This is a genomic window from Paraburkholderia sp. CNPSo 3272, assembly GCF_024206495.1.
In the GTDB taxonomy this organism is placed as follows: domain Bacteria; phylum Pseudomonadota; class Gammaproteobacteria; order Burkholderiales; family Burkholderiaceae; genus Paraburkholderia.
This window is the reverse complement of sequence record NZ_JAMBPQ010000016.1, coordinates 1-57671: the sequence shown is the minus strand read 5'-3', so window position 1 is coordinate 57671 and position 57671 is coordinate 1. Positions and strand designations below refer to the sequence as shown.

Genomic DNA, 57671 nt, shown 5'->3' with positions numbered 1-57671 from the left:
TGCCGCTCGTGCTGCTCCTGTTGCCCGAGCGGCCCGCGAGCGTGAATCTGCGCCCGTTCGGCGAGGACGAGAGCACGCCCGTCGCGCCGCCCGCGCCGCATCAGAATCCGCTGAAGATCGCGTTCGACGCGCTCTTCATGGCGAGCCGCACGCGCGACTTCTGGCTGCTCTTCTTCAGCTTCTTCATTTGCGGCGCGAGCACCAACGGTTATGTGGGCACGCACCTCATCGCCATGTGCGGCGACTACGGCATGACCGAAGTGCAGGGCGCCTCGCTGCTCGCGACGATGGGCATTTTCGACCTGTTCGGCACGACGCTCTCCGGCTGGCTCTCGGACCGTTTCAATAGCCGCTTGCTGCTCTTCTGGTACTACGGGCTGCGCGGACTTTCGCTGATCTATTTGCCGCACGCGTTCGGCATCGACTTCTTCGGGCTGCCGATTTTCGCGGTGTTCTACGGCCTCGACTGGATCGCCACGGTGCCGCCGACCGTGCGGCTCGCCACCGATGTCTTCGGCAAGGAGCGCGCGCCGATCGTGTTCGGCTGGGTGGTGGCGGGCCATCAGCTCGGCGCGGCATTCGCGGCGTTCGGCGCGGGCCTGCTGCGCTCGAGCCTCGGCACCTATACTGTGGCGTCGATGATCTCGGGCGGCCTGTGCCTCGTGGCGTCGTTCCTCGTGCTGCGCATCAACCGCGGGCCGCGCGCCTTGGGCGTGCAAACGGCCTGAGGAGGCCCCCGCGACTTCCACAGCGCCGCTTTCGGCGCACTGCGACGGGCGATGCGTGAGCGTCGCCCGTCGCGTTTGAGCGCAATTCACACGCTGCGGTTATTCTAGTGACCCCGGGCAAGCCGCCCGCCACCCCAAGGACACACAAGGCATGACGAAGCACAAACCCGCACCGACAGCCGTGCCCATTCACGAACTCATCGCCGGCCGCTGGAGCCCGCGCGCCTATTCGAGCGAGCCGGTGTGCCGCGAGGCGCTGCACGCGGTGATCGAGGCGGCGCGCTGGGCACCGTCGGGATACAACCTGCAGCCGTGGCGCTTTATCGTGTTTGACCGCAGCGCCGACGAAATCGCCTTCAAGCGCGCATTCGCGACGCTCGTGCCGTTCAACCAGCAGTGGAACGCGCCGGCGTCGGTGCTGATCGCGGTGACGGCACACACGCTCAACGCAAAGGGCGAAGTGAATCGCACGGCACAATACGATGCGGGCGCCGCAGCCATGTCGCTCGTGCTCCAGGCGCATGCGCTGGGTCTCGCGGCGCACCAGATGAGCGGCTTCGACGTGCAGGCGTTCCGCAAGGAATTCGCGCTGCCGAACGACGTGGAACCTCTCTCGATCATCTCCATCGGCCACTATGGCGAAGCGGAGAAGCTGGAGCCCGTGTTGCGCGACCGTGAAAAGGCGGAACGTACGCGCTCGGCGATGGGCGAGATCGCCTACGCGAACGCCTGGAAGCAGCCGTTCAAGGGCTGAGGCGGGCGAAGTCCCGCGCCCATGAGGGGTAGCGAGATTTAGCGAAAACGCGCGGCATGGCCCGCGCGTTTTTTGCTTGCGGGGCCGCATCGTGGGCCCGCGGTTGCCCCGCGCGGCGCTTTCGTGCTACAAAGCCGATCCCCCCGACCTTTCCTCTCTTGCGCGCGCATTCGCTGCGGCGCGCTCTTGCCATGACCAGCTTCTGCGCGATTGACTTCGGAACCTCCAATTCGGCGGTGGCGCTCCCGGCAGCGGCCGACGGCGCGATGCGCCTCGCGCCCGTGGAAGGCGCACACACCACGCTGCCCACGGCGGTGTTCTTCAACGTCGACGAACACACGCGCGAATTCGGCCGTGCGGCGCTCGCGTCCTATATCGACGGCTTCGACGGCCGGCTGATGCGCTCGATGAAGAGCATCCTCGGCTCACCGCTCGCCGAGAGCACGACCGACCTCGGCGACGGCAGCGCGATGCCCTATACCGAGATCATCACGATCTTTCTGGAGCACCTGAAGCGCAGCGCCGAGCGTTGCTCGGGTACGCCGATCACGCGGGCGGTGCTGGGCCGTCCGGTGTTCTTCGTCGATGAAGACCCCCGCGCCGATCGGCTCGCCCAGGACCAGCTCGAAGCCGCGGCGCGCCGGGTGGGGTTTGGCGAGATCGAGCTCCAGTACGAGCCGATCGCGGCGGCTTTCGACTACGAGTCGCGCCTCTCGGAAGAAGGGCTCGTGCTCGTCGCCGACATTGGCGGCGGTACCTCGGACTTCTCGCTCGTGCGCGTGGGGCCCGATCGCATGACGCGGCTCGAACGCAAGGACGACGTGCTCGCGCACCACGGCGTGCACGTCGCGGGGACCGACTTCGACCGGCGCGTCGAACTCGCGACCATCCTGCGCGAACTGGGCTACCAGTCGCTCGACCCTGAAGGCCGCGAGGTGCCGAACCGCATCTATTTCGATCTGGCGACGTGGCACCTCATCAACACGATCTACACGCCCAGGCGCGCGACCGAGCTGAAGCTCATGCGCCATCTCTACACCGATACGCGCCATCACGACCGGCTGATGCGGGTGGTCGACGAGCGTCTGGGGCACGCGCTCACGGCGCGCGCGGAGGAGGCGAAGATCGGCGTTTCGGCGGGCGGGGAGACGATGATCGATCTCGAGGCCGTCGAGGCGGACTTGCGTCTGGCATTCGGGGACACGCAACTCGTCGAGGCGGGGCGCGAGGAGACGCGGCGCATCGTGCAGGCGGCGCGAGAAACGGTGCAGGCGGCCGGTGTCGCGCCGGCTCGGGTGAGCGCGCTTTACTTCACGGGCGGCTCGACCGGCCTCCTGTTCCTGACGCAGGCGCTGGCGGAGGCGTTTCCGCAGTCGCAGGCCGTGTTCGGCGACCGTCTCGCCAGCGTGGCGACGGGTCTCGGCATTCACGCACAGCGCCTTTTCGGCTAAACGCGCGGGGCGCCAAAACCCCTCTAAAGCGCCAGGCAACAAAAAACCCCACCTTCCGAAAGAAGCGTGGGGTTTTTCGGTAAGCTTGCTAGTCAGGGCCGCGCAGATGTCGCGTCCAGGTCCTGAAAGCCGTAGCAGACCAATGAGCGCAGTACTTAGACCGGCTTGATGTTGGCAGCTTGCTTGCCCTTCGGGCCCGTGCGGACTTCGAATTGAACCTTTTGGTTCTCTTGCAGCGTCTTGAAGCCGTCAACCTTGATTTCCGAGAAGTGCGCGAACAGGTCTTCGCCGCCGCCGTCCGGAGTGATAAAGCCAAAGCCCTTAGCGTCATTGAACCACTTGACGGTACCGGTTTCCATATTACTTTCCTAAAAATGAATGAAGGCCGAAGCCCGAGAGGTGCACGAAAATCAAGGAAGGGGTATGGGACCAGCCGGAGTACCGTTGATGGGCGAACTACGAAAGACCAATTCACACTCGCCGCTTGAAATCCTGCCCGAACTTTATACGGCTAAACGGCAGGAAGGTCAACTGGGTCCCCGGGAAAGTTCGTATTTTTTTGCTACAGGGGGCGAAACGAACCCTTACAAAGCTTGATAAGCAAATGACTTTTTTGTATTAGGCGGTCGTTTTCAACGCCCTTCCCTGGTGCAACCGGTTAAACTACGCGCCGCGCAGGAGTTGCGCCTACCGGCGCAATCTTCTGTGTGGAGGTACGACAACCGCAGCAAACCCGCCCGCACAACAGACGGGATAAACGCGGTGTCGATCTGCTCTTGAAACAGGAGAAGACGTGAAAAGTTCTATTCAACGGAACATCGGCCCATTCGCGCTGATGTTCACCGGCCTCGGGTCGATCATCGGTTCGGGCTGGCTGTTCGGCGCGTGGAAGGCGGCGAAAATTGCAGGTCCGGCGGCGGTTTGCGCCTGGATCATCGGCGCCGTGGTCATTCTGGCCATCGCGCTCACCTACGCCGAACTCGGTGCGATGTTCCCGGAGTCGGGCGGCATGGTTCGTTATGCCCGCTACTCGCACGGCGCCCTGGTGGGCTTCATCAGCGCGTGGGCAAACTGGATCGCCATTGTCTCGGTGATCCCGATCGAAGCCGAAGCCTCGATCCAGTACATGAGCACCTGGCCCTATGCGTGGGCGCACGCGCTCTTCGTCGACGGGTCGTTGACGCATTCAGGGCTCGGGCTCTCCGCGATTCTCGTGCTCATCTACTTCATGCTCAACTACTGGGGCGTGAAGCTGTTCGCGCGTGCCAACAGCGCGATCACGATCTTCAAGTTCATCATCCCGGGTCTGACGATCATCGGCCTGATGGCGGGAAGCTTCCACCATGAGAATTTCGGCCAAACGACCACGTTTGCGCCATATGGCTGGTCTGCGGTGTTCACGGCAGTCGCCACGAGCGGCATCGTGTTCGCGTTCAACGGCTTCCAGAGCCCGATCAACCTCGCGGGTGAAGCGCGCAATCCGGCGAAGAGCGTGCCGTTCGCAGTGATCGGCTCGATTCTCTGCGCACTCGTGATCTACGTGCTGCTGCAGATCGCCTATATCGGCGCGGTCAATCCGGCCGACGTCGCGAAGGGCTGGAACACCTTCAACTTCAAGTCGCCGTTCGCGGAACTCGCGATCGCGCTGAACCTGAACTGGCTCGCGATCCTGCTCTACGTCGATGCCTTCGTGAGCCCGAGCGGCACCGGCACGACCTACATGGCGACGACCTCGCGCATGATCTACGCGATGGAGCGCAACAACACGATGCCGAAGATGTTCGGCAACGTGCACCCGTTCTACGGCGTGCCGCGCAACGCGATGTGGTTCAACCTGCTCGTCTCGTTCATCTTCATGTTCTTCTTCCGCGGCTGGAGTTCGCTCGCGGCGGTGATCTCGGTGGCGACGGTGATTTCGTACCTCACGGGTCCGATCAGCCTGATGGCGCTCAAGCGCGCTGCCACGGACATCGAGCGCCCGCTCTCCGTGCCGTTCATGAAAGTGATCGCGCCGTTCGCATTCGTCTGCGCATCGATGATCCTGTACTGGGCGAAGTGGCCGCTGACCGGCGAAATCATTCTGCTGATGGTCGTCGCGCTGCCGGTGTACTTCTACTTCCAGAGCAAGCAGGGTTTTGACGGCTGGGGCCAGGATCTGAAGGCCGCATGGTGGCTGTGCGCGTACCTGCCGATCATGGCGCTTCTCTCGCTCGTCGGCAGCAAGCAGTTCGGCGGCGCCGGTCTGCTCCCGTACGGCTGGGACATGCTGGTCGTCGCGCTGGTCTCGCTCGTGTTCTATTACTGGGGCGTGAATTCGGGCTACCGCTCGCCGTACCTCGCGGAACGCCAGGAGCACGACGAAGTCCTCGAAGGCATCGGCGCGCACTAAGTGCCGGAGCAGGCGCTGAACTAAACGTCGCGCGATACAAAAAGCCCGCCTGAAGCGATTCAGGCGGGCTTTTGCTTTTGGAGCGGAAGCGCAGACGGCGCGGCGCCTTACCGGCGGCCCTATTGCACGGCGCTGCCGAATACGTAGTTCGTCATCGCGAGCGCGCGCTGGTAGGTGCCAAGCGACTGCACGCCGAGCGTGTAGTCGTCGTCGGCTGCGCCGAGCGCTGCGAAGACGGGCAGCAGATGCTCGTCGGTCGGGTGCATGAGCACCGCGTGCGGGGCGCGCTGGCGGTAGTCGAGCAACGCGTCGATGTCGCGCGCGGCGAGGTGGTTCTCGAACCATTGCGTGAACTCGGCCACGCGCGGATCGGCGTCTTCCGGCCGCGCCGAGAAGTCCGCCTCGCGCAGGTTGTGGGTGATCTGGCCCGAGCCGATCACCATCACGCCTTCGTCGCGCAGCGAGCGCAGCGCACGGCCAAGCGCGAAGTGATGCGCGGCGTCGGCGCGCGGCTGGATCGAAAGCTGGGCGACGGGCACGTTCGCGTCGGGGAACATCAGCAGCATGGGTACCCACGCGCCATGGTCGAGGCCGTGCGCTTCCTCATCGACAGGCACGCCTTGCTCGCGCAGCAGCGCCGCTGCGCGCTGCGCCATCTCGGGCGCGCCCGGCGCCGGATACTGGATCTCGTAGAGCGCGCGCGGAAAGCCGTAGAAGTCGTGGATAGTCTCAGGCTGCGTGGCGGTGCTGACCACGGGGCGCATCGTGCCCCAATGTGCCGAGAGCATGAGCACCGACCGCGGACGCGGCAAATGCTCCGAAAGCACGGCGAAGCCGCCGGAAGGCAGCGACGGGTCGATCGGCAGCGTAGGAGCGCCGTGCGACAGGAAAAGGCTAGGTGTGCGGGTGGTCATGATCGTTGGCTGACCGCGCCGGGGCGGTCCGAAAGTATCGTATTGCGATCAATATAAGACTGTCCCGTCGCGAATTAAACGGCGCGAAAGGGAATTGATTGTGTCGCCGATATTGATAATCGCGCGGTGCGCGAAAGTACGCCCGGCGCTTATTCGTCGGCGCCGCGCAACCCCGGCCAGGCGGGCGAGAGGGCGGGCCCGAGCGCGAACAGATCAAGCACGCGGGCGACCGTGTGATCGACCATCTCGTCGATCGAAGCCGGCTGGTTGTAGAAGGCCGGCAACGGCGGGAAGATCACGCCGCCCATTTCGGTCACGGCCGTCATGTTGCGCAGATGGGCGAGGTTGAACGGCGTTTCGCGCACGAGCAGCACGAGACGGCGGCGTTCCTTGAGCGTGACGTCTGCGGCGCGTGCGATCAGGTTGTCGGAGAGACCGTGGGCGACACTCGCGAGCGTCTTCATCGAGCAGGGCGCGACGATCATGCCGTCGGTCGCGAACGAGCCCGAAGCGATGGTTGCGCCGACGTCGCGCACGGAATGCACGACATCGGCGCGTGCGTGCAGCTCGTCCTTGCTGAGCTGCAGCTCGTGCTGGATGTTGAGCCAGCCCGCCGCCGAAACGAGCAGATGCGTTTCGACGCCGCCGAGCCGCCGCAGCATGTCGAGCGTGCGCACGCCGTAGATCGAGCCCGTGGCCCCCGTGATCGCGACGATCAGCCGGCGTTGCGGCAGTTGTGCGATAGCGGACGAGGCAGGAAAGGCGGTATTCACGTCAGGCGGGAGTCGGAGCGAAGGCGAGGCGGGGTCGAGGCGAAGGCGCCTCATGGAAGAGCGCCGGTATTGCGTACCGAGCGCTCGGTACGCAACAGGCGCAACGTCGTGCGCCCGATGCCGTCCCGTGGCTGGCGACTACGCCGCGGCGAAAAGCTGCTGCAGCTCGCCGTTCTGGTACATCTCCATCATGATGTCCGAGCCGCCGATGAACTCGCCCTTCACATAGAGCTGCGGGATGGTCGGCCAGTTGGAGAATTCCTTGATGCCCTGGCGGACTTCGTCGTCCTCCAGCACGTTGACGGTCTTGAACTGATCGACGCCGCAGGCTTTCAGGATCTGCACCGCGCGACCGGAGAAGCCGCACATCGGGAACTGCGCGTTGCCCTTCATGAAGAGGACGACGGCGTTTTCGTCGACGATCTGCTTGATGCGTTGTTGGGTGTCCATGACTGACCTTGCGATTGAATTGATGCTGAATACGTTGGAATGCAGGATGAAATGATAGCGGATTTCGCCCGTGCAAGCCCGGCGTTACCGGGAGCGTGCCCGGCCGGCCGGCTGCGCTAGACGGCCCCCGCTGATGCGCTCGATGCCGGCCAGATCGCGCTCGGAGCGTACGTCCCTGAAACCGGCGTCGTTCAGCAACGCCCGGACGGCGGCCGCCTGGTCGTAGCCGTGCTCCATCCAGAGCACGCCGCCCGGTGCGAGGCGGGCAGGTGCGCCCGCGACGATCGCGCGCAGGGCGGTGAGACCGTCGGCTTCGTCGGTGAGCGCGCCGCGCGGCTCGAAGCGCAGGTCGCCTTGTTCCAGATGCGGATCGCCGCTCGCGATATACGGTGGATTGCTCACGATCGCCTCGAATCGCAGCGCCGCATCGAGCGTGTCGTACCAGCTGCCTGCCACGAACGCGAGCGGGCCGCCGGGACGCTGGGCGTCGAGCAGCTTCGCGGCGTTGCGCGCAGCCACCTCGAGCGCGGCCGCCGAGCGATCGACGGCCCAGACGCGCGCATCGGGGCGCGCCGCGGCGAGCGCAACGGCAATCGCGCCGCTGCCGGTGCCGAGGTCGAGTACGCGCGGCTGCGCGATGCCCTCGAGCGCCGCGAGCGCCGTTTCCACCAGGAGTTCGGTATCGGGGCGCGGAATCAGCACATCTGGCGTCACGTCGAAGTCGAGGCCGTAGAACTCGCGCGCGCCCACGAGCTGCGCGATCGGCTCGCCACGCACGCGGCGCGCCTCGAGCGCGCGGTAAGCGTCCACGCGGGCCGCGTCGAGCGCCTCGTCGCCGCGCGTGATGAGTTCGGTGCGGCGCCAGCCGAGCACGTGCATCAGCAGAATGCGCGCTTCGAGCGCGGGCAGTGGCGTGGCGCGCAGCAACGCCTCGGCGGTAACGGCTTCGCTCATGTGTCTTGCGCGCTCAATCCGCGTCGCCGAGCGAGGCGAGCTGCTCGGCCTGATGCTCGGAGACGAGCGCGCCGATCAGTTCGCCGAGGTCGCCGTCCATGATCGCTTCGAGGCGATAGAGGGTGAGATTGATGCGGTGATCGGTGAGCCGCCCCTGCGGGAAGTTGTAGGTGCGGATGCGCTCCGAGCGGTCGCCCGAGCCCACGAGGCTCTTGCGCGTCGCCGCTTCCTTGGCGTGCTGCTCCTGGTACTGCTTGTCCTTGATGCGCGCGGCGAGCACCTTGAGCGCGCGGTCCTTGTTCTTGTGCTGCGAACGGTCGTCCTGGCACTCCACGACGATGCCGGTCGGAAGGTGCGTCACGCGCACGGCCGAATCGGTCTTGTTGATGTGCTGGCCGCCCGCGCCCGAGGCACGGAAGGTGTCGATGCGCAGATCGGCGGGATTGATCTCGACTTCGCCGATTTCGTCGGCTTCCGGCATCACCGCGACCGTGCAGGCCGACGTGTGGATGCGGCCCTGCGTTTCGGTGGCGGGCACGCGCTGCACGCGATGGCCGCCCGACTCGAACTTGAGCTTCGAGTACGCCGCGTCGCCCGCAATGCGCACGATCACTTCCTTGTAGCCGCCCAGATCCGACTCGCTCGCCGACATCATTTCGATCTGCCAGCGGTTGCGCTCCGCATAGCGCAGGTACATGCGCAGCAGGTCGCCCGCGAACAGGGCCGACTCGTCGCCGCCCGTGCCCGCGCGGATTTCGAGGAACACGTTGCGGTCGTCGTTGGGGTCCTTCGGCAGCAGCATCATCTGCAATTCGTGCTGGAGCTGCGCCATGCGCTCGCGCGCGGCTTTCACCTCTTCCTCGGCGAAGTCGCGCATCGAGGCGTCGGATAGCAGGTCTTTCGCTGCGATCTCGTCGTCTTTGGCCTGACGCCACTGTCCGTAGTGCTCGACCACTGGTCCGAGCTCCGCATGCTCGCGCGTGAGCTTGCGGTACTGGTCGCGGTTCGAGGTCACGTCGGGACGGCTCAACAGGTCGTTCAGCTCGGCCAGGCGCGTAGTCAGCTGGTCGAGCTTCGATTGCATGCTCGTTTTCATCGGGCGGTGCGGAGCGGGCTCCGGATAGGACTGCGAGAGAGAGGAGGCGGGCGGGACGGCCCGGTCGTGCAGGGCACGCATGGCGCGCGCCCGACCGCGAACGTCGCTAACGGTCCGAACTGCCGGACGAATCGGACGAATCAGAAGAGCCGGCGGAACGCGGCGAGGCGCCGACCTCCGCCGCGGGCTGCGCGGTGTCGTCTGTCCTGGCCGGCTGGCCGTGGCGGTAAAAGCCGCCCATCAGTTCGATGAGCGAATCGCGCTGATCGCCGCTCGACGTGTTGAGCGCGTGCGTCGGACCGTGGATCAGCTTGTTGGTGAGCGACTGCGACAGCGCTTCGAGCACGGCCGACGGATCGTCGCCGCGCGCGAGCATCTTGCGGGCGCGTTCGAGCTCGGCGCGACGCAGCGTGTCGGCCTGGGTGTGCATGTGGCGGATGACCGGCACGATGCTGCGCGAGTCGAGCCACTGCATGAAGTTCGCCACGCGCGACTCGATGATCGTCTCGGCCTGCGCGACAGCAGCCTGACGCGAGGCATTGCCTTCGCGCACGATCGTGCCGAGATCGTCGACGGTATAGAGAAACACGTCTTCGAGCTGGGCGACTTCGGGTTCGATGTCGCGGGGCACCGCGAGGTCGACCATGAAAATGGGGCGGTGACGACGCGCCTTCACCGCGCGCTCCACCGCGCCGAGTCCGATGATGGGCAGCGTGGACGCCGTGCACGAGACGATGATGTCGAACTCGTGCATGCGCGCTGGCAGATCGGAGAGCGCAATGGAGCGGCCGCCGAAGCGTTCCGCAACGTAGCGCCCGCGCTCGGCGGTGCGGTTTGCGACCACGAGTTCGCGTGGTTGCTGTGCGGCGAAGTGCGCGGCGCACAACTCGATCATCTCGCCCGCGCCGATGAACAGCACACGCTGGTTCGCGATCTTGTCGAAGATGCGCTGCGCGAGGCGCACGGCGGCTGCGGCCATCGAAACCGACTGCGCGCCGATTTCGGTCGTGCTGCGCACTTCCTTCGCCACGGCGAAGGTGCGCTGGAACAACTGGTTCAAGTAGGTGCCGAGTGCGCCGGCCTCGGTCGCGGTGCGTACCGCCGTCTTCATCTGGCCGACGATCTGCGTCTCGCCCAGCACCATCGAATCGAGCCCCGAAGCCACCCGGAACGCATGACGCACCGCTTCGGACTGCGGCAGCGTATAGACGTGCGGCGCAAGTTCCTCTTCGCGGATGCCGTGGTAATGCGAGAGCCAGCTCACGGCGGCGTCGCGCGAGCTTTGCGCGTCGGTCGCGCAGTAGAGCTCGGTGCGGTTGCAGGTCGAGAGAATGGCGGCTTCCGGCGCGCTCAGCGAACGCTTGCCGGACCACGCTTCCTTGAACAGGGCGAGCGCGGGCTTGATCTGTTCGAGCGGAAACGCCACGCGTTCGCGCAAGGCGACGGGCGCGGTGTGGTGATTGATTCCGATCGTTAGAAGCTGCATACCATGGGGGCGAGATTTAGGCGGATATTATAACTTTTCCTCGCTTCCGACATTCGCGCCGACAGAGTCCGACACTCCGGTAGGTGATAGGGGAAGCCGTTCGAGCTGGTAGCCATAGCCATACAAAGTGGTCAGACGCCAGCCGTGCTCGGGCCCGAGCTGCAATTTGCTGCGCAGCCGGGAAGCGTGCGTGTCGAGAGTGCGCGACCGAACGTCGCGGTTCAGATTCCACACGGTTTCGAGGATGCGCGCCCGCGAAACGGGGCGCGATGCATTGGTGAAGAGCAGCAGCGCGAAACGGTATTCCTTGGGTGTGAGCGCGACGGTTTGACTCCGAAACGACACTTCGTAGCGCCCCGAATCGAAGAGGTAGTCGCCAAAGCTATGGCGGGCGCGATTGCGCGGCCGGCGCACGCCGGCGCGGCGCAGGAGCGCGTCGATGCGCGCGAGCATTTCAGGGCCGCGCACGGGCTTCGCGATGCAGTCGTCCGCGCCGGCCTGAAGGCTCGCGACGATTTCGCTTTCATGGGGCGCGAGCATCAGCGCGATCGCGGGCAAACCCGGCAGCAGCTTGCGCGCCTGGGGGATGAGGTCGTCGGCGCCGGCGTCGCCGCACCACCATGCGGCGATCAGCAGGTCGAAGGTCTCCTGTTCGAGTGTTTCGAAGAGGTGTGCGCCAAGCGGGAAGTGGTGGCACGCGTGCCCGCCCGCAATGAGCAGGCGGACGAGGGTTTCGGCCTGACGGGTGTCCGGTTCGACAAGGGCGATTCGCATACGAGAGAGTGCGGCTGGGGCGGCCCGGACGCGCTTGCCTTGCGCAATCCCGCCCCCTACACTCAACCGCTACGCGGGAAGCGCCGAGCCGACCGTTTTTCCAGTTTTAATAGAGTCTAATCAGGCTACAAATGCTAGCTCTCGTGCTTCGGCGGTCCTATCGGACTTATCCGAAAACCTATAGGACAAGTCTTTGATGGGCTGGCCCGGTATCGTCATTCTCGGTCTGGCGGTGGGCTGTGCGGGGTGGTGGCTCCATCCCTTGCGGCGCGCCGCACGTCACGGACTCGCGCTGGCGGTCGTCGCCGGCGTGCTCGGCGCAGCGCTCGCGAATGCGGCGGGCAGTGCTACTGGCCTCTTCTACGATGGCGAATTGCTCCAGTGGCCGCTTTGCACGGCGCTCGCGCTCGTTTTCGTGGGCGTGAGCGTGGCGCTGCGCGCGCGGCGCAGCTAGTCGCGTACAGCTGGTCCTCCCAGGCGCCGCCTTTGGCCGAACCCGATCTTCCGCTTCGAATTCTTCGCAGGTGAAAAACATGAACGCCCGACTCCCCGAAACCTCTTCGACTCCCGAACGCATCGCCGCCCTGCGCGCCGCAATGACGCGCGCCGGCGTGGATGCCGCCCTCGTGCCCTCCGCCGACCCGCACCTGTCTGAATACCTGCCGCGCCGCTGGCAGGGGCGCGAGTGGCTCTCGGGCTTCACTGGCTCGGTGGGCACGCTCGTGGTGACTAAGGACTTCGCGGGCGTCTGGGTGGACAGCCGCTACTGGGTGCAGGCCGGGCAGCAACTGGCCGGCACCGGCATCGAGCTCATGAAGATGATGGGCGGCCAGCAGAGCGCGCCGCACATCGACTGGCTCGCGCAGAACGTGAGTGCGGGCGGCGCGGTGGCCGTGGATGGCGCGGTGCTCGGCGTCGCCTCGGCGCGCGCGCTGGCCGAGGCGCTCAAGGCACGCGACGTCGCGCTGCGCACGGACCTCGATCTGCTCGACGACGTCTGGCAAGGCCGCCCGTCGCTGCCGCTCGAGCCCGTCTACGAGCACGTCGCGCCGCACGCCGACACGAGCCGCGCCGGCAAGCTCGATCAGGTGCGCCGCGCGATGCAGGAGAAGGGCGCGCAGTGGCACTTCATCTCCACGCTCGACGACCTCGCCTGGCTCTTCAACCTGCGCGGCGCGGACGTGAACTACAACCCGGTATTCGTCGCGCACGCGCTGATCGGGCCGGACGACGCGACGCTCTTCGTCGCCGACGGCAAGGTGGGCGAGGCGCTCGTACAGTCGCTCGCGAAAGACAAGGTGCGCGTCGCGCCATACGCCGAGGCCGCCGCCGCGCTCGCGGCGCTGCCCGCGAAGGCCGCGCTGCTCGTCGATCCGCGCCGCGTGACGTATGGCTTGCTGCAGGCGGTGTCGTCGGCGGTCAAGCTCGTAGAGTCGGTCAATCCGAGTACGTTCTTCAAGTCGCGCAAGACCGCCGCCGAAGCCGACCACGTGCGCGCGACCATGGAGCAGGACGGGGCCGCGCTTGCCGAGTTCTTCGCGTGGTTCGAGGCCGCGCTTGGCCGTGAGACCATCACCGAGCTGACCATCGACGAAAAGCTTTCCGCCGCACGTGCGCGCCGTGCGGGCTTCAAGTCGCTCTCGTTCGCGACCATCGCGGGCTTCAACGCGAACGGCGCGATGCCGCACTACCGCGCCACGCCCGAGTCGCATAGCGTGATCGAAGGCAATGGCCTGCTGCTCATCGACTCGGGCGGCCAGTACCTCGACGGGACGACCGACATCACGCGCGTCGTGCCCGTGGGCACCCCGAACGCGGAGCAAAAGCGCGATTTCACGCTCGTGCTCAAGGGCATGATGGCGCTCTCGCGCGCGAAGTTCCCGCGCGGCATCCGCTCGCCGATGCTCGACGCCATTGCTCGCGCGCCGATCTGGGAAGCGGGCGCGGACTACGGCCACGGCACGGGACACGGCGTGGGCTACTTCCTGAACGTGCACGAAGGTCCGCAAGTCATTTCGCACTACGCGCCGGCCGAGCCCTGGACCGCGATGGAAGAAGGCATGATCACCTCGGTCGAGCCGGGCATCTACCGGCCGGGCAAGTGGGGCGTGCGTATCGAGAACCTCGTGCTCAACCAGCGCGCCGAAACCACCGAATTCGGCGAGTTCCTCAGCTTCGAGACGCTCACGCTCTGCCCGATCGACACGCGCTGCATCGATCTCGCGCTCCTGCGCGCGGACGAGCGCGAGTGGCTCAATGCCTACCACCAGACGGTGCGCGTGCGCGTGGCGCCGCACGTGAGCGGCGATGCGCTCGCGTGGCTCGAAAAGCGCACGCAGCCGATCTGATTTCCCTGGTATCCCGATAGCGATCAGAGAACGAGCGAGCGGAGCGAGAAGCGTATGACGATCAAGGCAGTGGTGTTCGATTTCGGCGGGGTGCTCGTGGACTGGAGCCCCGAGTATCTCTATCGCAAGCTGATTCCCGACGACGACGAGCGCCGCTGGTTTCTCACGCACGTCTGCAAGATGGACTGGGTGGTCCGCCAGGACGGCGGCGAGCCCATTGCCGTGGGCACCGAGGAACTGGTCGCGGCATTTCCCGGGCACGAAGCGCTCATCCGCGCGTTCTACGAGCGCTGGCACGAGATGGTCGGCGGCTTGCTGGCCGGGGGCGTCGCGACATTCGAGCGCCTGGAGGCGGCGGGCATGCCGATCTTCGGTCTCACGAACTGGTCCGCCGAGACGTTTCCGTGGGCGTGGGAGCGCTTCGGCATCCTGCGCCGCTGCCGCGATATCGTCGTGTCGGGCCACGTGAAGCTGGTGAAGCCCGATCCGGCGATCTTCCACGAGATGTTCCGCCGCATCGAGGCACAGTTGCCGGGCGTGAAGCCCGAGGAACTCGTTTTCATCGACGACAACGCGCACAACGCCGAAGCGGCCACGGCGCTCGGCTGGCACGGCGTGCACCACACGAGCAACGCCACCACCGACGCGAAGCTGCGCGAACTCGGCCTGCCGGTCTAGCCAGACTCGACCAGGCAGGCTGAAGCCGGCGCCCGGCCCGCTATTTCGAAGCGGGCGCCGGCACCGGCTGCAGCAAACTGCGCAGCGCGTCGGCGATACCCTTCGCGGTTTGCCCGGCGCCCTTCGCCACCCCTTGCGCGCTCACCCCGAGCGCCTGCGCAAACCCTGCCCGCAACTCCGTCATCATGTTTTCGTTGAGCTTGAACTTCGGGTCGCGCAGGTTGCCGTCGAGCACGAAATGCAGCGTGATCTCACCCTTGTGCGCCTTCAATGCGGCCACGGCGGCGCGCGTCGGGATCGACAGGAAGGTGTCCACCGCGTCGCCGCTTTCCGAGAGTTGCAGGTTGTGCAGCGTGACGACGCCCGGCGCGTGCAGGTGATAGCCGCGCACGGTCGAGGTGAGATCGAGGTCGAGTGTGCCGCCCGTCACATTGGCCTTCGCGCCGGCCTTTTTGAGCAGATAAGGATCGATCGTGCGCACATCCACGCCACGCAGCGTCGTGCGGAGTTGCGAGTCCTTATTCGCGATTTGCATCCAGCCGTCGAACGTGAGGCGTCCTGTGTGCTCCGGGCCGACGACATTGCCGACGATCGAAACGCGGGTGGGCTCCGTAAGCGCCGGCAGCTGGATATTGTCGACGCTCGCCTGCGCCCGGTTGACCGTGACGCGCCACGGCGGATTGGTCACCGACCGGTCGTAGAAGTCGAATGTGCCGTTTTCGAAGCTGATATGGTCGATGATCTTTTGTTGCGGCAGACCGCTTCCTCCTTGCGCGCCGTTCGTGGGCGTGTCGCTATGCGCCATCTCTTCGCGCAGATTCGGCAGGATCAGGATCGAGCCGCTTTCCCGGCGCAGCACCGTCATCGTGAAATCGCTCACCGTGATGTCGCGAATATGCACGCGGTGCGAGACGAGCGCGCGCAAGTCGGGCGTAATTGTGATGCGCGCGGCGCGCAGCGTGTCGGCGGTGGGCCAGTTGGGCGGCGGCTTCAGGCGCACGTCGGTAAGCTCGACGGATGACAGAGTGAACGCCACGTTCACGCTCCCGGCCGTGCCGACGGGCGCGAGCGCGCGCTCCACATAGGCCTTCGCCTCGCGCTGCAGCGCGTAGAGTGTGCCCAGCGCCGCGAGCACGAGCAGCGCGACGACGATCGCCACGATGAGGACAACACGGTTGCGCAGCGGCGTCGCCATACGGAATTCCTCGCGGGGAGCCGGGCTTGATCAAGCCCCAAGTAGCCTAAGCGTAGCGGCTTTCGAGCAACCGCCATGCCGTGCGTGCTTGGCTGAGCCTGCCAGAACGACAACGGCGGCCCGCGGGCCGCCGTTGTTTGCTATCGATCGCGCTTGCCTAGCGGCTGATCGGCTTGTAGCGCAGACGCTTCGGACGTGCCGCTTCTTCACCGAGACGCTTGATCTTGTCGGCCTCGTACTCCTGATAGTTGCCGTCGAAGAACGTGACCTGCGAGTCGCCTTCGAACGCGAGGATGTGCGTGGCGATACGGTCGAGGAACCAGCGATCGTGCGAAATCACCATCACCGAGCCCGCGAATTCGAGCAAGGCGTCTTCGAGCGCGCGCAGCGTTTCGACGTCCAGATCGTTCGACGGTTCGTCGAGCAGCAGGACGTTGCCGCCCGAGATCAGCGTCTTGGCCAGATGCAGACGGCCACGCTCACCACCCGAGAGGTTGCCGACGATCTTCTGCTGATCGCCGCCCTTGAAGTTGAAGCGGCCGATGTACGCGCGCGAAGGCGTTTCGTACTTGCCCACGGTCAGCACGTCCGCGCCGCCCGAGATTTCCTCGAACACGGTCTTGTTGGCGGCCAGCGCGTCGCGGCTCTGGTCCACGTAGGCGAGCTTGACGGTCGGGCCTTGCACGATTTCGCCCGAATCCGGCTGCTCCTTGCCCGTGAGCATGCGGAAAAGGGTCGATTTACCGGCGCCGTTCGGCCCGATGATGCCGACGATCGCGCCCGCGGGAATCTTGAAGCTCAGGTTGTCGATGAGCAGACGGTCGCCATAAGACTTGCTGACGTTCTTGAACTCGATGACTTCGTTGCCCAGACGCTCGCCCGCCGGAATGAAGATTTCCTGCGTTTCGTTGCGCTTCTGGTATTCCGAGCTCGACAGTTCCTCGAAGCGCGCGATACGCGCCTTCGACTTCGCCTGGCGGCCCTTCGGGTTCTGGCGCACCCACTCCAGTTCCTTCTTGATCGCCTTCTGGCGCGCTGATTCCGACGCTTCTTCCTGCTTCAGGCGCTCTTCCTTCTGGTCGAGCCAGCTGGAGTAGTTGCCCTTCCAGGGAATGCCGTGGCCGCGGTCGAGTTCGAGAATCCACTCGGCGGCGTTGTCGAGGAAGTAGCGGTCGTGGGTCACGGCGACCACGGTGCCCGGGAAGCGCGTGAGGAACTGCTCGAGCCACTCGACCGATTCCGCGTCGAGGTGGTTGGTCGGCTCGTCGAGCAGCAGCATGTCGGGCTTTTCGAGCAGCAGTTTGCACAGCGCGACGCGGCGTTTTTCACCGCCCGAGAGGTTGCCGATCTTCGCGTCCCAGGCCGGCAGGCGCAGCGCGTCAGCGGCGATTTCGATCTGCTGTTCCGCGCTGCCGTCGGTCGTCGCGAGGATCGCTTCGTACTTCGCCTGCTCGGCGGCCAGCGCGTCGAAATCGGCGTCCGGTTCGGCGTAGGCGGCGTAGATCTCGTCGAGCTTCTTCTGCGCGTTGAACACGTCGCCCAGACCTTCCTCGACCGCTTCGCGCACGGTCTTTTCCGGATCGAGCTGCGGCTCCTGCGGCAGGTAGCCGATGTTCAGATTCGGCATCGGCGTGGCTTCGCCTTCGATGTCCTTGTCGACGCCGGCCATGATCTTGATGAGCGTGGACTTGCCCGAGCCGTTCAGGCCGAGCAGGCCGATCTTGGCGCCGGGGAAGAACGACAGCGAGATGTCCTTGAGGATCTGGCGCTTGGGCGGCACGATCTTGCCGACCCGGTTCATGGTGAAGACGTATTGGGCCATAAGAGTGTCTTTGAAAACGGGAAGAAAAAGGTGTCGCTTAAACGTTGAACAGGAAGTTCATCACGTCGCCGTCGTGCACGACATATTCCTTGCCTTCGGCGCGCATCTTGCCGGCTTCCTTCGCGCCGGATTCGCCCTTGTACTGGATATAGTCGTCGAACGCGATGGTCTGCGCCCGGATGAAGCCGCGCTCGAAGTCGGTGTGGATCACGCCGGCCGCTTGCGGGGCCGTATCGCCGACATGGATCGTCCACGCGCGCACTTCCTTCACGCCCGCGGTGAAGTAGGTCTGCAGGCCGAGCAGCTTGAAGCCCGCGCGGATCACGCGGTCGAGGCCCGGCTCTTCCATGCCCATGTCGGCGAGGAACGCGAGCTTGTCTTCGTCTTCGAGGTCGGCGATTTCCGCTTCGATCGCGGCGCACACGGCCACGACCGGCGAATTCTCGCCTTCAGCGTACTTGCGCACGGCTTCCAGATGGGGGTTGTTCTCGAACCCGTCTTCCTTCACGTTCGCGACATACATGGTCTTCTTCGCGGTGATGAGGCAGAAGGGCTTGATCAGCGCCTGCTCGTCCTCGCTCAGCGCGAGCCCGCGCACGGGCTTTGCCTGATCGAGTTGCGCACGCACCCTTTCCAGCACGGCCACGAGCTTCGCGGCTTCCTTGTCGTTGCCCGATTTGGCGGCCTTCGAGTAGCGCGTGAGCGCCTTCTCGACGGTGGCGAGGTCGGCGAGCGCCAGTTCGGTGTTGATGACTTCGATGTCGGCGAGCGGATCGATCTTGCCCGCCACGTGGATCACGTTTTCATCTTCGAAGCAGCGCACGACGTGCGTAATCGCATCCGTTTCGCGGATGTTCGCGAGGAACTGGTTGCCAAGGCCTTCGCCTTTGCTCGCGCCCGCGACCAGGCCCGCGATGTCGACGAATTCGACCACGGCCGGCACGACGCGCTCGGGCTTGACGATTTCGGCGAGCGCCTTCAGGCGGTGATCCGGCACTTCTACCACGCCGACGTTGGGCTCGATCGTGCAGAACGGATAGTTTTCGGCGGCGATGCCCGCCTTGGTCAGCGCGTTGAAGAGGGTGGACTTGCCGACGTTGGGCAGGCCGACGATGCCGCATTTGAGGCTCATGAAAAACCTTTTAAATCATGATGTTACGGCTTGTCGGTGGTTGTCGCGTACATGTGCGGGAGCCGGGTCAAGTAAGCCGTAAGGGAATCTGGGGACGAGACAAACGGCAGAAATCAGGGCGCTGAACCCAAGATTTTGTCCTCGTTTTGTACTCGAAAAATGGCAATTGTAACGCTTTCGGATGCCCTTATTAGTCGAGGTCCCGGACGGGCTGGAACGATCCTCCGCGACCGAACTTTGTGTGGTCTTTGTCTTAAGGTCGGGCGGCGTAGCCATAGCTTCATCGTGGCGACGAGTGTGCAAGGGCGACAAGTCAGGGTGACACTCGGACGATGGCCTTTGATTTGTGTGGATGAAGCCCGAGAACTGGCGCTACCGATCCTGCGCCGATGTAGGGCTGGCGAGTACGTGGTCGCGCCTGTTCGTCCTCGGTTGCCGACGCTTCGCCAACTGCTGACTGAGTATGCGAAGGCGAAGCGGGTCAAGGCGTCAAGCCTTGCCCGATACGATTCAGTGCTTAGAACGCACTTCGCGGACTGGATGGATCGTCCAGTATCGGCGCTCAAGGACTCTGCCTTCGCAACGCATTGCCATGAATTCGCCCAAAGTAAGGGCGCGGCGGTTGTGGACTTAGGGCGGGGGATCGTCGGGTCGATGCTTCGGTATCTTGGTGCAGTTCATGGCGTCGAGGTTCCTAGCCCGTTTGTCCGACTAAGTCATGCCGGGTTGATGCCAGAGAGGCCGAAACCTCGGGGCCGGACTTTGGCAGAAGCCGATCTGAAAGCATGGTTTGTGGCCGTTGACTCGCTTCCCGCCGTCCAGCGGGATTACCTGCGTTTGCTTCTGCTAACCGGGCTTAGGAAAAATGAGGGAACGGGTATTCGGCGGCGCGACGTAGATTTCACCGCTGACACCCTATTGATACCAGAGACGAAGGGGAAGCGGCCTCATTCCTTGCCGATAACACCGCTGATTCGAGAGGTGCTTGAGCGTCGGTGTGAATCTCTGGATGCTACTGATCGGCTGTTCGACGGACTGTCCGCCGACCACGTGACCGAAATGGCGATGCGAGCGGGAGCGCCGGACTTCACCCTCCACGACCTGCGAAAGCTACTTGCCAGCGTCGCGGCAAGACAGGGCGTTTCGGATGCAATCCTGCGTCGGATTCTTGGACATGCGGCGAAGCGTGGCGATGTGCTGCACCGGCACTACGTCAGTCTCGATGCCCGCGATGTTGCTGACGCATTGGAACATATTCAGGCCGCTTTGCTGGCTTACAGTACGTGCTTGCCACAGGTATAAACCCGCTGTCGGAAAGGCATAATGGCGGCTTCGTGGCGCATCAGCCGCCATCACTGAACCGAAAGACCATGACCGCTCTCGAAAAATTGCTCGATACCTTCCGCCATGCCGCCGTAACGGAACGGGAAAAGGGAACCTATTTCGAAGAGTTGATTGTCTGTTATCTGCGCAACGAAGCCACGTACCGCGACCTGTACAGCGATGTATGGACCTATGCGGAATGGGCGAAACTGCGGGGACTGACCGCGCAGGACGCTGGTATCGACCTTGTGGCGAAGACGAGCGGCACGGATGAGTTCCATGCGATTCAGTGCAAGATGTACGCGCCGGACTACAAGGTCCAGAAGGGCGACATCGACAGCTTCTTCACAGCATCCGGCAAGAAGCCTTTCGCGCGGCGAATTATTGTCGCGACGACCGATCATTGGAGCGAACACGCCGAGGATGCGCTGCTGGATCAGCAGCCGCCAGTCAGCAAGATCGATCTGACCGCCCTTGAAGAGAGCCAGATCGATTGGTCGAAGTACCAGCCCAAGGCCGCACCGGTTATCAAGGCGAAAAAGCAACTGCGTCCGCACCAGACCGCTGCATTGAACGCGGTCGTCCAAGGTTTGGCAGATGCCGAGCGTGGCAAGCTGATAAAGGCATGCGGCACCGGCAAGACGTTCACCAGCCTAAAGATCGCCGAAACGTTGGCCGGTGCGGGTAAGCGGGTCCTTTTCCTAGTCCCGAGTCTATCGCTGTTAAGCCAGACTCTTACAGAATGGACGCAAGAGAGTGAGACGCCGCTTCATAGCTTTGCTGTCTGTTCCGATAGCGACGTTGGCAAGAAGCGCAAAAAGGACGACGACGAGGTCAAGACCTTCGTACATGAACTGCGTTATCCGGCGACCACGAATTCGTCTCGACTGGCGGAAGAGATGACGAAGCGGCACGATGCATCGCACATGAGCGTCGTGTTCAGCACCTATCACTCCATCGACGTGATCAGTCGCGCCCAGAAGGATTTCGGGCTGGCGGACTTCGACCTGATTGTCTGCGATGAAGCGCACCGCACAACCGGCGCGACGTTCGGTGACGATGACGAAAGCACGTTCGTCCGGGTCCACGATGCAGGTTACATTCGCGCCGCCAAGCGCCTGTACATGACGGCGACGCCGCGTATCTATGGCGATTCGGCCAAGGCGACGGCTGAACGTGACAACGTCGCCCTTTGTTCAATGGACGACAAGGCGCTGTACGGGGACGAACTGTTCGTCATCACGTTCTCGGAAGCCGTTAAACGCGGGCTGCTGGTTGATTACAAGGTGATCGTGCTTGCGGTCGAAGAAGCGCACGTCAATCGGCGTCTGCAACACCTGCTGCGGGATGAGAACAACCAGTTGAAGGTGGACGATGCCGCCAAGATCGTCGGCTGCTGGAAGGCGCTTTCCAAGCAAGGACTGACAGCGGACTTGGTTGGCGATGGCGATCCCATGAAACGTGCGGTGGCCTTCTGTCAGGTCATCGAAGTCTCGAAAGGGGCCAAGACGCACAAGGTAAGTTCGAAACAGATCGCGGGGATGTTCCAAGCGGTCGTTGAGGCGTATCAGGATAGCGAGGAAACGGAAGAGTTTGAACAGATCGTTCGTCTCGCTTGCGAAGCGAAACACGTTGACGGCGGGATGAACGCCAGCGAGAAGGAGGCGAAGCTTTCTTGGTTGAAAGCTGATGCGGCAGAGAACACCTGTCGCATTCTCAGCAACGTGCGCTGCCTGTCAGAAGGTGTGGACGTTCCCGCACTCGATGCGGTGCTGTTCCTGACGCCGCGTAACTCTCAGGTTGACGTGGTTCAGTCGGTTGGCCGGGTCATGCGCAATGCACCGGGCAAGAAGCGCGGTTATGTCGTCCTGCCGGTTGTGATCCCGGCTGGCATCGAAGCGCACGAAGCCCTGAACGACAACAAGACCTATGCCGTGGTCTGGCAGGTTCTGCAAGCATTGCGTTCGCATGATGACCGGTTCGATGCGATGGTGAACAAGCTCGACTTGATCGGCAAGGACACCAGCAAGATGGAAGTCATCGCCATCACTGACAAGATTCAGAAGAAGCAGCCGAAAACTAACGGGACGAAGAACAAGCACGCTGGTAAGGGCGGGTTCACTATCGGCGAAGCTGTCAAGAAGCGCACGGAACCCGATCAGGATGAACTGCAATTCGAGATCGGCGAGATCGAGAAGGCGATCTACGCCAAGCTGGTCCAAAAGGTCGGCAATCGTCACCATTGGGAAGATTGGGCGAACGACATCGCGAAGATCGCCCGCACCCACATTGACCGCATCACCGGCATCATCGAGAACCCGGCCAACACCAAGGAGCGGGAAGCATTCGATGCATTCGCCGCCGAACTGCGCGACGACCTGAACGGCAGCATCACGGATGGCGAGATCATCGAGATGCTGGCACAGCATCTCATCACGAAGCCAGTATTCGACGCCCTATTCGCTGACTACAGCTTCGCGAAGCACAATCCGATGTCGCTGGCGATGCAGCACGTGTTGGACGTGCTGGATGAGCATCGGCTGGACAAGGAAGCAGACACACTGGAACGGTTCTACGAGAGCGTGAAGCTCCGGGCCGAAGGCATCGACAATGCAGCGGGCAAGCAGAAGATCGTCGTCGAACTCTACGATAAGTTCTTCCGCAATGCCTTCCCGAAGATGACCGAGCGGTTGGGGATCGTCTATACGCCGGTCGAAGTGGTGGACTTCATCATCTATAGCGTCAGCCATGTGTTGCAGACTGAATTCGGCCAGACCTTGGGTAGCAAGGGCGTTCACATCATTGACCCGTTCGTCGGTACAGGCACGTTTGTGACGCGCCTGTTGCAAAGCGGGCTTATCAAGCCCGAAGAACTGCCGCACAAGTACAAGCACGAAATTCATGCGAACGAGATCGTGCTGCTGGCGTATTACATAGCTTGTATCAATATTGAAGCGGTTTACCACGGCGTCATCGGCGGCAAATACCAGCCGTTCGAAGGCATCTGCCTTGCCGATACCTTTCAACTTTACGAGAAGGAAGACTTGGTGGACGCGGTTCAGGCAAGCAACAGTGCCCGCCGTAAACGCCAGAAGAAGCTCGACATCCGGGTCATCATGGGTAACCCGCCCTATTCAGCCGGTCAGGACAGCGCGAACGACAACAACCAGAATGTGGCGTACCCGTATCTCGACAGCCGCATCCGAAGCACTTATGCCGAGCGGTCCAGTGCCACGAACAAGAACGCGCTGTACGACAGCTACATTCGTGCGATCCGGTGGGCCAGCGACCGGGTTGGTAACAGCGGGGTGATCGGCTTCGTGACTAACGGGGGATTCATAGAAACAAGCACCACCGATGGGCTGCGCAAGTGTCTGGCTGACGAGTTCAGCAGCATCTATTTGTTCCATCTGCGTGGCAACCAACGCACGTCCGGCGAACAATCACGTAAAGAAGGCGGCAAAATCTTCGGAAGCGGAAGTCGCGCTCCAATTGCGATCTCCATTCTGGTCAAGAACCCTGACGCCGCGCAGCACGGCCAGATTTTCTTCCATGACATCGGCGACTACCTGACTCGCGAAGAGAAGCTAAGCAAGGTCAGCACGTTTGAAGACATCGCGGGGATCACGCAAAAGGACGGCTGGCGAGTGATTTCACCGGACCCGCATGGGGATTGGTTGAAGCAGCGAGATAACAGTTTCAACGACTTCATTTCCATTGGTGACAAGAGCGGTGCGGCGGCGGAGAAACTGTTCTCGATTTATTCGCGCGGGCTGGAAACTAATCGTGATGCTTGGTGCTACAACTACTCGAAGGGATCCGTCTCTGGCAACATGGGCCGCATGATCCAGTTCTTCAATGACGAAGCCGACCGCTTCGCAGCGGCGTTCAGAACGCAAGACAAGAAAGCGCGGGAAGCTAAGGTTAATGACTTCATCAACACCGATCCGACCAAGATCAGTTGGAATCGAAGCCTGAAACAGGAACTCGTAAAAGACAGGCGCTTTTCCTTCGACGAAACTTGCCTGACGCCTAGTCTGTACCGGCCTTTCGGCAAGCAGTGGGTCTATTACCACCGCCAGATGAACGCGTATGTGAATCGAATGCCACGCATCTTCCCGGATGCTCGGACTGAGAACATTTGTATTTGTGTTCCGGGGTTGGGTGGGGATAAGGGTTTCTCCGCAATCGTAACGAATATCATTCCAGACCTGAACTTGGCTCCCGGAATGGGGGGATATCAATGCTTTCCCCTTTATCTTTACGGTGAAGAAGCCGAGACAGGCGAAGACCCCCAAGCCGACATTTTCTCCGAGTCTGAGACGCCGGAGCGAACGCGGCATCATGCGATTAGCGACGAAGGTCTGGCGCACTTTCAATCAGCTTACCCGGGTGAAGAGCTCAGCAAGGAAGACATCTTCTACTACGTCTACGGGTTGCTGCACTCGCCGGACTACCGCGAACGCTATGCCGACAATCTCAGCAAGGAACTACCGCGAATCCCATGCGTGAAGACTGCTGCCGACTTCTGGGCGTTTTCGAAGGCTGGCCGGAAGCTGGCTGACCTGCACGTCAACTACGAGACGGTAGAAAAGTACCCGTTGCAGATCGAAGGCGGCGGACTGTTATTGACCGACGCCGACTACCGCGTCGAGAAGATGAAGTACGGCAAGAACGGCAAGGACAAGGACCTGACGACGTTGATCTACAACGACAAGATCACGGCAAAGGGTATCCCACTGGAAGCCTACGACTATGTCGTCAACGGTAAACCGGCACTGGATTGGGTGGTTGAACGCCAAGGTGTGAAGTCCGATAAGGACAGTGGCATCGTCAACGATGCGAACGACTACGCCATCGAGACAATGAACAATCCACGCTACCCCTTGGAATTGTTCCAGCGTGTCGTGACGGTCAGTCTGGAAACGATGAAGATCGTGAAGTCGCTGCCGCGTCTGGACATACAGCAACCGGGGCCGACTGCCGGACAGTTGGTGGAAACGAAGGATGCACCGGACGCACTCGCCGTCTAAACGATACGAAAATGTGTGGCGACGGACTACTACACTTCTATGATGAAGCGAATCCAAGGTCGCCGCGATATGGCCGGGAATCGTAATTGGCTATGGGGAACGCCGATGGACCCGCATGACTTGTTCGACTCACATATAAGCGCAGCAGAGGCCCAAGACGTGAAAAATACCGATTCCGTCGTCGAAGCGATAGAGGCGGAAGTTCGGTTTCTCCTGCACCGCCGAGCGAGCACTGGCGAGTCCACGTCGATTGCCAGCTTGCTTGGGGCGCTAGGTCCACGACCTGTCGGATATTGGATCGAAGCGGCGAAGGAACTCCACGCTCAGGGAGAACATTACGACGCGCTCGATTGTTGGAAGCAAGCCGCCGCATGCGATTGCAAGGCGGATTTGAACGAAATGGGCGACGCACTGTGGAGTGCCAGTGGCTTCGGCGAGGATGAATTCTTGGCGCAAGAGGCTGAGGAAGCCTTTAAATCGGTCGGTGAATGGTCAGCAGTCGCCAAGATTCGGCAGGTACTTGGACGCGAGGTTGGTTCTGTTCTTGATGCGGTAGGCGAAGCACTGGTGGCTGACGGAAAACTGGATAGTGATTGGACGCTCGATGCGATTCGTTGCGCGGACCGATCCTCCATCTACGTCGATTCGTGGGAAACGCTGGCGGATGCGTACATGCAGCTAAACGAGCGTGCAAAGGCGTTTTCCACATGGGCGAACGCGTTACGGTCTGATCCACACGATTCGAATGACCGAATTCTGAGAAGCGCGATTGTCGTGCTCGTCGATGTGGCCCGGCTGTCAGGGTACAAAGACGAAGATTTGTTCCCTTAACGGCCTTACCTGAAACGTTCCGTGTTGTCAGTTTGTTGGGTCCAAGGCTTTGTAGGTACCGGGATTTCGAGAATCACGGAACAACCGCGCCGTAACACCGTTTCGGGCAATCGGTGATTAACGATGTCGTGGCGCGTATACAACAGAAAGTCTGATTCCGCAAGCGTTGCGTTGACAACAATGGCGCAGTCCTGTATAATACGCACTGCTGATTGAAAATTGTTCTTGCTATCAGCTAAACATCACTACGCGGTTTCTTCCGCAACGCTTTGACTGTTCTGGTCGAGCGATATACGAATTCCCTCTAGCAGTATCCAGTATATTCCCGGATTTCTCGCATCTCCGTAGTCCGTGCATGAGCAGAGGCCGTTCGCGGAAATCCTCAAAATCTTCGTTTGTATAAATAGTAGGTAGCGCTGTAGAACCGAGTGGAAAACAGACCACATCGATGAAAGGGAAGAACAGTTCCCGCGTTAGTCCAAGCTTGGATGCGCGAACCCATCAAATCCGGGAAACCTATCGCTCCCGGTGACACTCGAAGACGCGAAAGCACGGTCGAGTCTAAAGCGAACGGTCGGAATGACCTATTAGCCACCCGCTTCGGCGGTGAGGAGAAGAACACGGAGACAGTAACCAATCTGTCGGTTTGGCTGACACCAGATTTCGACCCGTCCCCTAGGAAGGACCCTGTACGTCTATAGAAAAGGTTCGCAGGGCGGTCCCCCTCGTCACGCACGGTTTCCTTAAAACCAAATTGGGGAAGACACGATTGTTAACTAATCAGTCACCGGTCAGGTCTAGTAAAAACAGACCGGTCACTAAGGACGGCGCGAAGCGACGGACTTACGCCGAAGGCGCGAATGATGTTTAACTATTGTTAATAGGGCAACTTCATTTCGCTCGCCTTCGGCTCGCATCCGCTGCGCGGAAACCACATCATGCGGGTCTTATCGGACCAAGTACAGGTGAAAAAACAAGCCAGTTGCAGGGACGGCGCGAAGCGACGGCACTTGCGAGCGCAGCGAGCAGAAATAAGTTTAGCTATTGTTGATAGGGTAACTTCATTTTGCTCGCTGCGCTCGCACCGCTTCGCGGAAATACATCATGTGACATAAAATCGACTTCGTTCATATTTCTTGTTGCTGACCAATTCATGAAGATGTTTTGATTTGGGGCGTCGAATTATAACTACATACATGCATGAATTAAATTATTGCATGTGACTGACTTGTGCCGACAACCCGTCCACTACACGTGGGACTTAATCCGTATGTCAATTCACGAATTAGTGGGTCTTCATTTATTCATGAATTAATCTGATTCAATCTCGTTCGGCAACAAATTCGTGGTTTTCAACCACAAATCCCGTCTCCTTTCCTTCACAAGTTCCGTTGCTTCGCTGCGCTCCGCAACGCGCTTCGCAATCACAAGCGATGAGCGATCAGTGTCAGTTGTGACTTAAATTCGTCACTGGTCCGTTATGCGTTACCGGGCGATTGCCTATGTCACTGGTGATTACCAATGCCACTGGTGATGCCTGTCACTGATGATTGCCTATGTCACTGGTGATTACCAGTGCCACTGGTCATTGCCTGTCACTGGTGATTGCCTATGTCACTGGTGATTACCTGTTACTGATCATTGTCTGTTACTGGTGATTGCCTATGTCACTGGTGATTACCAGTGCCACTGGTGATGCCTGTCACTGGTGATTACCAATGCCACTGGTGATGCCCCTCACTGGTGATTGCCTATGTCACTGGTGATTACCAGTGCCACTGGTCATTGCCTGTCACTGGTGATTGCATATGTCACTGGTGATTACCTGTGCCACTGGTCATTGCCTGTCACTGGTGATTACCTGTTACTGGTCATTGCCTGTCACTGGTGATTACCTATGTCACTGGTGATTACCTGTTACTGGTCATTGCCTGTCACTGGTGATTACCTGTTGCTGGTGATTACCTGTTGCTGGTGATTACCTGTTACTGATCATTGCCTGTCACTGGTGATTACCTGTCACTGGTGATTACCAGTGCCACTGGTCATTGCCTGTCACTGGTGATTACCTATGTCACTGGTCATTGCCTGTCACTGGTGATTACCTATGTCACTGATCATTGCCTGTCACTGGTGATTACCTATGTCACTGGTCATTGCCTGTCACTGGTGATTACCTATGTCACTGATCATTGCCTGTCACTGGTGATTACCTATGTCACTGGTCATTGCCTGTCACTGGTGATTACCTATGTCACTGGTCATTGCCTGTCACTGGTGATTGCCTATTTCACTGGTGATTACCTATGTCACTGATCATTGCCTGTCACTGGTGATTACCTATGCCACTGGTGATTACCAATGCCACTGGTGATTACCTGTCACTGGTGATTGCCTGTCACCGGTGATTGCAGATTCGCCTTGGTCTGCGAGATAAGTGTATCTACTGCTTCCGCCAATCCCTTGATTTCCCTTTCAACCGTACTGAGCCGTTTCAATAGGTGTAGGTTCCCTGCGTCAAAGAACTCCTGTCCCGCCACGATTAGTCGTTCAGCATCCGAAAATTTTTGCGGAATTTCACCTACCCACCGGGCATGGTTTCGCAGCGCATTTTCGGAACGTATCGACACCACATCGAGAGCTTTCAAGGCACGCATGCCTTGTTGCAGATCGTCGATCAGCAATGCCCGTAGATCGGTTCGCCAGATTTCCAGTCCCACAATAACGCCAACTTTCTCCTGTCGAAAGTAGGGACCCGGTTGCCCCTTGGGTATTGCGCCCGTCTCACGCGCAATTGCAATTTCCTTTTTGGTCATGGGAACGGCATCAAAGACATCGGGTTCTTGCCGTTGCGCCATCCGGCGAATCAGGTAGTTCGCTTCTGACGGCAATGTCGCGTTGCAATTCGCGACGCGCTTTGCGACCCACTTCGCACCGAACGGTCGGTCCAGCAGATCAGCGAGCCGCGCGTCGAATTCATCCGCGTTCACTATCGCAGCCAATATCGTGTCCCGGTATCGCTGCATACGGTCGGCCAGTTGCGCTCGATTGATAACTTCCTGAAAGGCCAGTCCCATCTTCTTCGCACCGCAATAGCAACCAATGAGCGTTTCTTCGCCGGATTGCATAGCGACCACGAATCCCTTCATATGCGGCGTTCGACAATTCGACAGGCCGCACTGTTCAGGTGCGTCTTTCGGAAACCGGTAAACCCCGACAGCTTCCTTCGGAAGCGCGGACGCAGCCGCGATCTCGTCGCGGAACGCTGGGCGTGTTCTGATTTCGTCGATGTTCTCGAATCTGATTAACCGCTTGTCGAACGAGTGGTGCATGCGTACCCCCTGTATGGATAAACAGCCTGTGTAAGCATACACATGTTTTCGCTGGTTTCCTAACGGTGTACCTCATGGAAACCAGTTCAATGATGGTTCGCTAAATGTCTGGACATAACCCAAAGCGAACTGGTAATATGCGAACCATCCTAAAAAGACCGTTCGGGGTGAGACATGTTCGTTCGTGCGTACCTTCGTGCTTCAACAAAAGAACAAGATGCCAGCCGTGCCAAGAATGACCTGATCGAGTTTGCGAAAGAGCGTGGTCTTCAAATCGCTGCTTTCTATGTTGAGAACGAATCCGGTGCATCGCTTCAACGCCCTGAACTGTTCCGATTGCTGTTGGACTGTCATGAAGGTGACATCTTGTTGATCGAACAGGTGGACCGTCTCTCACGTCTCAATACTGATGATTGGGCCAAGCTGAAAGCCGAACTGCAATCACGTCGAGTCCGCGTTGTCGCGTTGGACTTGCCGACATCGTGGATGATGACAACCACCGAGGACGACATCACGTCCCGGATGATGGATGCGCTGAACGCGATGATGCTGGATATGCTGGCCGCAATCGCACGCAAGGACTACGAAGACCGGCGTCGCCGACAGACGCAGGGTATCGAGAAGCTGAAAGCGGCTGGTGGTTACAAAGGTCGCAAGCCCAATGACCAGCGGAACGCGGCGATCATGCAGATGCTTCGACGTGGTGATAGCTGGAACACCATTATCGCGGCAACCGATTGTTCCCGATCCACGCTTTCACGTCTCTCGCGGCAGATCAAAGAAGAGTCGAATGACGTGACCGGTGTCGGTCGCGATGGGACGCCGTGCGCACTGATTGACTGGTCGGATCGTCGCAAGCCGCGTAGCGCATGAAGACTCGGTATCAGGCCGTCATGCGGCTATATCAACCAGCAACGGCGAAAGCGACGGCTGCCTCATAAACCCGCTTCACCCATCAACGCCGCCATCGTGACGCCGAGCGCATCGGCGATTCGTTTCAACGTCAACAGCGCAGCAGCGTTGTCGCCACGCTCCACTCGGCCCAAGTAACTGAGATCAACTTCTGCCGTCAGCGCCAGTTGTTCTTGGGACATGCCACGCCCTTTCCGAACGCGTCGGATGGCTTCGCCGAGGGCGACAAGCGTTGGATTTTGGCGGTGGCTGCTGAGGTTTGGCACACCCGCATCATTCAGATATGATGCGCCAGCATCCACGGTACATGTACCTTATTTGAGGTTGTGAACCGTTGGACGTAAAGAAGACAAGGCGGGAGCCAATGGAAGGGCTGCGCCAATTGATCGACGGGGGATAGAGATATGAAGACTTGCCTTTTCTGTGCGGAAGACATTCAGGATTCAGCGATTCGATGCAAGCACTGCGGCGGCGACATCGCTGCTGCCGAAGCAAGCGCTAGGGACGCGAAGATCGAGAAGTCGATCAGCAATGCAGCCGGAAAGTTTTGGGGTATAGCGGGCGCAGCGATTTACGGTCTGCTTGCATACGGTGCTTATACCGAACTCTTGTACACGTCCGTGGCGATCTGCGCCGCCTTCGCGCTCGTCTTCCTGTTCTTGGCCCCGAAGGCATGGAACTTGGGGTTTCTCGCTCGGAATGCGGGCCAGCCAGACATCATCATCGCCAGCAGTGCGGGCGAGTTGGCGAAGCAACGCTTTTACTACGAATACGGTGCGCGGGTCTTCTTGACTGGTGGGCTGTTCATTGTTCTTCTTACCGGTCTTTACTTCCTTGTGCCGCTCGACCGCATCGTGTTCGGACCGGGGACTCAGGTAGCTGCGTCATCGGAAGCGCAGCCGTCATCGGCGAGCGGTGCAGCCGCCGCCCCAGCAGCCGCTAGTTCGGCGTCCGGCGATGAAGCAGCAAAGGCCGTCGCAGATGGTCAGTCGGCGGGTAGTGATGTAGCGACTTCGGCTGCCCCGGTGCCAGCGTCGTCGGAAGATGCAACGCAAACGGCGCAGCAACCGATGGAACCAGAGAAGGCCGTCAACGCATCGCTCGCATCATGGGCACCGACAGCCAGTGCAGTACAGCAGTCGGTATCGACAACGACCCCGACGCAGGATGCCAACGGCACGGCGGGCGTTCATGCCAGCTTTGACTGCACGAAGGCGTCGTCGCCGATTGAACATCTGATCTGTTCGACGCCAGAAACCGCTGATGCCGACCGGCGTCTAGCTGCCGCCTACAGTGCGGCCCGCGCCAAAGCGAGCGACCCGACCGCCCTGAAAGCCGATCAGCGCGACTGGCTGTCCAAAGAGCGGAACTCATGTTCGGACGCAGAGTGCTTATCGAAAGTGATGGAAACGCGGATTCAGCAGTTGTCGGCGATGTAACTGTAACGGGTCGATCCCGTCCTTGCCGAGTTTCGAGATCGTCCGAAAACCGCCTGATGGTGAAAGCCTGACGGCGGTTTTTCTCTTTAGTGTCCGGTACAGTGCCATGTCTACGGGAGAGCAGATGAACAATAACGAAGGGTATCTCGGGCTACGCCCATCTGCGGACGCGCGGGTCGGTGGCCTTATCGGTCTACTGGTCGGGGACGCCTTGGGTGTTCCATTCGAATTCAAGACGCCGAATCTTCTTCCACCGCGCGAATTGATCGACATGATCCCGCCCGAGGGATACCGGCGCTCTCACGCGGGAGTGCCTGTCGGCACATGGTCCGATGATGGCGCACAAGCCCTCTGCTTGCTCGCTACCCTAGTTGAATGCAGGAGGTTTTCGCTCACAGATTTCGCGGACAGGCTGGTGAGGTGGCTTGACGACGGGTATCTCGCGGTCGATGGCGATGTGTTTGACTGCGGAATCCAGACTGCCGAAGCATTGAGTAAGCTGCGCGACGGTGCGTCAGCACGCGAATCGGGCGGCGCGTCGGAGTGGGACAACGGAAACGGATCGCTGATGAGGGTGCTTCCGCTGGCGCTGTGGCATACCGGACCCGATGACGCATTGGTCCGCGACGCCCATCTTCAATCGTTGCCAACGCATGCCCACCCACGCTCGCTTGTTGCGTGCGCCTATTACAGCGTGGTCGCGAGAGGCTACTTGTCGGCGAAGACTGATCCGTGGTCATGGGCCGATCAGCGTCTCGAAGAGATTTACAACGTCTGGCCTGACCAGCGCGAACGGAATTTGTTTCTGGCCGAACTCGACGTGTTGCGATGTTTCCCGAAGACCGATACACCGCGCGGTAGTGGGTATTGCATCGACAGCCTCTGGTCCGCCCGGAAGGCGATGGAAGAAGAGACGTTCGAGGATGTGGTTCGAACTGCCATCTTGTTCGGCCACGACACCGACACAACGGCAGCGATTGCTGGTGGCCTTGCGGGCATTCGGTTCGCCCTAGATGGGATTCCGACGCGGTGGCTTCAACAGCTTCGGGGTTTCGAACTTGTAGAGCCTTTGATTGGCAGTTGGTTACAAGAATCCGAACGAGTCGGCGATAATCACCTTCGCAGGTCAATGGACCCCTAGTCGAGAGAACGCAATGAAAAAAGAAGAGTTTCGACAGGCTGTCAGGACAAAGCTCAGTCAAGTCCCGCTCGGAACGAGAAAAGGATGGAACGAGTCGGACCTTTTGCGATGGTGGTTTGCAGCTAAGGCTGAGAACTCATATTTGACGCTGGACCGCAGTTCCGGCGACCTATGGCAACACGTTCATTCCTTGTGTATCGATCTCATCGGTGGCGCAGCCGTTTGATGAGCCTCACCGTACCGATCAAACTAATGGGTCGATGCCGATGTTCAACGTCCTGATTGACACAAGCGTCTGGCTGGACCTAGCCGAAGATGCGAAGCAAACGCCGTTGCTGGATGCGGTCGAACGCTTGGTCAAGGACGGACAGATGCGCCTACTGGTGCCGCGCATCGTCGTGGATGAATTTCTTAAGAATCGAGACAAGATCGCAAAATCGAGCGCGAAAGGGCTGTCCACGCACTTCAATCACGTCAAGGCAGCCATCCGCAAGGTGGATGGCGACAAGCGCCAGAAAACTCGCGTGCTGGACTACCTGTCAGACTTGGATCACCGCATACCAATCATGGGCGGTGCCGCAGAAGGCGTCCTCAGGCGAATTGCGGGGATGTTGTCCGAATCGACGATTATTGAAGCGTCTGACGCCGCCAAGCTTCGCGCGGCAGATCGGGCGCTTCACCGAAAAGCGCCGTGCCACCATGAAAACAAGAATTCGATGGCCGATGCGATCCTGCTTGAAACCTACTTTGAGTGCGTAAAGGCTATGGGCGGTCAAGGCCAACGCTTCGCGTTTGTCACGCACAACAAGCATGACTTTAGCCGCGCCAACGGCGACCAGCGGCTGCCGCACGTCGATTTCGCTGCTTCGTTTTCGAAGATCAAGTCGATGTACTTCGTCACCTTGGCGGACTGTTTGCGACGCATCGACCCGATAAGCGTTAGCCACGCGATGTGGGAACAGGAGTGGGTGCAGGAGCCGAGAAGCCTTGCGGAAATACTACGGGCGATGCATGTGTTGACGACTCAGGTTTGGTACAACAGGCATAAGTACACCGAGTGGCAGGTTGAGAAAGGCAAGGTCAAGATCATTAGTACAGAAAGTTGGGAGGAAGGATGGGCGAAGCGCAAGTTGAACACCCAGACCCACATTGCGGAGGACATTTGGAAGGGAGCGTTGCGATCTGCCAAGAAGGCGGAGCGGGAGCTTGGTACGGGGAACTGCGGACCTTGGACGGACTTCGAGTGGGGGATGATTAACGGTAAGCTGTCCGCGCTTCGGTGGACGCTCGGCGAAGATTGGGACGAGTTGTACACGTAGTATTACGATGCTTTGGGACCCAACCACGGATGTAGAATCTCCCGCAATTCCAACGATTGCAGCGACGGTGCCCTATGCCAATATGCTTCGTAATTCAGCCTTTCACCGATACCTACAACAAGCGATTCGACGATCTGTACAAGCCAGCCATTGAAGCGGCAGGGATGACGGCCTATCGGGTCGATCAAGATTCATCGGCGACCGTGCTGGTCGAAGCAATTGAGAAAAACATCAAGCGGGCAGCGGTGTGCCTTGCCGACATCACGGAAGACAATCCGAACGTCTGGTACGAGCTTGGGTTTGCTTACGCAGCCGGTCGTCCTGTGGTGATGGCCTGTTCTGATGAGCGGCAAAAGGCAGGGAAGCGTTTTCCGTTCGACATCCAGCATAGGGCCGTCGTCACCTACAAGACCGAATCGCCAAGGGACTTTCAGGCGTTCAATGACAGTCTGACCGAAAAACTGAAAGCCATGCTTGAACAGGGCGAAGTGCTGGAAGAGATGGCAGAACAATCGAGTGTCGCCAGTGTTGATGGTCTTTCATCGCAAGAACTGAGCGTGCTTGCTGTAACGGCCAATAGCGTAGCCCAAGACGATCACGCTACGTCCATATGGTCCGTGAGAAATGACTGCGAACGCGCAGGATTGAACAATCTCGGATTCAACCTTGGATTGCGTAGGTTGAAGGTCAAGAAGCTGGTCGAGACCGTTGAAGTTGAAGACGAGCGCGGTGAACCATACCCCGGTATTCAGGTGACTGACCAAGGGTGGCAATGGATTGAAGCGAACGAAGACAAGTTCACCTTTCATTCGTCGAGCGCCAAAAAGTCCGCCTTTGACGCGATGGACGACAGCATCCCGTTTTGACATTAGCGTCTGCGGAACGGCAAGTAATCTGACGCGGCGAACGTTGGCAGAATGTTCGGGTCACGCAAGGTGACAACTTAGCCGTCGGCTTGGTAGCATCAACGGTCCGCAGAAAACGGCGGACAGGTGCGTCCAGATTTGTACTTGTTTTGTTTCTGAATTCCCGAATGAGTCTCTAACTATCTGATTACGAAGGGGACGTTGATCCCGTCGTCACAACGGATAGTTTTCGGCCGCGATGCCCGCCTTGGTCAGCGCGTTGAAGAGGGTGGACTTGCCGACGTTAGGCAAGCCGACGATGCCGCATTGGAGGCTCATGTAAATCTCTGCATGTCAGGGTGGTGACGTGCGGCTCGCCGCGCGCGAAGCGCCCGGGGCCGGGCGTCTCGCGAAAGCGCGCGGGCGGAGGGCGGGGCGGCGCAGGTGGCACGTCGGGGGACGTGACGGGGAGTCACGAAAACCGTAATTGTAACCTCGTCCGCGTGAGGGTTAGCCGCTAGCGTCGCCGCGCTCCCGGGCGGTGTTCCCGCAACGCCTTGCTGCGCCGCAACACCGCGCCCGGCCGGCCCGGCCCCACAAGCGCCCGCGGCTATAATGCGCGCATGACTGCAAGCAACCAGACCTTTGATGTCGCCGTGATCGGCGGCGGGCTCGTCGGCAAGTCGGCGGCGCTCGCGCTGACCCAGAGCGGCCTGCGCGTGGCGCTGCTCGCGCAACCGTGCGCGCCGCTGCCCGCGGGGGCCGCGTTCGACCCGCGAGTGTACGCCTTTTCGCGCAGCTCGCAGGCGCTGTTCGAGCGGCTGCGGGTCTGGCAGGCCGCCGACGCCGCGCGCCTCACGCCCGTCTACGACATGCGCGTGTTCGGCGACGCCGCGGCGGAGCTGCACTTCTCGGCATACCAGGCGTCGGTTGCGCAGCTGGCGTGGATTGCCGAGTCGTCGGTCGTCGAGCGCGCGCTCGACGCCGCGCTGCACTTCCAGCCCAATCTCGCGTGGATCGACACGCGTGCACAGACGCTCGACGTGAAACCCGACGCGGCCGTGATCGGCCTCGCCAATGGCCGCACGATCGAAGCCGACCTCGCCATCGGCGCGGACGGCGCGCATTCGTGGGTGCGCGAGCAGATCGGCTCGACGGTCGAACGGCGCGATTACCGGCAAACCGGCGTGGTCGCCAACTTCCGTGCCGAGAAGCCACACGGCGAAACGGCGTACCAGTGGTTCCGCGAGGGCGAGATCGTGGCCTTGCTGCCGCTGCCGGAGCGGCACGTGTCGCTCGTCTGGTCGGCGCAGACCGAACATGCCGACGAACTGCTCAAGCTCGAACCGGCGCAGCTTGCCGCCGAAGTCGAGCGGGTCTCGCAAAGCCAGCTGGGCGCGCTCGAATGCGTCACGCCTGCGCGCGGCTTTGCGCTATCGCTGCAAACCGTCGACCGGCTCGTGGCGCCGCGCGTCGCGCTGGTCGGCGACGCTGCGCATCTGATTCACCCGCTTGCGGGCCAGGGCGTGAATCTCGGCTTGCGCGACGTTGCCGCGCTCGTCGACGTGGTCACGAAGAAAGAGGCATTCCGCGATCTCGGCGACATCGTGCTGCTGCGCCGCTACGAACGCGGCCGGCGCGAGGACATCCAGAAGCTTGTGGTCGCAACCGACGGCCTGCAGCGGCTCTTCGCGTTGCCCGGCACGCTCGCGCGCGCGGTGCGCAATACGGGCATGGCATTCGTGGGCGCGCAGCCGCTGCTCAAGCGCTGGCTCGTGGCTTCGGCGCTCGGCTAATATCGACGGGCTCGCCTGCGCAAGCAGGCATTTCGGTTGCTCGAGGCCAGTGCGGCTTAGAATGGGCGTATTGGCCGCGCCCGCAGCGCTTACCGCTCCGGCCATTCAACGGAACTCTGCGCGCGTCGCGCTTGCGCGGCGCGCCTGAATCAGGAATGCATCCCATGCAAACGCGTATTCGATTTGCCGCGCTCGTGATCGCGGTAGCCACCTCGGCGCTCGGCTGCTCGGCCCAGGCCGACCAGACCACCGACAAGATCAGGTCGGCGCTGCAGACGCGCCTCGGCATCGACGCCAGCGACATCAAGGGCATCACCAAGGCGCCGATGCCGGGCCTTTACGAGATCAATCTCGGCACGCAGATCGTCTACAGCGACGCCAACGGCGACTACGTGCTCAACGGCGAACTCATCGACACGAAGGCGCACCGCAACCTCACCGAGGCGCGCCTGAACGAAATCAACAAGGTCGATTTCGCGAAGCTGCCGTTCGAGAACGCGGTCAAGGTCGTGAAGGGCGACGGCAAGCGCAAGATGGCCGTGTTCTCCGACCCGAACTGCCCGTACTGCCATCAGCTCGAAAACACGCTGAAGTCCGTGGACAACGTGACGGTCTACACCTTCCTGTATCCGGTGCTCTCGGCGGATTCGACGGCGAAGGCCAAGCAGATCTGGTGCTCGGCCGACCGCGGCAAGGCCTGGGAATCGTGGATGGTGGACCGCAAGGCGCCCACGGCAGCCGGCACGTGCGACACGGCCGCCATCGACAGCAATCTCGCGCTCGGCCAGAAGATGAACGTGACCGGCACGCCCACCGTGATTCTCGCCGACGGCACGCGCCTGCCCGGCGCAGTCAGCGCCGACCGGCTCGAGCGCGGTCTGAACGGCGCTCACTGACGCCTCGCCCGAACCCGCCGGCCGCTTTCGCGGCCGGTGCTCTTTTTGCCCGGCGCTTTTTGTCCGTTGCTGTCTGCCGGGCATACTGAATTTGCACTGCAGCGTCTGCTGACCGAATCTCTCACCGATCCCCCCGATGAAGCCGATCCGATACACCATCGTCCCGAAGAATCCCGCCGCGCATCTGTTCGAGGTGACGCTCACCGTGGAAGACCCCGCGCCGGACGGCCAATGCTTCATGCTGCCCGTGTGGATTCCGGGCAGCTACATGGTGCGCGAGTTCGCGCGCAACATCGTCACGCTGCGCGCCTTCAACGACGCGGGCCGCAAGGTGCGCGTGACGAAGACCGACAAGCATTCATGGCAGGCCGCGCCCGTGAAGGGTGCGCTCACGCTGCGCTACGAAGTCTACGCCTGGGACCTGTCGGTGCGCGCGGCGCATCTCGACGACACGGTGGGCTTCTTCAACGGTACGAGCGTGTTTCTCGCGGCGCTCGGTCATGAGGAGGCGCAGCACGCGGTCGATATTCAGCGTCCGGACGGCCACGCCTACCGCCACTGGCGCGTGGGCACGGCGCTCACGGAAGCGCGCGGCACCAAGCGTTACGGCTTTGGCGAGTACACGGCCACGAACTACGACGAGTTGATCGATCACCCGGTCACGCTCGGCGAGTTCACGCTCGCGAGCTTCAAGGCCCACGGCGTGCCGCACGATATCGTGATCGCGGGCCGCGTGGTCGCCCTCGACACCGAGCGTCTCGCCGCCGACCTGAAGAAGATCTGCGAGGCGCAGATCGCGCTGTTCGAGCCGCGTACGAAGCGCGCGCCGATGGAGCGCTACGTGTTCATGACGCAGGCAGTGAGCGACGGTTACGGCGGCCTCGAGCATCGCGCATCGACTGCGCTCATCTGCAATCGCACCGACCTGCCGGTGAAGGGCAAGCCGGAGACGTCGGACGGCTATCGGACCTATCTCGGCCTGTGCAGCCACGAATATTTCCACACGTGGAACGTGAAGCGCATCAAGCCTGCGGCGTTCGTGCCGTACGACCTCACGCGCGAGGACTACACGTCGCTGCTGTGGCTGTTCGAGGGCTTCACGTCGTACTACGACGACCTCATGCTCGTGCGCAGCGGCCTTATTTCCGCAGACGAATACTTCGGCCTGCTCGGCAAGACGATCGCCGGCGTGCTGCGCGGGGCGGGACGCCTGAAGCAGAGCGTCGCGGAAAGTTCGTTCGACGCGTGGGTGAAGTACTACCGCCAGGATGAGAACGCGTCGAACGCGATCGTGAGCTACTACACCAAGGGCTCACTCGTGGCGCTGTCGTTCGACCTCGCGATTCGCGCGCAGACGAACGGCCGCAAATCGCTCGATGACGTCATGCGTCTGCTGTGGCAGCGCTATGGGCGCGACTTCTATCGCGGCAAGCCGGTGGGCGTGGGCGAGGAGGACGTCGAGGCGCTGATCGCCGAGGCGACGGGCGTGGAGCTGGGCGCGCTCTTTAGCGACGCCGTGCGCGGCACGCGCGACCTGCCGCTCGCGGCGCTGTTCGAGCCGTTCGGCGTGGCGCTCGAAGGGGAGCCCGAGCGCGGCGCGAAGCCGTCGCTCGGCGCGCGGCTGCGCGGCGGCGCCGAAGCGACGCTTGCAGTGGTCTACGAAGGCGGCGCGGCGCAGAAGGCGGGGCTTTCGGCTGGCGACGCGCTCGTTGCGCTCGACGGCCTGCGCGTGACGGGCTCGAACCTCGACGCGCTGCTCTCGCGCTACCAGCCGGGCACGAAGGTCGACATCCACGCGTTCCGCCGCGACGAGCTTCGCGTGGCGCGTCTGACCCTCGACGCGCCCGAAGTGGCGCGCTACAAGCTCGCCGCCTCGGACAAGCGTGCGCCCGCGCGCTCATTGCGCGAGCGCTGGCTGGCGGCATAAGCCGCTGGGCGGGACACGGCGGCATGGGGCGCCATGAGCGGCGTAGGGGCGATGGATTCCACGCCGGTTTTTCATGCCGGTGATTGTTCTATCGTTGCAACAATGCGTCGTCGGCGGACTACTTTTTCGGGGCGCGGTAAAAAAACACAATGCCTTCACTCGCGCAACTTTGCGCAACTGAGACCCGAAGGAGCCACCATGACCACGATCCTGCAAATCAATTCCGCCGCCCGCTCGCAAGGCGCCCAGTCGACGCTGCTCGTCAATGAATTGACGGCCAGGCTGCAACAATCGAATCCGGGCGCGCAAGTCGTCACGCGCAACCTGCAAGCCGATCCGCTGCCGCACCTCGACGACGCCGTGCTCGGCGCGTTCTTCACGCCGGTCGAGCAGCGCACGCCGGAGCAGCAGGCCATCGCCGCACGCAGCGACGCGCTGATCGCGGAACTGCAGGCAGCGGACATCATCGTGATCGGTGCGCCGATGTACAACTTCGGCGTCTCGTCGCAGCTCAAGACGTACTTCGACTGGATCGCGCGCGCCGGCATCACGTTCCGCTACACCGCGAACGGTCCCGAAGGCCTCGTGAACGGCAAGAAGGTGCATGTCGTTTCGGCACGCGGCGGCAAGTATCAAGGCACCGCGCACGACAGCCAGACGCCGTACCTGAAGTCGTTCCTCGGCTTCCTCGGCATGACCGACGTGAACTTCATCTACGCCGAAGGCCTGAACATGGGCCCGGACGCGGCAAGCGCAGCGCTCGCGGGCGCGCGTGAGGCGATCGCTGCAGCCTAAAGCGCAGCACGATCGACGGCTGTAAAAGCAAAAACGCCACGAGAGCGATCTCGTGGCGTTTTTCATTGTGCGTGGAACCGCGAGGCCCAGGCGGCTCAGGCGAGCACGAGGCCTTCCTCCGGCAAACGCCAGTCAATCGGCTGGCGGCCGTGCGCCTGCAGATAGTCGTTGGCCTGCGCGAAATGCCCGCAGCCGAGAAAGCCGCGATGCGCGGAAAGCGGCGACGGATGCGGTGCTTCCAGCACGCAATGCGCTCCCGAGAGCAGCGCGCGCTTGTTCTGCGCGTGCGCGCCCCACAGCATGAACACGAGGTTCTCATGGCGCGCGGCGAGTTGCTGGATCAGCGTGTCGGTGCAGCGCTCCCAGCCGCGCTTCGCGTGGCTCGCGGCGCTCGCGCGCTCGACGGTCAGCACCGTGTTCAGCAGCAGAACGCCCTGGCGCGCCCAGGCGTCGAGGCAGCCGTGTGTCGGCGCCTGAATGCCGAGGCTGGCCGCGATCTCCTTGAAGATGTTGCGCAGCGAAGGCGGCGGGCGCACCGAAGGGGGCACCGAGAAGGCCAGGCCGTGCGCCTGCGGCGTGCCCCTATCGTCGCCGTGGTACGGGTCCTGGCCGAGGATCACGACCTTTACGTCGTCGGGCGAGGTGAGGCGCAGCGCGCGGAACACGTCGGCGGGGTAGACGGTCTTGCCGGCGGCGCGCTCGTCGTCGACGAAGCGGCACAGCGGCGCATAGGCGTCGCTCGCGATGAAAGGCGCGAGCAGCTCGCGCCAGGCGGCGGGCAGCGCGTCGAACTGGTCTTCGAGGCGCGTGGTGTCGATGGCGGCCTGCGGCGTGGCGGGTTCGTGGGGCATGGCGGGGGCGGGCATAACGGCGTGCGTGCGCTCGGGCGCCGGGAACTCGTCGGCGTCGAACAGCGAGAAGATCGTGATCTGGCGCGGGTCGATTTCGGGCAGCGGCGGCTCGTCGAGCGTGGCTTGCGCTGCCTCGGACAGATCGTCGTCGAACAGCGTGGCTTGCACCGGCATCGCGACGCGCGGGCGTTTCATGGAGGTCATGGGCGGCAAGTGTCGCAGCAATTGCGCGGCGATTCAATCCGGCGCGAGCGCGACCGGGCGGCCTTTCCGGCATCGGCGCTCATCTTGCAACTAACAGCACTTTTTTGCGCGCTTTTCCTGAGGGATTGGGCGCGTTTATGCAGCGCGCCGAAGCCGCGCCCCGTCGTTCTCAGCCTTCGCGCAGCTTGTATCCGCGCTGGGCTTTGCTGATGTCGTCCGGCGCGAGGCCTGCCAGCGCTTGCGCAAGTTCTGCGGCGAGCGTGTGCAATGCCGCTTCGTCGCCCGACTTTAGTTCTAGTTCGATTTCGCAGATCGGCGTGCGCCGTGTTTCGCCGTTCACTTCCGCAGTGACTTCGCCTTGATCGATGGCCGCTTCCACTTGCGCGCCGTCGACTTCGAGCGTCCACAGCGTGCGCTGGAAGTCGGTGCGAAAGAGCGGGATCAGCTTCGCGGCGGCCTGCGAAAGCGCCGTCGAAACCCCGGCTTCATCACACTCGCGCAGCAGCCGGTCGACTTCGAGCGCTTCGCCCGTCACCGGCATTTCCCACTCGTGGCGCGCATGCAGCCCGTTTTGCGCCGCACCCACCGTTTTGAACGTCTGCAGCCAGCCTTCGGGGGCGCGGCGCAGACGCAGCGCGCTCTTTGCGCGCGCGAGCGCAAGCGCCGGGGTGTCGAAGTAGATGTTTTCGAGCCGGATAGCACGACCCGGCTTGCCGGCCCGCGTCTCGAAGAGATGCAGCGCCGCGTCCACCAGGTCGCGCGGCAGCGAGAGCTTGATTTCGCGTTCGATACCCATGGCGTCGCGCGATCAGAAGAACATGCGGGCGAGTTCCGCGCCCGGCTGTTCGGCGCGCATGAACGCCTCGCCCACGAGGAACGTGTGCACGGAAAGCGCGCGCATTTTCTCGACGTCCGCACGCGAGAGAATGCCCGACTCGGTCACGACGATGCGGTCTTCGGGCACGTCGTCGAGCATGCCGATGGTCGTATCCAGCGTGGTTTCGAACGTGCGCAGATTGCGATTGTTGATGCCGATGAGCGGCGTCTTCAGCGTCAGCGCGTGCGTGAGTTCTGCGCGGTCGTGCACTTCGACGAGCACCGCGAGACCGAGCGAATGCGCGAATGCTTCGAGGTCGCGCATTTCGCCGGGCTGGAGCGCGGCGGCGATCAGCAGGATCGCGTCGGCGCCCATCGCGCGGGCCTCGAGGACCTGATACGGATCGACGATGAAATCCTTGCGCAGCACCGGCAAGTTGCACGCGGCGCGCGCGGCTTCGAGGTACGCGGCGCTGCCCTGGAAGAACTGCACGTCGGTCAGCACGGAGAGGCAGGCCGCGCCGCCCTCGGCGTACGAGCGCGCGATTTCGGCGGGCTGGAAGTTTTCGCGCAGCACGCCCTTCGATGGACTCGCCTTCTTCACTTCGGCGATCACGGCGGCCTGCCCGTTGTCGTGTTTCGCGCGCAACGCGCCGACGAAATCGCGCAGGTCGCGCGTGCTCGCCTGCAGACGCAGTTCTTCGAGCGGGGCGCTCTGCTCGGCGGCGCGCACTTCTTCGCGCTTGACCGCGATGATCTTTTCGAGGATGTCACTCATGATGTTCGGGGGCAAAAAACGGTGCTGGATCAGCGTTTGAACTGTTGCGTGAAGCGTACCAGTTCGTCGACTTTGGCGCGCGCGCGGCCGCTTGCGAGCGTTTCACGCGCAAGCGTGATGCCTTCCGCGATCGAGTCCGCCACGTTCGCCGAATAGAGCGCCGTGCCCGCGTTCAGCGCGACGATCTCGCGCGCGGTGCCCGCCTCGTTCGAAAGCGCGCCGAGCAGCATCGCCTTCGACTCGTCGGCGTTTTCGACCTTGAGCGAACGGTTCGAGACCATCTGCATGCCGAAGTCTTCGGGATGAATCTCGTACTCGCGAATCTGGCCGTCCTTCAGTTCGCCGACGAGCGTGGCCGCTCCGAGCGAGACTTCGTCCATGCCGTCCTTGCCGTAGACGACGCACACATGCTTTGCGCCAAGGCGCTCCATCACGCGCACCTGAATCCCGACGAGATCCGGATGAAACACGCCCATCAGCTGATTGGGCGCGCCGGCCGGATTCGTGAGCGGCCCGAGGATGTTGAAGATCGTGCGCACGCCCAGTTCGCGGCGCACGGGAGCGATGTTCTTCATCGCGGGATGGTGGTTGGGCGCGAACATGAAGCCCACGCCCGTTTCGGCGATCGAGGCGGCCACCTGGTCCGGCTGCAGGTCGATGTTCACGCCGAGCGCTTCGAGCACGTCCGCGCTGCCCGACTTGCTGGAGACGCCCCGGTTGCCGTGCTTGGCGACCTTCGCGCCGGCTGCGGCGACCACGAACATCGAAGCCGTGGAGATATTGAACGTGTGCGAGCCGTCGCCGCCGGTGCCGACGATGTCGATGAAGTTCGAGTTGTCCTTCACCTCGACGTGATTCGCGAACTCGCGCATCACCGTCGCCGCGGCCGTGATCTCGCCGATGGTTTCCTTCTTCACGCGCAGGCCGGTGAGGATGGCCGCCGATTGCACGGGCGAAAGCTCGCCGCGCATGATGAGGCGCATGAGGTGGAGCATCTCGTCGTGAAAAATCTCGCGATGCTCGATCGTGCGCTGGAGCGCTTCCTGCGGGGTAATCATGATTAGTCGCCTCCGGGTCAAGCGCTCTTGGTTTGCTTCAGGAAATTCTCGAAGAGGGCATGGCCGTGCTCCGAGAGAATCGATTCCGGATGGAACTGCACGCCTTCCACCGCAAGCTCGCGGTGACGCACGCCCATGATTTCGCCGTCTTCGGTCCAGGCCGACACTTCGAGACAGTCGGGCAGCGACTCGCGCTCGATGGCGAGCGAGTGATAACGCGTGACGTTGAAGTGCTTCGGCAGGTCGGCGAACACGCCTTTGCAGTCGGTTTCGATCTGGCTCACCTTGCCGTGCATGATGGTCTTTGCCCGCACGACGCGCCCGCCGAACGCTTCGCCAATCGCCTGATGGCCGAGGCACACGCCGAGAATCGGCGTCTTGCCTGCGAATTCGCGCAACACCTCGAGCGTGATGCCCGCGTGCTGCGGGTTGCTCGGTCCGGGCGAGAGGCAGATGCGCGCGGGGTTGAGCTTCGCGATTTCGTCGATGGTGATTTCGTCGTTGCGGTACGTATGAACGTCTTCGCCGAGCTCGCCGAAGTACTGGACGATGTTGTAGGTAAACGAATCGTAGTTGTCGATCATGAGCAACATGGTCTTTTCTCCGCTCAGAAGTCGCTGTCGAGGCCGTCCTGCACCTGCTCGGCGGCGCGCAGCACGGCGCGCGCCTTGTTCTCGGTTTCCTGCCATTCGGACTCGGGCACCGAATCGGCAACCACGCCCGCGGCGGCCTGCACATACAGATTGCCGTTGTGGATGAGGCCGGTGCGGATCGCGATCGCGAGGTCCATCTCGCCGTTGAACGAAAGATAGCCGACCGCGCCGCCGTAGAGCCCGCGCTTCACCGGCTCCAGTTCGTCGATCAGTTCCATCGCACGAACCTTCGGCGCGCCCGAGAGCGTGCCGGCCGGGAAGGTGGCGCGCAGGACGTCGAAATTGTTCATGCCGGGCTTGAGCTTGCCTTCCACCGAACTCACGATGTGCTGCACGTGCGAGTACTTCTCGATGATCATCTTGTCGGTGACGGCCACCGAACCGATCTCGGCGATGCGGCCCACGTCGTTGCGCGCGAGGTCGATCAGCATGACGTGCTCGGCGATTTCCTTCGGGTCGTTGAGCAGCTCGGTCGCGAGTTCGGCGTCGCGCTCGGGCGTGTTGCCGCGCGGCCGCGTGCCCGCGAGCGGACGGATCGTCACGATGCGGTCCTCGCCGCGCTTTTCCTGGCGCACGAGAATTTCCGGCGACGCGCCCACCACGTGGAATTCGCCGAAGTTGTAGTAGTACATGTACGGCGACGGGTTGAGCGAGCGCAGCGCGCGGTAGAGCGACAGCGGATTGTCGCGATACGGCTTGCTGAGGCGCTGGCCCACTTGCACCTGCATCAGCTCGCCCGCGGCGATGTATTCCTTCGCCTTGCGCACGGCGGCGAGGTAATCGTCCTTCTTGAACTCGCGGAACGTTTCGGTGCGCACGCTCGCCGAGGTCACCGGCGGCTGCACCGTGGTGCGCAGGCGCTGCTTGAGTTCACGCAGGCGGTGCTTCGCCTTGGTGTAGGCCTCGGGCGTTTGCGGATCGGCGTAGACGATGAGGTACAGCTTGCCCGCGAGATTGTCGATGACGGCGACCTCTTCGGTCAGCAGCAACTGGATGTCGGGCAGGCCGAGGTCGTCGGTCGGGCAGGTGTCGGCGAGCTTCTTCTCGATGTAGCGCACCGCGTCGTAGCCGAAGTAGCCCGCGAGACCGCCGCAGAAACGCGGCAGGCCCGGACGCTGCGCGACCTTGAAGCGCGCCTGGTAGTTCGCGATGAATTCGAGTGGATCGCTGTCGTGCGTCTCGATCACCTGGCCGTCGCGCACGACCTCCGAAACGCCGTTGCGCGTGCGGATCAGCGAGCGCGCCGGCAGGCCGATGAACGAATAGCGCCCGAAGCGCTCGCCGCCCACCACGGACTCCAGCAGGAACGAATTGGCGCCGCCGCGCTCCGGCTGCGCGAGCTTGAGATACAGCGAGAGCGGCGTTTCGAGATCGGCGAGCGCTTCGGCGATCAGCGGGATGCGGTTGTAGCCCTCGTTGGCGAGGGACTGAAATTCGAGTTCGGTCATGTTCCGGTCCTGTTCGTGCTGCCAGTCGCGGTGCGGGCCCAGTGCGGCTCAAAACGGGGCGCGCGGTGAGCGCGAGGCGTTTGTTTTTGAGTGCTTGATGGCCGCTGGCGCTCGCTCGTGCGGCCCAGGATCGCGCTCATGATGAAGCGCTTGCCGGGCCGGCGTGCGGTACATCGACGGAAGGTGAGGCGTAGCCGATCGCGCCTTGCGCACTTCGCCGCGAACGGCGAAACGACACGCAAGGGACCACGAAAGCCAACGGCCGGACCAGCCGACGGGTTACCGCAACAGTTTAGAGTCGAGACACGCGCGAGTGCGCAGCGAAGTAAAAAACGGTGCTGAAGAAAGACGAATACGCAACTTCAGCGAACCTCGGATGAGGTTAGCGCGACCAGCGACGCCAGGGCCAGGCTCCCCGGTCGATCGTGCTCAGACTCCGTTTTTTATTCAGAAACATGAGGATAGTTGACGTTCAGTTGAGAACTTAAGTCAGATCATTGTGCGCTGCGACTGCCTTGGCGGCGTCGAGCAGCGAGGCAACTATACCATCCGATTCGATTTTTTGTACAGGTTGGCCGTGGTTATAGCCATAGGGCACCGTGAGCGTGGCCATGCCGGCCGCGCGGCCCGCGATCGCATCGTTCTCCGAATCGCCGATCGCCACCGCTGCCGCTGGCGTGACTCCCAGGCGCTCGCAGGCGGTGAGCATCGGCAGCGGGTCGGGCTTCTTCTTCGCGAGGCTGTCGCCGCCGAGCACCACTTCGAAGTACTGTGCGAGGCCGTATTGCTGCAACAGCTCGACGGCGAAGCGGTGCGGCTTGTTGGTCACGCACGCGAGCTTGATGCCCTGGTCGCGCAGCGCCGCGAGGCCCGCTTCGACGTCCGGGTACAGATGCGTGTGACGGCCGTTGATCTTCGCGTACTCGTCCTGGTAGAGCGCGAGCGCTTCGTCGAAGCGCGCCTCGACGTTGTCCGCGGCAAAGCGCGGCGCGAGCACGCTGCGGATCAGGTGCTCCGAGCCCTTGCCCACGTAGCCCATCACTTCCTCGCGCGTGGTTTCATCGGCGTCGAGCTGCGCGAGCATACCGTTCAGGCCGGCGGCGAAGTCGTCGGCGGTGTCGACCATCGTGCCGTCGAGGTCGATCAGCGCCGCTTCGATGCGCGGCGCGGTGAACCTGATGGGGGCGTTCATTTTGCGTTTGCCGCGGTCGCGAGTTGCGCGCGCATCTCGTCGATCACGGTCTTGTAGTCGTGCTTGCCGAAGATCGCCGAGCCCGCCACGAAGGTGTCCGCGCCAGCCGCCGCGATTTCGGCGATGTTGTCGACCTTCACGCCGCCGTCCACTTCGAGGTGGATTTCGCGGCCCGTGCGGGCCGTGTAGGCGTCGATCTTCGCGCGCGCCTCGCGCAGCTTGTTGAGCGCCTCGGGGATGAACGACTGGCCGCCGAAGCCCGGATTGACCGACATGATGAGCACGAGATCGAGCTTGTCCATCACGTGGTCGAGGTAATTCAGCGGCGTGGCCGGGTTGAACACGAGGCCCGCCTTGCAGCCGTGGTCGCGGATCAGCGAGAGCGTGCGGTCGATGTGGTCCGAGCCTTCCGGGTGGAAGCTGATGAGGTTCGCGCCGGCCTTGGCGAAGTCGGGCACGATGCGGTCGACCGGGCGCACCATCAGATGCACGTCGATGGGCACGCTCACGTGCGGGCGGATCGCCTCGCACACCAGCGGGCCGATGGTGAGGTTCGGCACGTAATGGTTGTCCATCACGTCGAAATGGATCCAGTCGGCGCCGGCAGCGACGACATTGCGGACTTCCTCGCCAAGACGCGCGAAGTCGGCGGAGAGAATGCTGGGAGCGATGCGGAATTGCGTCATGGCGGCCATCGGGAAACTGTCGGAAAACCGTATTTTACCGTCAGTAGGAGAGCGTTTCGCGGCGGGTGCCGCGGGCCGCGCCGGGTTGCGGGTGCCCGTTGCATCAAGCAGAATGCCAAACCATGTGCCGCGCCTCGCGGCGCGCTCGCGAGCGCCTTGCCGCGCGGGCGTCTCAGTCAACGGACTCAGCAGCCGCGCCTAAGCGAATGGAACAAGGATGAGCCAGTACGAATTTAGCGTGACGTCGCAGGTGCGCTACCTGCCCGAAGAATCGGACCCGGAGCGCCGGCAATTTGCCTTCGCGTACACGCTGACCATTCGCAATACCGGCCAGGTGAGCGCCCAGTTGATCGCGCGCCACTGGGTGATCACCGACAGCGACAGTCACGTGCAGGAAGTGAAGGGGCTCGGCGTGGTCGGTCACCAACCGCTTCTGAAGCCGGGCGAGCAGTTCGAGTACACGAGCTGGGCCGTGATCGCGACCCCGGTGGGCACCATGCGCGGGGAGTACTTCTGTGTCGCCGAGGACGCCGAGCGCTTCGAGGCCCCCGTGCCCGAGTTCGTGCTGCGCATGCCGCGCACGCTGCATTGAACCGCCGCGAGAAATCGGGGTCTGCTAGTCCTGACGCCGATCGTCGCGCGAGGCTTGCTTCTTCCTGCCCGACGCGGTCCACACAACGATGAAGATCAGCAGGAACAGCGCAAGGAGCGCTTCCAGACCAAACATGAGCATCGGGTATTCGTCGAGCAGTTCTGACATGGCGGCATCCATCGAGAGCCAATATTGTAGGCGTGATTTTGACGTCGATTTCGGTCTCGATGCCCCGGTAATGCCGGGATTCACACCGGTGCGATATTGCGTCGGGTCGGCGCTTCGGCGTGGAGGGAGCCGCCTGGGTCTGCGGTTAGGCGGATGGTTGGGCGCGGTTTCGCTGGCGGCTTTGCTTGCCGCATGCGGTGGCCCGAGCTACGTGCGCAACGTGCCGCCCAAGGGTACGCCCACGCTTCCCTCGCAGCTCGCCGGGCAGCGTCTCACGCCGGTCGCCTGGCAGCAGGTGCCGGGCTGGCAGGAAGACTCGCTGATCGGAGTGACCGCGGCGCTGCGCGCGAACTGCACGCGTCTCGCGCGCGATCCTCGCTGGCAGCGCGCGTGCTCGGCGGCCTCGCAGCTCGACGACCTTGACGCCTCGAGCGCACGTGCATTCTTCGAAACGTATTTCACCCCCTATCAGTTCGCCAACAACGACGGCACGCTCGACGGTCTTGTAACCGGCTACTACGAACCGCTGCTGCACGGTTCGCGCACGCGTCACGGCATCTATCAGACCGCGCTGTATCGCTGGCCGTCCGGCTATCGTCCGGGCGCCGCGATGCCGCCGCGAGCGCAGCTCGAGCGCTCGGGCGCGCTCAACGGCAACGAGCTGGTGTGGGTGGACGATCCGATCGAAGCGTTCTTCCTGCAGGTGCAGGGCTCCGGGCGCGTCGTGATGGAAGACGGCAGCGTGATGCGCGTGGGCTTTGGCGGCACCAACAACCAGCCGTATAAGTCGATCGGGCGCTGGCTGCTCGACCGCGGCGAACTCACGCCCGCGCAGGCGACCATGCAGGGCATCAAGGCATGGGCGCGCGCGAACCCGACGCGCGTGGACGCGCTTCTCGACACCAATCCGCGTTTCGTGTTCTTCCGCGAGATGGCCGGCTCCGAGGGCGATGCGCAGGGCGGCGCGGATGGCCCGATCGGTGCGCTCGGCGTGCCGCTCACGCCGGAACGCTCGATTGCCGTCGATCCGTCGTCGATCCCGCTTGGCACGCCGGTGTTTCTCCAGACCACGCGCCCGCTAACGAATACGCCGCTCAACCGGCTCGTATTCGCGCAGGACACGGGCACCGCGATCAGGGGCGGCGTGCGCGCCGACTACTTCTGGGGCCTCGGCGACGACGCCGGCGATCTCGCCGGCAAGATGAAGCAGGGCGGCCGCATGTGGCTGCTGTTCCCGAACTCGTGATCGTAGTGGCGCTTGCGTTGCGCACGTGAAGCGAAAAAGCCGGCGCTTGCCGGCTTTTTCTTTTGCTACGCGTTGCGGGCCGCTGTTACTTCGGCCGCTTGTCGATGACTCGCCGGGCTTTGCCAACCGAGCGTTCGATGCCGTTCACTTCGAGCACGTTCACCTTGCACGTCACGCCGATCAGCGCCTTGATGTCATAAGCGAGCGCCTTGCTGGCCGCGTCGAGCGCGCCGTAGTCGGGCGCGGTTTCCGGGCATGGTTCGCAGTTGAGCGACATCACGTCCATCGGACCTTCCTTTGTCAGGACGATCTGATAGTGCGGTGCGAGCGCCGGCTGCTTGAGCAGCAGTTCCTCGATCTGCGTGGGGAACACGTTCACGCCGCGGATGATCAGCATGTCGTCCGAGCGGCCCGTGATCTTTTCCATGCGGCGCATGGTGCGCGCCGTACCGGGCAACAGACGCGTGAGGTCGCGCGTGCGGTAACGGACGATGGGCAGCGCTTCCTTCGTGAGCGAGGTGAAGACGAGCTCGCCCAATTCGCCGTCGGGCAGCACTTCGCCGGTTTCCGGGTCGATGATCTCGGGGTAGAAGTGATCTTCCCAGATCGTCGGGCCGTCTTTCGTCTCCGCGCATTCCGAGGCGACGCCCGGGCCCATCACTTCCGAAAGACCGTAGATGTCGACGGCCGTGATGCCCATGCGCTGCTCGATGGCCCGGCGCATTTCATTGGTCCACGGCTCCGCGCCGAAGATGCCGATGCGCAGCGAACAGGTGGCGGGGTCGATGCCCTGGCGCTCCATTTCGTCGGCGATAGCGAGCATGTAGCTCGGCGTGACCATGATGATGTCAGGACGGAAGTCCTGAATCAGCTGGACCTGCTTCTCGGTCTGGCCGCCGCCGAACGGGATGACGGTGAGACCCGCGCGTTCCGCGCCGTAGTGCGCGCCCAGGCCGCCCGTAAAGAGACCATAGCCGTAGCTGACGTGCACCTTGTCGCCGCGCTTCGCGCCCGCTGCGCGCACCGAACGCGCGACGAGGTTCGCCCACGTGTCGATGTCGCGCGCCGTGTAGGCCACCACGGTCGGCTTGCCCGTCGTGCCCGACGACGCATGGATGCGCGAAATCTGGTCTTGCGGCACTGCGAACATGCCGAAGGGATAGTTGTCGCGCAGATCCTTCTTCGTGGTGAACGGGAAGCGCGCGAGATCGGCGAGCGACTGCACCTGCGACGGATGCACGCCGGCTTCGTCGAATTTGCGGCGATAGACCGGCGAATTCTCGTAAGCATGGTTCAGCGACCATTTCAGGCGCTCGAGTTGCAGTGCAGCAAGCTCGTCGCGGCTCGCCTTTTCGATGGGTTCGAGCGGCAGCGTGGTACTCATGGGTGTCTCCTGGATCTTAAGAACTTTACTCGTGACGCGTGGGGAATCGAGAGGGGGAAACCCGCTTCACGTTGCCACTGGAATGACATTGCCGCGAATCTGCGCGGACTTGCCCCGGAATAGCGCGACGGTTTCGCCTGCCCGGTTCCTCACGCAGATGTCGTACACCCCGTTGCGTCCCGATAGCACCTGTTCGACGGCTTCCGCGGTCAATACCTCGTCGCTCAGCACGGGACGCAGGAACTCGATCGAGCAGCCGGCCGCGACGGTGTTGATGTTGTATGAATTGCACGCGAAGGCGAACGCCGAATCCGCGAGCGAGAAGATCATCCCGCCGTGGCAGGTCTGATGGCCGTTGAGAAACTCGGGGCGCACGGCCATGCGCAGGCGCGCGTAACCGGCGCGCACTTCGAGGAGTTCCATGCCGAGCGCGCGGGTGCAGCCGTCCGATTCGTACATCGCTTGCGCGGCCGCGCGGGCGAGTTCGTCGGGCGACATGCCGTCTCCCTCTGACAGTTGCGAGACTTGCGTGGACATCTCAGCGGCCCTCGAAATGTGGTGCGCGTTTTTCGATGAAGGCTTGCACGCCTTCTGCGTAATCGTATGAAGCGCCCAGTTCGCGCTGCAGATCGCGTTCGAGATCGAGTTGCTGGTCGAGCGAATTCGTGGCCGATGCGCGCAGCGCTTGGCGCGTGGCGACGATGGCGCGCGTCGGTTGCTGCGCGAGGCGTGCGGCGAGCGCGCCGGCCGTTTGCGCGAGTTCCGCGTCGTTGGTCACTTGCCAGACGAGGCCCCAGCTTTCCGCCTTTTCCGCGCTGAGTTTTTCGCCGGTCATGGCGAGTCCGAGCGCGCGCGCCACGCCCACGCGCTTGGGCAGGAACCACGTGCCGCCGGAATCGGGCACGAGGCCGATCTTCACGAACGCCTGGATAAAGCTTGCCGAGCGTGCGGCGAGCACCAGGTCGCAGGCGAGGGCTAGATTTGCGCCGGCGCCGGCCGCGGTGCCGTTGACGGCGGCGATCACGGGCATCGGCAGCGCCTGCAGGCGCTTGATCAGCGGATTGAAATGCTCATCGATGAGGTCGCCGAGATCGGTCATCGCACCCGGCGTGAAGTCGAGATCGGCAAGATCCTGGCCCGCACAGAAGCCGCGGCCCGCGCCCGTCAGCACAAGGGCCCGCGCGCCGGCTGCGGCGACCTCGTCGAGCGCTGCGACAAGCTCACGGTGCATGGCGCGCGTAAAGCTGTTGAGCTTGTCCGGGCGGTTCAGCGTGATCGTGGCCACGCGAGTGGATGCGTCGATTTCGACGCGAATCGCATCGTAGGGCATCGGTTGTCTCCTTGTCGACCACAGTTAGCGCTTCAGCGCTTACTCTGGTCCCATGCAAAGCTGCCTGGGACCGCCGAACGCATCGCCCGGCGGCCGGTCGATACTGCGTACGTTATGCCTCGACGCGTTCGATTGCGAGGGCGATGCCCTGGCCGACGCCGATGCACATCGTGCAAAGTGCGAAGCGTCCGTTCGTGCGCTCCAGCTGATGGAGCGCCGTCGTCACGAGACGCGCGCCCGAAGCGCCGAGCGGGTGGCCCAGTGCAATCGCGCCGCCATTCGGGTTCACGCGCGGATCGTCGTCGGCAATGCCGAGTGCGCGCAGCACGGCGAGACCTTGCGAGGCGAACGCCTCGTTGAGCTCGATTACGTCGAACTGATTCAGCGTCATGCCGAGCTGCTTGAGCAGCTTCTGCGTAGCGGGCGCTGGGCCGATGCCCATGATGCGAGGCGCGACGCCGGCGGTCGCCATGCCGAGCACGCGCGCGCGGCGGCGCAGGCCATACTGCTTTGCGGCCTCGTCATTGGCGAGCAGCAGGGCGCAGGCGCCGTCGTTGACGCCCGAGGCGTTGCCCGCAGTGACCGTGCCGTCCGGCTTCACGACGCCCTTGAGCTTGCCGAGCGATTCGAGCGAAGTCTCGCGCGGGTGCTCGTCGAGCGTTACACGCACGGGGTCGCCCTTCTTTTGCGCGATCTCGACCGCGACGATTTCCTGCGCGAGCGTGCCGTCCTTCTGCGCGCGGGCCGCTTTCTGCTGGCTGCGCAGCGCGAACGCGTCCTGATCGGCGCGATTGATGCCGAATTCTTCCGCGACGTTTTCCGCCGTCTCCGGCATCGAATCGACACCGTACTGCTGCTTCATCAGCTTGTTGACGAAACGCCAGCCGATGGTCGTGTCGTAGATGGCTGCTTCCCGCGAAAACGCCGAAGCCGCCTTGCCCATGACGAACGGCGCGCGCGTCATGCTTTCCACGCCGCCCGCGATCATGAGGCGCGCTTCGCCCGCCTTGATCGCGCGCGCCGCGCTGCCGACGGCGTCGAGGCCCGAGCCGCACAGGCGGTTGAGCGTGCCGCCCGGCGCGTCGGTCGGCAGACCCGCGAGCAGCGCGGCCATGCGCGCGACGTTGCGGTTGTCTTCGCCGGCCTGGTTGGCGCAGCCGTAGAGCACGTCGTCGAGCGCGCTCCAGTCCACGCCGGGATTGCGCTCGACGAGCGCGCGGATGGGCACCGCGGCGAGGTCGTCTGCGCGGACGTCCTTCAGGGCGCCGCCGTAGCGGCCGAACGGGGTGCGAATCGCGTCGCAGATATAGGCTTCGGTCATCTCGGGTTCCTGGGGCGCGAGCGCGGAAGTGCGCTCACGCCTTGCATGCTAGAGGGATGGGCAATCGGGCGCCATTCGGCTGAGCGGCATGGGCCGATCAGCTGGCAACTGCGGGGACCGCTTTCGGTTCGACGTGAACACGGCTCTGAACCACGCGGAAGCGGTTCGCCACGAACGCTGCGTCGGCGAGCGCGGCGTTCGCCGCGGGGTTCGCGCCGGTGCCGTGGAAGTCCGAGAATGCAGCCGACTGGTTCACGAACACTCCGCCCGTGAGGTTGATCGAGAGCGCCACGCCGCCGGTCAGGGCGGCCTCGTGCGCGGCCTCGATCACGGCGTCGTCCGTGCTGTAGACGGAAAACGTGAGCGCGCCGTGGTCGCGCGCGGTCTCGCCGGCCAGCTTGAGCGACTGGGCAGTCGAATCCGTGGCGATCACGAACGAGATCGGGCCGAACCATTCGCGCGTGAACTGGGCGGCGTCGCGGGCTGCGTCGAGCGAAAGCACGAGCGGCGTGCGCACGCGTGCGCCGGCGAACTGCGGGTGTTCGAGCGTCTGGCTGTCGGCGAGCACGGTGCCGAGCTCGCGGGCTTCGTCGATGCGAGCCGTCACGCCTTCGTTCTGGATCGCGCCGAGCACCTCGACGGCGCGCGCCGGATCGGCGACGAACTTCTGCACGGCGCCGGCGATCGCCTGGGCGACGGACTCGAAGCTCATCTGGCCTTCAGCGGTGCGGATGCCGTCGCGCGGCACATAGATGTTCTGCGGGGCCGTGCACATCTGGCCAGAGTAAAGGGACAGCGAGAACGCGATGTTGCGGGCGACGGCCTTCAGGTCGTCCGCGGAGTCGATCACGATCTGGTTCACGCCGGCCTTTTCCGTGTAGACCTGCGCCTGATGCGCATTGCGCTCGAGCCAGTCGCCGTTTTGCGTGCTGCCCGTGAAGTCGATCAGCTTGATCTCGGGGCGCAGTGCGAGCTGCTGCACCAGTGCGCCGTCGTCGGGATCGGTGGCGAGCAGCGTCACGACGTTCGGATCGAAGCCGGCTTCGCGCAGCACGTCGCGCGCAATGCGCACGGTGATCGCGAGCGGCAGGATCGCGCCCGGGTGCGGCTTGACGATGACCGTGTTGCCCGTCGCGAGATCGGCGAAAAGGCCGGGGTAGCCGTTCCAGGTCGGGAAGGTACAGCAGCCGAGCACGAGGCCGGTGCCGCGCGGCGCGATGGTGAAGCGCTTTTGCATCGCGAGGGGCGGGTTTTTGCCCTGCGGCTTTTCCCAGTGCGCGTCGGCGGGAATGCGGCGCAGCTGGTCGTAGGCGTAGGCGACGGCTTCCAGCGCGCGGTCCTGAGCGTGCGGGCCGCCGGCCTGGAAGGCCATCATGAACGCCTGGCCGGTCGTGTGCATCACGCTGAAGGCGATCTCGAAGCTCGCGCGGTTCAGGCGCTCGAGGATCTCGAGGCTCACACCTGCCCATGCCTGCGGGCCGGCGGCGCGCCAGTCGCGCTGGGCTTGCTGTGCGGCTGCGATCAACTGGTCCGGCGTCGACTTCGGATAGCGCGAGCCGAGCGCAAAGCCAAACGGCGAGGCCTCGCTGCCGACGGTTTCGCCCGTCGACGGCTGGTCGAGTTCGAAGGTGTGATTCAGGTGGGCCTTGAACGCGCCTTCGCCATCTGCGCTAGCGGTTTCCCCGTACACTTTGGGGCTAGGCATTTCGGCGAACGGGCTCCAGTAGCCGCGGGTCTCGATGGCGGCAAGCGCTTTTTGAAGCGCGCCCTCATGCTTGGCGAACAGCGAATGTGTCATGGCTCAACGTTGATTGAGAGGTTGGACAGGGCCCGTGCCAATTAATTGACCGACCGGTTGGTTGGCCAATGTTAGCATTAGTCAAAGTTCGGCGTAAAAAATTTTTTTGGGGACTTCTTTTGATGGAAGGAGGAGTTATGGGGTACGAAAACATCCTGGTCGAGACGCGAGGCAAGGTCGGCCTGATCACGCTGAACCGGCCAAAGGCGCTCAACGCGCTAAACGATTCGCTCATGGACGAACTGGGCGCGGCACTCAAGGCGTTCGACGCCGATGAGGGCGTTGGCGCGATCGTCATCACCGGTAGCGAAAAGGCGTTTGCCGCGGGCGCGGACATCGGGATGATGGCGAGCTACACCTTCATGGATGTGTACAAAGGCGACTACATTACGCGTAACTGGGAGACGATCCGCTCGATTCGCAAGCCGATCATCGCGGCGGTCGCGGGTTTCGCGCTCGGTGGTGGCTGCGAGCTGGCCATGATGTGCGACATGATCTTCGCCGCCGATACGGCGAAGTTCGGCCAGCCCGAGATCAAGCTGGGTGTGATTCCGGGTGCGGGCGGTACGCAGCGCCTGCCGCGCGCGGTGTCGAAAGCGAAGGCGATGGACCTGTGCCTGACTGCGCGGATGATGGGCGCGGAAGAGGCGGAGCGCGCCGGGCTCGTATCTCGTGTGATTCCTGCGGCAGAGTTGCTGAACGAAACGCTGGCCGCGGCGGCGACCATCTGCGAATTCTCGTTGCCCGCCGTGATGATGGCGAAGGAGTCGGTGAATCGCGCCTACGAGACGACGCTGGCTGAAGGCGTGCACTTCGAGCGCCGGCTGTTCCATTCGCTCTTCGCTTCGGAAGATCAAAAGGAAGGGATGGCGGCCTTCGTCGAGAAGCGCAAGCCCGCGTTCAAGAACAAGTAATTGCTTGGGAAATTCGATCGCCGGGAATGGCGATCGAAATTATTTTCGCCACCCCCTTGCACAGCGCCGGCGGGGGCGATAAGATTCGCCCCCTTCGCAGTTCGATGTCTCTGACGTCAGGGCAGCGAAGGCCGCCGCGGAAACCGGCGGACGCAGGAGTCGGCAGCTTTTTTAAGCGGTGAGCGAAAAAAAGGGGTTGACGAAGCGAAAAGGATTCTTCATAATCTCGTTTCTCTGCTGCTGACGCAGCAACGCAGAAAGAAGCCGGTAGTTAGTCAGTTTTAACGGCGCTTTCGCGAACGATCTTTAAAAATTTACAGCCGATAAGTGTGGGCGCTTGATGCGGTGGCGACCCGATATGGTTCTTCGGAGCGATGTCGGGAGCAGCAAAAGTATCAAGAGTCTCACACGAAAGTAAGTCAGGTTTTTGAATTTATTTCAGAACCTGTCAGCTTTGAGTGAGCGACCGGTCTCGAGAGAGACCGAAAACAGTAACAGGTATTGAACTGAAGAGTTTGATCCTGGCTCAGATTGAACGCTGGCGGCATGCCTTACACATGCAAGTCGAACGGCAGCGCGGGAGCAATCCTGGCGGCGAGTGGCGAACGGGTGAGTAATACATCGGAACATGTCCAGTAGTGGGGGATAGCCCGGCGAAAGCCGGATTAATACCGCATACGATCTTTGGATGAAAGCGGG

Annotated in this window: 49 protein-coding genes, 1 rRNA gene and 2 pseudogenes (1 of these 52 running past the window's edge); 24 read left to right on the top strand and 28 right to left on the bottom strand. The window is 62.5% G+C overall.

Features of this window, described 5'->3' with window-relative positions; genetic code table 11:
- The 3 genes from M3I53_RS20270 to M3I53_RS20260 form a co-directional block, all read left to right on the top strand.
- Positions 1-728 carry the 3' portion of an MFS transporter gene (locus M3I53_RS20270; protein ID WP_254317665.1) on the top strand. It extends 556 nt beyond the left edge of the window, so 728 of the gene's 1284 nt are visible here — the last part of the coding sequence; the start codon falls outside the window, past its left edge; the stop codon is at positions 726-728.
- Between the two features lie 151 nt (positions 729-879).
- Entirely contained in the window at positions 880-1482 is a 603-nt protein-coding gene (locus M3I53_RS20265; protein ID WP_254317664.1) for a nitroreductase family protein, read from the top strand.
- A gap of 191 nt (positions 1483-1673) precedes the next feature.
- A complete protein-coding gene (locus M3I53_RS20260; RefSeq protein WP_254317663.1) occupies positions 1674-2933 on the top strand; it encodes an Hsp70 family protein in 1260 nt (419 codons plus the stop codon).
- Positions 2934-3088: 155 nt separating this feature from the next.
- Here the strand turns inward: M3I53_RS20260 and M3I53_RS20255 are convergent, their stop codons facing one another.
- On the bottom strand, positions 3089-3292 hold the full coding sequence (locus tag M3I53_RS20255) for a cold-shock protein (RefSeq protein ID WP_027797379.1): 204 nt from the start codon (positions 3290-3292) through the stop codon (positions 3089-3091).
- A 434-nt stretch (positions 3293-3726) separates the two neighbouring features.
- Here M3I53_RS20255 and M3I53_RS20250 point away from each other — a divergent pair, with 434 nt between their 5' ends.
- Entirely contained in the window at positions 3727-5322 is a 1596-nt protein-coding gene (locus M3I53_RS20250; RefSeq protein WP_254317662.1) for an APC family permease, read from the top strand.
- Between the two features lie 119 nt (positions 5323-5441).
- Here the strand turns inward: M3I53_RS20250 and M3I53_RS20245 are convergent, their stop codons facing one another.
- The 7 genes and pseudogenes from M3I53_RS20245 to M3I53_RS20215 all read right to left on the bottom strand — a co-directional run bounded on the left by M3I53_RS20245 (position 5442) and on the right by M3I53_RS20215 (position 11769).
- On the bottom strand, positions 5442-6236 hold the full coding sequence (locus M3I53_RS20245; protein ID WP_254317661.1) for a class III extradiol ring-cleavage dioxygenase: 795 nt from the start codon (positions 6234-6236) through the stop codon (positions 5442-5444).
- Between the two features lie 149 nt (positions 6237-6385).
- Entirely contained in the window at positions 6386-7063 is a 678-nt protein-coding gene (locus M3I53_RS20240) for a UbiX family flavin prenyltransferase (protein ID WP_254317660.1), read from the bottom strand.
- An 84-nt stretch (positions 7064-7147) separates the two neighbouring features.
- A complete protein-coding gene (gene grxD, locus M3I53_RS20235) occupies positions 7148-7459 on the bottom strand; it encodes a Grx4 family monothiol glutaredoxin (protein ID WP_028214777.1) in 312 nt (103 codons plus the stop codon).
- An 84-nt stretch (positions 7460-7543) separates the two neighbouring features.
- Complete coding sequence (gene prmC / locus M3I53_RS20230) at positions 7544-8413, bottom strand: peptide chain release factor N(5)-glutamine methyltransferase (protein WP_254317659.1); 870 nt, start codon at positions 8411-8413, stop codon at positions 7544-7546.
- A 13-nt stretch (positions 8414-8426) separates the two neighbouring features.
- On the bottom strand, positions 8427-9509 hold the full coding sequence (gene prfA, locus M3I53_RS20225) for a peptide chain release factor 1 (RefSeq protein WP_254317658.1): 1083 nt from the start codon (positions 9507-9509) through the stop codon (positions 8427-8429).
- Positions 9510-9705: 196 nt separating this feature from the next.
- Positions 9706-10995, bottom strand: a pseudogene (gene hemA, locus M3I53_RS20220) (glutamyl-tRNA reductase); the annotation flags it as partial.
- Between the two features lie 27 nt (positions 10996-11022).
- A complete protein-coding gene (locus tag M3I53_RS20215) occupies positions 11023-11769 on the bottom strand; it encodes a response regulator transcription factor (RefSeq protein ID WP_254317657.1) in 747 nt (248 codons plus the stop codon).
- Between the two features lie 196 nt (positions 11770-11965).
- Between M3I53_RS20215 and M3I53_RS20210 the strand changes: the two genes are divergently transcribed.
- The 3 genes from M3I53_RS20210 to M3I53_RS20200 all read left to right on the top strand — a co-directional run bounded on the left by M3I53_RS20210 (position 11966) and on the right by M3I53_RS20200 (position 14795).
- A complete protein-coding gene (locus M3I53_RS20210) occupies positions 11966-12223 on the top strand; it encodes a hypothetical protein (RefSeq protein WP_254317656.1) in 258 nt (85 codons plus the stop codon).
- 79 nt (positions 12224-12302) lie between these two features.
- Positions 12303-14117: an aminopeptidase P family protein gene (locus M3I53_RS20205; protein WP_254317655.1), complete on the top strand. Its 1815-nt coding sequence runs from the start codon at positions 12303-12305 to the stop codon at positions 14115-14117.
- A 54-nt stretch (positions 14118-14171) separates the two neighbouring features.
- Positions 14172-14795 (top strand): HAD family hydrolase, encoded by a 624-nt coding sequence (locus M3I53_RS20200; protein WP_254317654.1) that lies wholly within the window; start codon positions 14172-14174, stop codon positions 14793-14795.
- Between the two features lie 40 nt (positions 14796-14835).
- Here the strand turns inward: M3I53_RS20200 and M3I53_RS20195 are convergent, their stop codons facing one another.
- The 3 genes from M3I53_RS20195 to ychF all read right to left on the bottom strand — a co-directional run bounded on the left by M3I53_RS20195 (position 14836) and on the right by ychF (position 18944).
- Entirely contained in the window at positions 14836-15990 is a 1155-nt protein-coding gene (locus M3I53_RS20195) for a DUF748 domain-containing protein (RefSeq protein WP_254317653.1), read from the bottom strand.
- Between the two features lie 157 nt (positions 15991-16147).
- Positions 16148-17812 (bottom strand): energy-dependent translational throttle protein EttA, encoded by a 1665-nt coding sequence (gene ettA, locus M3I53_RS20190; protein WP_133190145.1) that lies wholly within the window; start codon positions 17810-17812, stop codon positions 16148-16150.
- Positions 17813-17849: 37 nt separating this feature from the next.
- Entirely contained in the window at positions 17850-18944 is a 1095-nt protein-coding gene (gene ychF / locus M3I53_RS20185; RefSeq protein WP_254317652.1) for a redox-regulated ATPase YchF, read from the bottom strand.
- 348 nt (positions 18945-19292) lie between these two features.
- On the opposite strand from ychF, the gene M3I53_RS38465 reads away from it, so the two are divergent.
- From M3I53_RS38465 to M3I53_RS20165, 4 genes are all read left to right on the top strand, one after another.
- Positions 19293-20246, top strand: coding sequence for a tyrosine-type recombinase/integrase (locus tag M3I53_RS38465; protein WP_254317651.1), 954 nt, complete (start codon positions 19293-19295; stop codon positions 20244-20246).
- 68 nt (positions 20247-20314) lie between these two features.
- Positions 20315-25300, top strand: coding sequence for a type ISP restriction/modification enzyme (locus M3I53_RS20175; protein ID WP_254317650.1), 4986 nt, complete (start codon positions 20315-20317; stop codon positions 25298-25300).
- Between the two features lie 39 nt (positions 25301-25339).
- Positions 25340-26131: a hypothetical protein gene (locus tag M3I53_RS20170; RefSeq protein WP_254317649.1), complete on the top strand. Its 792-nt coding sequence runs from the start codon at positions 25340-25342 to the stop codon at positions 26129-26131.
- Between the two features lie 1995 nt (positions 26132-28126).
- Positions 28127-28447 carry a hypothetical protein gene (locus M3I53_RS20165; RefSeq protein ID WP_254317648.1) on the top strand — a complete coding sequence of 107 codons (321 nt, stop codon included), beginning with the start codon at positions 28127-28129 and terminating at the stop codon, positions 28445-28447.
- Between the two features lie 65 nt (positions 28448-28512).
- On the opposite strand, the gene M3I53_RS20160 is transcribed toward M3I53_RS20165, so the two are convergent.
- A complete protein-coding gene (locus M3I53_RS20160) occupies positions 28513-29463 on the bottom strand; it encodes a hypothetical protein (protein ID WP_254317647.1) in 951 nt (316 codons plus the stop codon).
- A gap of 174 nt (positions 29464-29637) precedes the next feature.
- Between M3I53_RS20160 and M3I53_RS20155 the strand changes: the two genes are divergently transcribed.
- Positions 29638-30336: a recombinase family protein gene (locus tag M3I53_RS20155; protein ID WP_254317646.1), complete on the top strand. Its 699-nt coding sequence runs from the start codon at positions 29638-29640 to the stop codon at positions 30334-30336.
- A gap of 62 nt (positions 30337-30398) precedes the next feature.
- On the opposite strand, the gene M3I53_RS38235 is transcribed toward M3I53_RS20155, so the two are convergent.
- Positions 30399-30641 carry a helix-turn-helix transcriptional regulator gene (locus tag M3I53_RS38235; protein ID WP_309249538.1) on the bottom strand — a complete coding sequence of 81 codons (243 nt, stop codon included), beginning with the start codon at positions 30639-30641 and terminating at the stop codon, positions 30399-30401.
- A 138-nt stretch (positions 30642-30779) separates the two neighbouring features.
- On the opposite strand from M3I53_RS38235, the gene M3I53_RS20145 reads away from it, so the two are divergent.
- The 4 genes from M3I53_RS20145 (at position 30780) to M3I53_RS20130 (ending at position 35140) form a co-directional block, all read left to right on the top strand.
- The gene (locus tag M3I53_RS20145) at positions 30780-31814 is read left to right on the top strand and encodes a lysozyme inhibitor LprI family protein (RefSeq protein ID WP_254317644.1); all 1035 of its coding nucleotides are present in this window, start codon (positions 30780-30782) and stop codon (positions 31812-31814) included.
- Between the two features lie 124 nt (positions 31815-31938).
- Positions 31939-32955 carry an ADP-ribosylglycohydrolase family protein gene (locus M3I53_RS20140; protein WP_254317643.1) on the top strand — a complete coding sequence of 339 codons (1017 nt, stop codon included), beginning with the start codon at positions 31939-31941 and terminating at the stop codon, positions 32953-32955.
- Positions 32956-33164: 209 nt separating this feature from the next.
- Complete coding sequence (locus M3I53_RS20135) at positions 33165-34274, top strand: PIN domain-containing protein (RefSeq protein ID WP_254317641.1); 1110 nt, start codon at positions 33165-33167, stop codon at positions 34272-34274.
- Positions 34275-34348: 74 nt separating this feature from the next.
- Positions 34349-35140, top strand: a complete 792-nt coding sequence (locus tag M3I53_RS20130; RefSeq protein WP_254317640.1) for a nucleoside 2-deoxyribosyltransferase — start codon at positions 34349-34351, stop codon at positions 35138-35140.
- A gap of 219 nt (positions 35141-35359) precedes the next feature.
- On the opposite strand, the pseudogene M3I53_RS20125 reads toward M3I53_RS20130, so the two are convergent.
- Positions 35360-35458 (bottom strand): annotated as a pseudogene (locus M3I53_RS20125) (GTPase); the annotation flags it as partial.
- A 284-nt stretch (positions 35459-35742) separates the two neighbouring features.
- Here M3I53_RS20125 and M3I53_RS20120 point away from each other — a divergent pair.
- The 4 genes from M3I53_RS20120 to M3I53_RS20105 all read left to right on the top strand — a co-directional run bounded on the left by M3I53_RS20120 (position 35743) and on the right by M3I53_RS20105 (position 40533).
- Positions 35743-36915: a UbiH/UbiF family hydroxylase gene (locus M3I53_RS20120; protein WP_254317639.1), complete on the top strand. Its 1173-nt coding sequence runs from the start codon at positions 35743-35745 to the stop codon at positions 36913-36915.
- 164 nt (positions 36916-37079) lie between these two features.
- Complete coding sequence (locus M3I53_RS20115; RefSeq protein ID WP_254317638.1) at positions 37080-37811, top strand: DsbC family protein; 732 nt, start codon at positions 37080-37082, stop codon at positions 37809-37811.
- Between the two features lie 136 nt (positions 37812-37947).
- A complete protein-coding gene (locus M3I53_RS20110) occupies positions 37948-39738 on the top strand; it encodes a M61 family metallopeptidase (protein ID WP_254317637.1) in 1791 nt (596 codons plus the stop codon).
- 198 nt (positions 39739-39936) lie between these two features.
- Positions 39937-40533, top strand: a complete 597-nt coding sequence (locus M3I53_RS20105; protein WP_254317636.1) for an FMN-dependent NADH-azoreductase — start codon at positions 39937-39939, stop codon at positions 40531-40533.
- 95 nt (positions 40534-40628) lie between these two features.
- On the opposite strand, the gene M3I53_RS20100 is transcribed toward M3I53_RS20105, so the two are convergent.
- The 8 genes from M3I53_RS20100 to rpe all read right to left on the bottom strand — a co-directional run bounded on the left by M3I53_RS20100 (position 40629) and on the right by rpe (position 48219).
- Positions 40629-41588: a uracil-DNA glycosylase gene (locus tag M3I53_RS20100; protein WP_254317635.1), complete on the bottom strand. Its 960-nt coding sequence runs from the start codon at positions 41586-41588 to the stop codon at positions 40629-40631.
- 169 nt (positions 41589-41757) lie between these two features.
- Positions 41758-42384, bottom strand: coding sequence for a CYTH domain-containing protein (locus tag M3I53_RS20095; RefSeq protein WP_254317634.1), 627 nt, complete (start codon positions 42382-42384; stop codon positions 41758-41760).
- Between the two features lie 12 nt (positions 42385-42396).
- Positions 42397-43182 carry an indole-3-glycerol phosphate synthase TrpC gene (gene trpC, locus M3I53_RS20090; RefSeq protein WP_254317633.1) on the bottom strand — a complete coding sequence of 262 codons (786 nt, stop codon included), beginning with the start codon at positions 43180-43182 and terminating at the stop codon, positions 42397-42399.
- A 29-nt stretch (positions 43183-43211) separates the two neighbouring features.
- On the bottom strand, positions 43212-44243 hold the full coding sequence (trpD, locus tag M3I53_RS20085; protein WP_254317732.1) for an anthranilate phosphoribosyltransferase: 1032 nt from the start codon (positions 44241-44243) through the stop codon (positions 43212-43214).
- A gap of 14 nt (positions 44244-44257) precedes the next feature.
- Positions 44258-44833, bottom strand: coding sequence for an aminodeoxychorismate/anthranilate synthase component II (locus M3I53_RS20080; RefSeq protein WP_254317632.1), 576 nt, complete (start codon positions 44831-44833; stop codon positions 44258-44260).
- Positions 44834-44847: 14 nt separating this feature from the next.
- Positions 44848-46341 carry an anthranilate synthase component I gene (trpE, locus tag M3I53_RS20075; RefSeq protein ID WP_254317631.1) on the bottom strand — a complete coding sequence of 498 codons (1494 nt, stop codon included), beginning with the start codon at positions 46339-46341 and terminating at the stop codon, positions 44848-44850.
- Between the two features lie 484 nt (positions 46342-46825).
- Positions 46826-47533: a phosphoglycolate phosphatase gene (locus M3I53_RS20070; RefSeq protein WP_254317630.1), complete on the bottom strand. Its 708-nt coding sequence runs from the start codon at positions 47531-47533 to the stop codon at positions 46826-46828.
- On the bottom strand, positions 47530-48219 hold the full coding sequence (gene rpe, locus M3I53_RS20065; RefSeq protein WP_254317629.1) for a ribulose-phosphate 3-epimerase: 690 nt from the start codon (positions 48217-48219) through the stop codon (positions 47530-47532). The genes M3I53_RS20070 and rpe overlap by 4 nt, the downstream gene beginning before the upstream one ends.
- 217 nt (positions 48220-48436) lie before the next feature.
- Between rpe and apaG the strand changes: the two genes are divergently transcribed.
- A complete protein-coding gene (apaG, locus tag M3I53_RS20060; protein WP_254317628.1) occupies positions 48437-48811 on the top strand; it encodes a Co2+/Mg2+ efflux protein ApaG in 375 nt (124 codons plus the stop codon).
- Positions 48812-48835: 24 nt separating this feature from the next.
- On the opposite strand, the gene M3I53_RS20055 is transcribed toward apaG, so the two are convergent.
- Positions 48836-48979 carry a hypothetical protein gene (locus tag M3I53_RS20055; protein ID WP_165822966.1) on the bottom strand — a complete coding sequence of 48 codons (144 nt, stop codon included), beginning with the start codon at positions 48977-48979 and terminating at the stop codon, positions 48836-48838.
- Between M3I53_RS20055 and M3I53_RS20050 the strand changes: the two genes are divergently transcribed.
- Entirely contained in the window at positions 48945-50225 is a 1281-nt protein-coding gene (locus M3I53_RS20050; RefSeq protein ID WP_254317627.1) for a murein transglycosylase A, read from the top strand. The two genes, M3I53_RS20055 and M3I53_RS20050, sit on opposite strands and share 35 nt — an antisense overlap.
- A gap of 85 nt (positions 50226-50310) precedes the next feature.
- Here M3I53_RS20050 and paaK read toward each other — a convergent pair whose 3' ends face one another.
- The 5 genes from paaK to paaN all read right to left on the bottom strand — a co-directional run bounded on the left by paaK (position 50311) and on the right by paaN (position 56058).
- Positions 50311-51609, bottom strand: coding sequence for a phenylacetate--CoA ligase PaaK (gene paaK / locus M3I53_RS20045; protein WP_254317626.1), 1299 nt, complete (start codon positions 51607-51609; stop codon positions 50311-50313).
- A 66-nt stretch (positions 51610-51675) separates the two neighbouring features.
- A complete protein-coding gene (gene paaI, locus M3I53_RS20040; RefSeq protein ID WP_254317625.1) occupies positions 51676-52146 on the bottom strand; it encodes a hydroxyphenylacetyl-CoA thioesterase PaaI in 471 nt (156 codons plus the stop codon).
- A gap of 1 nt (position 52147) precedes the next feature.
- Positions 52148-52939 (bottom strand): 2-(1,2-epoxy-1,2-dihydrophenyl)acetyl-CoA isomerase PaaG, encoded by a 792-nt coding sequence (gene paaG, locus M3I53_RS20035; RefSeq protein WP_254317624.1) that lies wholly within the window; start codon positions 52937-52939, stop codon positions 52148-52150.
- 112 nt (positions 52940-53051) lie between these two features.
- On the bottom strand, positions 53052-54260 hold the full coding sequence (gene pcaF, locus M3I53_RS20030) for a 3-oxoadipyl-CoA thiolase (protein WP_254317623.1): 1209 nt from the start codon (positions 54258-54260) through the stop codon (positions 53052-53054).
- A gap of 97 nt (positions 54261-54357) precedes the next feature.
- Positions 54358-56058, bottom strand: a complete 1701-nt coding sequence (gene paaN, locus M3I53_RS20025) for a phenylacetic acid degradation protein PaaN (protein ID WP_254317622.1) — start codon at positions 56056-56058, stop codon at positions 54358-54360.
- A 137-nt stretch (positions 56059-56195) separates the two neighbouring features.
- Between paaN and M3I53_RS20020 the strand changes: the two genes are divergently transcribed.
- Together M3I53_RS20020 and M3I53_RS20015 are read left to right on the top strand one after the other, a co-directional pair.
- The gene (locus tag M3I53_RS20020; protein WP_254317621.1) at positions 56196-56972 is read left to right on the top strand and encodes an enoyl-CoA hydratase; all 777 of its coding nucleotides are present in this window, start codon (positions 56196-56198) and stop codon (positions 56970-56972) included.
- A gap of 503 nt (positions 56973-57475) precedes the next feature.
- A 16S ribosomal RNA gene (locus tag M3I53_RS20015) occupies positions 57476-57671 on the top strand; the annotation flags it as partial.

Excerpts from the sequence above, each read along its gene's own strand:
- M3I53_RS20120 (WP_254317639.1), top strand. The coding sequence starts at position 35,743 with ATGACTGCAAGCAACCAGACCTTTGATGTCGCCGTGATCGGCGGCGGG.
- M3I53_RS20215 (WP_254317657.1), bottom strand. The coding sequence starts at position 11,769 with ATGCGAATCGCCCTTGTCGAACCGGACACCCGTCAGGCCGAAACCCTC.
- M3I53_RS20020 (WP_254317621.1), top strand. The coding sequence starts at position 56,196 with ATGGGGTACGAAAACATCCTGGTCGAGACGCGAGGCAAGGTCGGCCTG.
- rpe (WP_254317629.1), bottom strand. The coding sequence starts at position 48,219 with ATGACGCAATTCCGCATCGCTCCCAGCATTCTCTCCGCCGACTTCGCG.
- M3I53_RS20050 (WP_254317627.1), top strand. The coding sequence starts at position 48,945 with ATGAGCATCGGGTATTCGTCGAGCAGTTCTGACATGGCGGCATCCATC.
- M3I53_RS20205 (WP_254317655.1), top strand. The coding sequence starts at position 12,303 with ATGAACGCCCGACTCCCCGAAACCTCTTCGACTCCCGAACGCATCGCC.
- paaI (WP_254317625.1), bottom strand. The coding sequence starts at position 52,146 with ATGTCCACGCAAGTCTCGCAACTGTCAGAGGGAGACGGCATGTCGCCC.
- M3I53_RS20140 (WP_254317643.1), top strand. The coding sequence starts at position 31,939 with ATGAACAATAACGAAGGGTATCTCGGGCTACGCCCATCTGCGGACGCG.
- M3I53_RS20265 (WP_254317664.1), top strand. The coding sequence starts at position 880 with ATGACGAAGCACAAACCCGCACCGACAGCCGTGCCCATTCACGAACTC.
- M3I53_RS20255 (WP_027797379.1), bottom strand. The coding sequence starts at position 3,292 with ATGGAAACCGGTACCGTCAAGTGGTTCAATGACGCTAAGGGCTTTGGC.
- M3I53_RS20210 (WP_254317656.1), top strand. The coding sequence starts at position 11,966 with ATGGGCTGGCCCGGTATCGTCATTCTCGGTCTGGCGGTGGGCTGTGCG.
- paaG (WP_254317624.1), bottom strand. The coding sequence starts at position 52,939 with ATGCCCTACGATGCGATTCGCGTCGAAATCGACGCATCCACTCGCGTG.
- M3I53_RS20110 (WP_254317637.1), top strand. The coding sequence starts at position 37,948 with ATGAAGCCGATCCGATACACCATCGTCCCGAAGAATCCCGCCGCGCAT.
- M3I53_RS20080 (WP_254317632.1), bottom strand. The coding sequence starts at position 44,833 with ATGTTGCTCATGATCGACAACTACGATTCGTTTACCTACAACATCGTC.
- M3I53_RS20070 (WP_254317630.1), bottom strand. The coding sequence starts at position 47,533 with ATGAACGCCCCCATCAGGTTCACCGCGCCGCGCATCGAAGCGGCGCTG.
- M3I53_RS20100 (WP_254317635.1), bottom strand. The coding sequence starts at position 41,588 with ATGACCTCCATGAAACGCCCGCGCGTCGCGATGCCGGTGCAAGCCACG.
- apaG (WP_254317628.1), top strand. The coding sequence starts at position 48,437 with ATGAGCCAGTACGAATTTAGCGTGACGTCGCAGGTGCGCTACCTGCCC.
- M3I53_RS20160 (WP_254317647.1), bottom strand. The coding sequence starts at position 29,463 with ATGCACCACTCGTTCGACAAGCGGTTAATCAGATTCGAGAACATCGAC.
- M3I53_RS20195 (WP_254317653.1), bottom strand. The coding sequence starts at position 15,990 with ATGGCGACGCCGCTGCGCAACCGTGTTGTCCTCATCGTGGCGATCGTC.
- M3I53_RS20155 (WP_254317646.1), top strand. The coding sequence starts at position 29,638 with ATGTTCGTTCGTGCGTACCTTCGTGCTTCAACAAAAGAACAAGATGCC.
- paaK (WP_254317626.1), bottom strand. The coding sequence starts at position 51,609 with ATGAGTACCACGCTGCCGCTCGAACCCATCGAAAAGGCGAGCCGCGAC.
- paaN (WP_254317622.1), bottom strand. The coding sequence starts at position 56,058 with ATGACACATTCGCTGTTCGCCAAGCATGAGGGCGCGCTTCAAAAAGCG.
- M3I53_RS20095 (WP_254317634.1), bottom strand. The coding sequence starts at position 42,384 with ATGGGTATCGAACGCGAAATCAAGCTCTCGCTGCCGCGCGACCTGGTG.
- M3I53_RS20260 (WP_254317663.1), top strand. The coding sequence starts at position 1,674 with ATGACCAGCTTCTGCGCGATTGACTTCGGAACCTCCAATTCGGCGGTG.
- M3I53_RS20175 (WP_254317650.1), top strand. The coding sequence starts at position 20,315 with ATGACCGCTCTCGAAAAATTGCTCGATACCTTCCGCCATGCCGCCGTA.
- M3I53_RS20200 (WP_254317654.1), top strand. The coding sequence starts at position 14,172 with ATGACGATCAAGGCAGTGGTGTTCGATTTCGGCGGGGTGCTCGTGGAC.
- M3I53_RS20240 (WP_254317660.1), bottom strand. The coding sequence starts at position 7,063 with ATGAGGCGCCTTCGCCTCGACCCCGCCTCGCCTTCGCTCCGACTCCCG.
- pcaF (WP_254317623.1), bottom strand. The coding sequence starts at position 54,260 with ATGACCGAAGCCTATATCTGCGACGCGATTCGCACCCCGTTCGGCCGC.
- M3I53_RS20145 (WP_254317644.1), top strand. The coding sequence starts at position 30,780 with ATGAAGACTTGCCTTTTCTGTGCGGAAGACATTCAGGATTCAGCGATT.
- M3I53_RS20130 (WP_254317640.1), top strand. The coding sequence starts at position 34,349 with ATGCCAATATGCTTCGTAATTCAGCCTTTCACCGATACCTACAACAAG.
- M3I53_RS20170 (WP_254317649.1), top strand. The coding sequence starts at position 25,340 with ATGATGAAGCGAATCCAAGGTCGCCGCGATATGGCCGGGAATCGTAAT.
- trpE (WP_254317631.1), bottom strand. The coding sequence starts at position 46,341 with ATGACCGAACTCGAATTTCAGTCCCTCGCCAACGAGGGCTACAACCGC.
- M3I53_RS20105 (WP_254317636.1), top strand. The coding sequence starts at position 39,937 with ATGACCACGATCCTGCAAATCAATTCCGCCGCCCGCTCGCAAGGCGCC.
- grxD (WP_028214777.1), bottom strand. The coding sequence starts at position 7,459 with ATGGACACCCAACAACGCATCAAGCAGATCGTCGACGAAAACGCCGTC.
- M3I53_RS20055 (WP_165822966.1), bottom strand. The coding sequence starts at position 48,979 with ATGTCAGAACTGCTCGACGAATACCCGATGCTCATGTTTGGTCTGGAA.
- M3I53_RS20115 (WP_254317638.1), top strand. The coding sequence starts at position 37,080 with ATGCAAACGCGTATTCGATTTGCCGCGCTCGTGATCGCGGTAGCCACC.
- trpC (WP_254317633.1), bottom strand. The coding sequence starts at position 43,182 with ATGAGTGACATCCTCGAAAAGATCATCGCGGTCAAGCGCGAAGAAGTG.
- M3I53_RS20245 (WP_254317661.1), bottom strand. The coding sequence starts at position 6,236 with ATGACCACCCGCACACCTAGCCTTTTCCTGTCGCACGGCGCTCCTACG.
- ychF (WP_254317652.1), bottom strand. The coding sequence starts at position 18,944 with ATGAGCCTCAAATGCGGCATCGTCGGCCTGCCCAACGTCGGCAAGTCC.
- ettA (WP_133190145.1), bottom strand. The coding sequence starts at position 17,812 with ATGGCCCAATACGTCTTCACCATGAACCGGGTCGGCAAGATCGTGCCG.
- prfA (WP_254317658.1), bottom strand. The coding sequence starts at position 9,509 with ATGAAAACGAGCATGCAATCGAAGCTCGACCAGCTGACTACGCGCCTG.
- prmC (WP_254317659.1), bottom strand. The coding sequence starts at position 8,413 with ATGAGCGAAGCCGTTACCGCCGAGGCGTTGCTGCGCGCCACGCCACTG.